This is a genomic window from Acinetobacter sp. UC24323 (assembly GCF_024151445.1).
In the GTDB taxonomy this organism is placed as follows: Bacteria; Pseudomonadota; Gammaproteobacteria; order Pseudomonadales; family Moraxellaceae; genus Acinetobacter; species Acinetobacter baumannii.
Genome location: NZ_JAHIBY010000004.1, coordinates 230,686 through 276,952 on the forward strand (window position 1 = coordinate 230,686; position 46,267 = coordinate 276,952).

At 37.8% G+C, this 46,267-nt stretch carries 44 protein-coding genes, 1 tRNA gene and 1 rRNA gene (1 of these 46 cut by a window edge); 25 read left to right on the forward strand and 21 right to left on the reverse strand.

The genetic code is table 11. The features are described 5' to 3' along the window. Window positions 1-1,927, reverse strand: partial view of a zinc piracy TonB-dependent receptor ZnuD gene (gene znuD, locus KNQ97_RS07895; RefSeq protein WP_253612041.1) — the 5' portion only. The gene continues 131 nt to the left of window position 1, outside the view; only the first 1,927 of its 2,058 coding nucleotides appear in the window; its start codon is at window positions 1,925-1,927; its stop codon lies off the left edge, out of view. A gap of 135 nt (window positions 1,928-2,062) precedes the next feature. On the opposite strand from znuD, the gene KNQ97_RS07900 reads away from it, so the two are divergent. The 3 genes from KNQ97_RS07900 (at window position 2,063) to KNQ97_RS07910 (ending at window position 5,134) form a co-directional block, all read left to right on the forward strand. Continuing rightward, window positions 2,063-2,827: a DUF4184 family protein gene (locus KNQ97_RS07900; protein WP_253612043.1), complete on the forward strand. Its 765-nt coding sequence runs from the start codon at window positions 2,063-2,065 to the stop codon at window positions 2,825-2,827. Window positions 2,828-2,997: 170 nt separating this feature from the next. Then, the gene (gene aspS / locus KNQ97_RS07905) at window positions 2,998-4,776 is read left to right on the forward strand and encodes an aspartate--tRNA ligase (protein ID WP_000986451.1); all 1,779 of its coding nucleotides are present in this window, start codon (window positions 2,998-3,000) and stop codon (window positions 4,774-4,776) included. Between the two features lie 139 nt (window positions 4,777-4,915). Next, window positions 4,916-5,134 carry a hypothetical protein gene (locus tag KNQ97_RS07910; protein WP_001251488.1) on the forward strand — a complete coding sequence of 73 codons (219 nt, stop codon included), beginning with the start codon at window positions 4,916-4,918 and terminating at the stop codon, window positions 5,132-5,134. Between the two features lie 11 nt (window positions 5,135-5,145). Here the strand turns inward: KNQ97_RS07910 and KNQ97_RS07915 are convergent, their stop codons facing one another. The 4 genes from KNQ97_RS07915 to KNQ97_RS07930 all read right to left on the reverse strand — a co-directional run bounded on the left by KNQ97_RS07915 (window position 5,146) and on the right by KNQ97_RS07930 (window position 9,295). Continuing rightward, window positions 5,146-6,240, reverse strand: coding sequence for a glycosyltransferase (locus KNQ97_RS07915; RefSeq protein ID WP_000721802.1), 1,095 nt, complete (start codon window positions 6,238-6,240; stop codon window positions 5,146-5,148). After that, entirely contained in the window at window positions 6,237-7,082 is an 846-nt protein-coding gene (locus tag KNQ97_RS07920) for a glycosyltransferase (RefSeq protein ID WP_001182910.1), read from the reverse strand. Before KNQ97_RS07920 ends, KNQ97_RS07915 begins: the two co-directional genes overlap by 4 nt. Window positions 7,083-7,396: 314 nt before the next feature. Continuing rightward, complete coding sequence (locus tag KNQ97_RS07925) at window positions 7,397-8,452, reverse strand: glycosyltransferase family 4 protein (RefSeq protein ID WP_000691781.1); 1,056 nt, start codon at window positions 8,450-8,452, stop codon at window positions 7,397-7,399. 153 nt (window positions 8,453-8,605) lie between these two features. After that, window positions 8,606-9,295: an SGNH/GDSL hydrolase family protein gene (locus tag KNQ97_RS07930; protein ID WP_000192776.1), complete on the reverse strand. Its 690-nt coding sequence runs from the start codon at window positions 9,293-9,295 to the stop codon at window positions 8,606-8,608. Between the two features lie 115 nt (window positions 9,296-9,410). Between KNQ97_RS07930 and KNQ97_RS07935 the strand changes: the two genes are divergently transcribed. Then, window positions 9,411-10,082 (forward strand): hypothetical protein, encoded by a 672-nt coding sequence (locus KNQ97_RS07935; RefSeq protein WP_000288747.1) that lies wholly within the window; start codon window positions 9,411-9,413, stop codon window positions 10,080-10,082. A gap of 87 nt (window positions 10,083-10,169) precedes the next feature. Here the strand turns inward: KNQ97_RS07935 and KNQ97_RS07940 are convergent, their stop codons facing one another. From KNQ97_RS07940 to KNQ97_RS07975, 8 genes are all read right to left on the reverse strand, one after another. Beyond that, a complete protein-coding gene (locus KNQ97_RS07940) occupies window positions 10,170-11,240 on the reverse strand; it encodes an ELM1/GtrOC1 family putative glycosyltransferase (RefSeq protein WP_000857007.1) in 1,071 nt (356 codons plus the stop codon). A gap of 282 nt (window positions 11,241-11,522) precedes the next feature. Further along, window positions 11,523-12,500: a glycosyltransferase gene (locus KNQ97_RS07945; protein ID WP_046879447.1), complete on the reverse strand. Its 978-nt coding sequence runs from the start codon at window positions 12,498-12,500 to the stop codon at window positions 11,523-11,525. A 2-nt stretch (window positions 12,501-12,502) separates the two neighbouring features. Next, window positions 12,503-13,312: a polysaccharide deacetylase family protein gene (locus tag KNQ97_RS07950; RefSeq protein WP_253612044.1), complete on the reverse strand. Its 810-nt coding sequence runs from the start codon at window positions 13,310-13,312 to the stop codon at window positions 12,503-12,505. Window positions 13,313-13,325: 13 nt separating this feature from the next. Then, the gene (locus KNQ97_RS07955) at window positions 13,326-14,213 is read right to left on the reverse strand and encodes a mitochondrial fission ELM1 family protein (protein ID WP_253612045.1); all 888 of its coding nucleotides are present in this window, start codon (window positions 14,211-14,213) and stop codon (window positions 13,326-13,328) included. Between the two features lie 67 nt (window positions 14,214-14,280). Next, the gene (locus KNQ97_RS07960; protein ID WP_001046506.1) at window positions 14,281-15,207 is read right to left on the reverse strand and encodes a branched-chain amino acid transaminase; all 927 of its coding nucleotides are present in this window, start codon (window positions 15,205-15,207) and stop codon (window positions 14,281-14,283) included. A 24-nt stretch (window positions 15,208-15,231) separates the two neighbouring features. Continuing rightward, entirely contained in the window at window positions 15,232-17,982 is a 2,751-nt protein-coding gene (glnE, locus tag KNQ97_RS07965) for a bifunctional [glutamate--ammonia ligase]-adenylyl-L-tyrosine phosphorylase/[glutamate--ammonia-ligase] adenylyltransferase (RefSeq protein ID WP_000990834.1), read from the reverse strand. Window positions 17,983-18,050: 68 nt separating this feature from the next. Further along, complete coding sequence (locus tag KNQ97_RS07970; protein WP_000194112.1) at window positions 18,051-19,319, reverse strand: sensor histidine kinase KdpD; 1,269 nt, start codon at window positions 19,317-19,319, stop codon at window positions 18,051-18,053. Window positions 19,320-19,815: 496 nt separating this feature from the next. Beyond that, on the reverse strand, window positions 19,816-20,715 hold the full coding sequence (locus KNQ97_RS07975; RefSeq protein ID WP_223857321.1) for a hypothetical protein: 900 nt from the start codon (window positions 20,713-20,715) through the stop codon (window positions 19,816-19,818). A gap of 120 nt (window positions 20,716-20,835) precedes the next feature. On the opposite strand from KNQ97_RS07975, the gene KNQ97_RS07980 reads away from it, so the two are divergent. Then, window positions 20,836-22,038, forward strand: coding sequence for a helix-hairpin-helix domain-containing protein (locus KNQ97_RS07980; protein WP_253612046.1), 1,203 nt, complete (start codon window positions 20,836-20,838; stop codon window positions 22,036-22,038). 3 nt (window positions 22,039-22,041) lie between these two features. Beyond that, window positions 22,042-22,728 (forward strand): hypothetical protein, encoded by a 687-nt coding sequence (locus tag KNQ97_RS07985; protein WP_191010465.1) that lies wholly within the window; start codon window positions 22,042-22,044, stop codon window positions 22,726-22,728. Between the two features lie 241 nt (window positions 22,729-22,969). Here the strand turns inward: KNQ97_RS07985 and KNQ97_RS07990 are convergent. Next, window positions 22,970-23,056 (reverse strand) — tRNA-Leu (locus KNQ97_RS07990). 181 nt (window positions 23,057-23,237) lie between these two features. Here KNQ97_RS07990 and queA point away from each other — a divergent pair. The 8 genes from queA to secF all read left to right on the forward strand — a co-directional run bounded on the left by queA (window position 23,238) and on the right by secF (window position 31,802). After that, a complete protein-coding gene (gene queA, locus KNQ97_RS07995) occupies window positions 23,238-24,275 on the forward strand; it encodes a tRNA preQ1(34) S-adenosylmethionine ribosyltransferase-isomerase QueA (RefSeq protein ID WP_001177138.1) in 1,038 nt (345 codons plus the stop codon). A gap of 85 nt (window positions 24,276-24,360) precedes the next feature. Next, a complete protein-coding gene (locus KNQ97_RS08000; protein WP_253612047.1) occupies window positions 24,361-25,362 on the forward strand; it encodes a hypothetical protein in 1,002 nt (333 codons plus the stop codon). A 92-nt stretch (window positions 25,363-25,454) separates the two neighbouring features. Next, complete coding sequence (locus tag KNQ97_RS08005; protein ID WP_001121115.1) at window positions 25,455-26,483, forward strand: hypothetical protein; 1,029 nt, start codon at window positions 25,455-25,457, stop codon at window positions 26,481-26,483. Window positions 26,484-26,568: 85 nt separating this feature from the next. Then, window positions 26,569-27,138 (forward strand): LemA family protein, encoded by a 570-nt coding sequence (locus KNQ97_RS08010; protein WP_000147151.1) that lies wholly within the window; start codon window positions 26,569-26,571, stop codon window positions 27,136-27,138. 175 nt (window positions 27,139-27,313) lie between these two features. Then, window positions 27,314-28,447, forward strand: coding sequence for a tRNA guanosine(34) transglycosylase Tgt (gene tgt / locus KNQ97_RS08015; protein ID WP_000667229.1), 1,134 nt, complete (start codon window positions 27,314-27,316; stop codon window positions 28,445-28,447). Window positions 28,448-28,545: 98 nt separating this feature from the next. Further along, a complete protein-coding gene (gene yajC / locus KNQ97_RS08020) occupies window positions 28,546-28,875 on the forward strand; it encodes a preprotein translocase subunit YajC (protein ID WP_000051669.1) in 330 nt (109 codons plus the stop codon). 51 nt (window positions 28,876-28,926) lie between these two features. Continuing rightward, window positions 28,927-30,828, forward strand: coding sequence for a protein translocase subunit SecD (gene secD / locus KNQ97_RS08025; RefSeq protein ID WP_001270222.1), 1,902 nt, complete (start codon window positions 28,927-28,929; stop codon window positions 30,826-30,828). Between the two features lie 8 nt (window positions 30,829-30,836). Continuing rightward, the gene (gene secF, locus KNQ97_RS08030; RefSeq protein ID WP_001984787.1) at window positions 30,837-31,802 is read left to right on the forward strand and encodes a protein translocase subunit SecF; all 966 of its coding nucleotides are present in this window, start codon (window positions 30,837-30,839) and stop codon (window positions 31,800-31,802) included. 63 nt (window positions 31,803-31,865) lie between these two features. On the opposite strand, the gene coaBC is transcribed toward secF, so the two are convergent. Then, window positions 31,866-33,119: a bifunctional phosphopantothenoylcysteine decarboxylase/phosphopantothenate--cysteine ligase CoaBC gene (gene coaBC / locus KNQ97_RS08035; RefSeq protein ID WP_000006958.1), complete on the reverse strand. Its 1,254-nt coding sequence runs from the start codon at window positions 33,117-33,119 to the stop codon at window positions 31,866-31,868. 100 nt (window positions 33,120-33,219) lie between these two features. On the opposite strand from coaBC, the gene radC reads away from it, so the two are divergent. Next, a complete protein-coding gene (gene radC / locus KNQ97_RS08040) occupies window positions 33,220-33,939 on the forward strand; it encodes a DNA repair protein RadC (protein WP_085920667.1) in 720 nt (239 codons plus the stop codon). Window positions 33,940-34,000: 61 nt separating this feature from the next. Then, window positions 34,001-34,912, forward strand: coding sequence for a bestrophin family protein (locus tag KNQ97_RS08045; protein ID WP_000637023.1), 912 nt, complete (start codon window positions 34,001-34,003; stop codon window positions 34,910-34,912). Window positions 34,913-34,919: 7 nt separating this feature from the next. Here the strand turns inward: KNQ97_RS08045 and KNQ97_RS08050 are convergent, their stop codons facing one another. Continuing rightward, complete coding sequence (locus KNQ97_RS08050; RefSeq protein WP_253612048.1) at window positions 34,920-35,771, reverse strand: PHP domain-containing protein; 852 nt, start codon at window positions 35,769-35,771, stop codon at window positions 34,920-34,922. Between the two features lie 44 nt (window positions 35,772-35,815). Here KNQ97_RS08050 and KNQ97_RS08055 point away from each other — a divergent pair, with 44 nt between their 5' ends. Genes KNQ97_RS08055 through mnmC form a run of 4 tightly spaced genes read left to right on the forward strand, consistent with a single transcriptional unit; the run spans window position 35,816 to window position 39,146 of the window. Then, window positions 35,816-36,430, forward strand: coding sequence for a septation protein IspZ (locus KNQ97_RS08055; RefSeq protein ID WP_000645707.1), 615 nt, complete (start codon window positions 35,816-35,818; stop codon window positions 36,428-36,430). 34 nt (window positions 36,431-36,464) lie between these two features. Beyond that, complete coding sequence (locus tag KNQ97_RS08060; protein WP_103235977.1) at window positions 36,465-36,767, forward strand: YciI family protein; 303 nt, start codon at window positions 36,465-36,467, stop codon at window positions 36,765-36,767. 4 nt (window positions 36,768-36,771) lie between these two features. Beyond that, on the forward strand, window positions 36,772-37,251 hold the full coding sequence (locus tag KNQ97_RS08065; protein ID WP_001175201.1) for a hypothetical protein: 480 nt from the start codon (window positions 36,772-36,774) through the stop codon (window positions 37,249-37,251). 23 nt (window positions 37,252-37,274) lie between these two features. Beyond that, window positions 37,275-39,146 carry an FAD-dependent 5-carboxymethylaminomethyl-2-thiouridine(34) oxidoreductase MnmC gene (gene mnmC / locus KNQ97_RS08070; protein WP_253612049.1) on the forward strand — a complete coding sequence of 624 codons (1,872 nt, stop codon included), beginning with the start codon at window positions 37,275-37,277 and terminating at the stop codon, window positions 39,144-39,146. Window positions 39,147-39,197: 51 nt separating this feature from the next. Here mnmC and KNQ97_RS08075 read toward each other — a convergent pair whose 3' ends face one another. Beyond that, complete coding sequence (locus tag KNQ97_RS08075) at window positions 39,198-39,512, reverse strand: rhodanese-like domain-containing protein (protein WP_000619820.1); 315 nt, start codon at window positions 39,510-39,512, stop codon at window positions 39,198-39,200. A gap of 91 nt (window positions 39,513-39,603) precedes the next feature. Between KNQ97_RS08075 and KNQ97_RS08080 the strand changes: the two genes are divergently transcribed. Beyond that, window positions 39,604-40,092 (forward strand): YajQ family cyclic di-GMP-binding protein, encoded by a 489-nt coding sequence (locus tag KNQ97_RS08080; protein WP_001138893.1) that lies wholly within the window; start codon window positions 39,604-39,606, stop codon window positions 40,090-40,092. 35 nt (window positions 40,093-40,127) lie between these two features. Further along, entirely contained in the window at window positions 40,128-40,622 is a 495-nt protein-coding gene (locus KNQ97_RS08085) for a DUF4442 domain-containing protein (RefSeq protein ID WP_000083564.1), read from the forward strand. Between the two features lie 39 nt (window positions 40,623-40,661). Here the strand turns inward: KNQ97_RS08085 and KNQ97_RS08090 are convergent, their stop codons facing one another. From KNQ97_RS08090 to KNQ97_RS08100, 3 genes are read right to left on the reverse strand one after another with little or no spacing between them, the layout of a single operon-like run. Further along, complete coding sequence (locus tag KNQ97_RS08090; protein ID WP_001287657.1) at window positions 40,662-41,084, reverse strand: acyl-CoA thioesterase; 423 nt, start codon at window positions 41,082-41,084, stop codon at window positions 40,662-40,664. Window position 41,085: 1 nt separating this feature from the next. Continuing rightward, complete coding sequence (gene trxC / locus KNQ97_RS08095; protein ID WP_253612050.1) at window positions 41,086-41,523, reverse strand: thioredoxin TrxC; 438 nt, start codon at window positions 41,521-41,523, stop codon at window positions 41,086-41,088. After that, window positions 41,524-42,420, reverse strand: coding sequence for an alpha/beta hydrolase (locus tag KNQ97_RS08100; protein ID WP_000543478.1), 897 nt, complete (start codon window positions 42,418-42,420; stop codon window positions 41,524-41,526). Between the two features lie 192 nt (window positions 42,421-42,612). Between KNQ97_RS08100 and KNQ97_RS08105 the strand changes: the two genes are divergently transcribed. From KNQ97_RS08105 to KNQ97_RS08115, 3 genes are all read left to right on the forward strand, one after another. Then, a complete protein-coding gene (locus tag KNQ97_RS08105) occupies window positions 42,613-42,948 on the forward strand; it encodes a TIGR01244 family sulfur transferase (protein ID WP_001293924.1) in 336 nt (111 codons plus the stop codon). A 351-nt stretch (window positions 42,949-43,299) separates the two neighbouring features. Further along, complete coding sequence (locus tag KNQ97_RS08110) at window positions 43,300-44,496, forward strand: hypothetical protein (RefSeq protein WP_253612051.1); 1,197 nt, start codon at window positions 43,300-43,302, stop codon at window positions 44,494-44,496. 86 nt (window positions 44,497-44,582) lie between these two features. After that, a complete protein-coding gene (locus KNQ97_RS08115) occupies window positions 44,583-45,956 on the forward strand; it encodes a dihydrolipoyl dehydrogenase (RefSeq protein WP_253612052.1) in 1,374 nt (457 codons plus the stop codon). A gap of 208 nt (window positions 45,957-46,164) precedes the next feature. Here KNQ97_RS08115 and rrf read toward each other — a convergent pair. Then, window positions 46,165-46,267, reverse strand: a 5S ribosomal RNA gene (gene rrf, locus KNQ97_RS08120); the annotation flags it as partial.

A 46,267-nucleotide genomic window follows, 5' to 3' on the forward strand; every position in this document is an offset into this window, starting at 1 on the left:
TTGCACCATATTGTCCAGAGTATGCTACCCCTAAATTGAGCATGTTGTAGCCTTCTGTTTCGGTTTCATAAGCCGCAATCTTATCTTGATTAAAGACATGATAGTACTCAGCAGAACCACTAAAACCATCACCAAAATCTGCATCAACTTTAGTACCTAAACGCCCAGCCGGAATACGTGGAGCATTGCCCTCGGCATCAATCTTACCGCGCACGTAATCGCCAAAAGCACTGATCTTGTACATTGGCGTAATTTGATAACCAATTTCACCCTCAGCACCATAGAAACGAGCTTTATCTTGAGTGTATTGAACTAAACGGAAGTCTTTATAACGGTCAAGGGTTTGCGCATAGATGTAGTCATCAAACCAGTTATGGTAAACATGAAGATGATAATCGAGTTTGTCATTATCAAAATGCAAACCTAACTCAACATTATTTGATTTTTCCTTACCGAGTTGATCATTTCCTAACTCATAAGTATTGGTCGCAAAATGGGCACCATTTGCATATAGCTCTTGAGCAAGAGGTAGCCGCTCTTGGTGTGATGCTACAAATGAAAGCTTATAATTTGGCGCAAACTCCCAGTTGGCAGCACCAGCATAGGAAAAAGCAGAACCGTCAAAATCTTGTTTAGAGTTATCATCTACATCGATTTCTTGCTGATCTGCACGAGCAGAAAGTTCAAAATGAACATCCTTCCATTGTTTGTGTTCTAAAGCAAAAACACTCCACTTTTTTGTAGTGGTCGGTGCCATAAATGCTTCTTCACCAGTTAAATTTAGTTTTTGTTGGCCTAACTGGGTACCAATTACCCCTTCCCAATCAGCAATAGGGTTATGGACTAACTCAATACGCCCATCATAACCTTTGTTTTGGAATCGAGTCGCGATTGTCCCTTCTTCAATTTCATCATGCTGATAATCTGTATAGCTCGCTTGGGCACGTAACTTTTGGAAGCCTGCAAATGGATCATTTAACTCGGTTTTAAAATCATAACGCTCAGACTTTAAGTCAATCCATGGACCGCCATGTTCATGCTCGTGGTCATGAGCTTCTTCATCACTATGCCCTTCATGGTCATGGTCTCCACAATGTAAACTTAGATCATGAATATGACAGGTCTCATATTCATGGCTATGCCCCGGTAAACCATACTGGTCTCGACGGTTACTATACGAAATACCCGTATAACCGCGATCATAAATCCAAGACAACCCCACGTTCACTGAATCACCTTGTGCAAAGGTATTGTCTACACGGCGCTCTTTTTCACCTTCATGAATATAGTTTGGTGCAATATAGTTATTCGCATCACGTGTTAACCCCTCAACACGTAATGCAACTTGGCTTCCCAACCCTACAGTTACCCCAGCACTCGCCAGCTTTTCATCACTTCCAGTGTTGTAACGTAAGCCAACTTGTCCTTCATAACCATTTTCAGGCATTTGTGTAGGGATCTTGTTATCAATAACGTTGACTAAACCACCAACAGTTCCCGCACCAAACAATAAAGTAGAGGGCCCACGAATCACTTCAACTTGTTTTGCAAGAACTGGATCTACTGTTACAGCATGATCAGGAGACAAAGTTGAGACATCCACATTTTCAGATGAATTTTGAAGAACTTTAACACGTGGTCCATCTTGGCCACGAATCACCGGACGACTTGAACCAGCCCCAAACTGATTCGCATAAATCCCCACCTCACTATTGAGCGCATCCCCAATAGTGGCGGCCCCTTCAGTCAAATGCTTTTGGTCAACTACAGTATCAGCGACTGCAAAATCTTTTGAAGTTTGCTCAAGGGGGTGCGCCTTGATGCGGATAGTTTCTAACTTCTCAACATTTTCATTTTCTGCTGCAAATACAGGTATAGATATGGCAGCCAAAATGGATAAGGTCAAAATATTTTTATAGAACAACATGAGGTGAGTCTCTAATCGTACGCCTTTTGTTTTGTTATATTATAACATTTCAGTTGTTTTGCAATAAAAAACATTCGCTAATGACATGTTTCGATAGACTCAACTTTTTGATGATGTGAGAAGCTTTCTTTTCTAATGCCTTTTACAATCTCCCATGCAGTTATCGCCCCTCCACTTGCTAAATTGAGCCGAAACACGTTACCCATTGCCGCCTTAGCAATTGGCAGTATGACGCCCGATCTTTACCGCTTATTTACAATGCAATCAGGTATGCTGACTCATCAATGGAAGGGGCTTTTCTACCCTAATCTTGCATTAGGGTTATTATTCTGTGTCATTTGGTACTTACTTTACCGACCTGTGGTTTACCGTTTTTTTGGTATCCAACACGATTTAAAACTAGATTCTTTTAGACATTTTTTTAGCTTTTTTATTGGAGTCATAATTGCTCTACTCATTGGTATAGCAACACATCTCATTTGGGATGGGCTTACCCACTCAGACTTTAGAACTTTTATATTTCAAGACTTTTTATCGCAAACTGTTCACTTGTTTGGCCGTCCTTATCCATTGCATCGCTTTCTTCAACTCGGTTCTTCTGCTCTGGCATTACCTTTTTTAGGCTGGATGAGTATTCATTACTATCAGCGCCATAAACAGCATTGGAAAGTAAATTATAAAATTAAAATTTTTGCTTGGTGTTTATTTGCTTTATCTACACTTTTAGGCTTATTTTCTTTTTGGGACTATGCCCGTTATATTCCCCATGAGGTTTGGCATTCTGATACCTATTATTTTACTGGCCGCTCTATTAATGAGTTTATGCAAGGTTGGTTAAGTACGTTTAGTTTGGGATGTCTATTATTCTTATTTTTAGACCGACAACAAAGAATGGGCTAAATAGCTAAACTTGCTGCCAAATTGCTCATTTTTAGCTAAATTATAGCTGTTTTTTGATCTAGTTCTTGTGGCATGCCATTCAACAGGGCATAATCGAAAACTTATTTTTTTGACGGTGCGCGGTTTACGCATCCGTCTTTTCAGCCAATATAGTTTGGATAATCTTCATCATGATGCGAACTCATTACTGTGGCTCTTTAACTGAAGCCCAAATCGACCAGACCGTTACATTATGCGGTTGGGTACATCGTCGCCGTGACCATGGCGGTGTTATTTTCCTTGATATGCGTGACCGTGATGGTCTCGTTCAAGTGGTTATTGACCCAGATACTCCAGAAGCATTTGCAACTGCAGATAAAGCACGTTCTGAATATGTATTAAAAATTACAGGTCGTGTTCGTCGCCGTTATGAAGGTACTGAAAACCCAAATATGGTGAGTGGTCAAATCGAAGTTTTAGGCAAAGAAATCGAAGTTCTTGCTGCATCTGAAACTCCACCATTCCCATTAAATGACGACACAATTAATGTGTCTGAAGAACACCGTTTAAAATATCGTTTCTTGGACATCCGTCGCCCAGAAATGTTAGAGCGTTTACGCTTCCGTTCTAAAGTAACCAACTTGATTCGTAACTATTTAGACGATCATGGTTTCTTAGACGTTGAAACTCCGATTTTAACTCGTGCAACCCCTGAAGGTGCGCGTGACTATTTAGTACCAAGCCGAGTACAAAATGGTAGCTTCTATGCACTTCCACAATCACCACAATTATTCAAACAATTGTTGATGGTTGGTGGTATTGATCGCTACTACCAAATCGCGAAATGTTTCCGTGATGAAGACTTACGTGCTGACCGTCAGCCTGAATTTACTCAAATCGACATTGAAACATCGTTCTTAAACGATGATGACATTATGGATTTGATGGAAGGCATGACTGTTAAATTATTTAACGACTTGCTTGGCGTAAAATTTGAAAAATTCCGCCGTATGCCATACAGCGAAGCAATGCGTGACTATGCATCTGACAAGCCAGACTTGCGTATTCCGTTAAAACTCGTTGATGTTGCAGACTTAATGCAAGAAGTTGAGTTCAAAGTATTTGCAGGTCCAGCTAAAGACCCTAAAGGCCGTATTGCAGCACTTCGTGTACCGGGCGCAGGTTCATTAACACGTAGTCAGATTGACGAATACACTAAATTTGTCGGTATCTACGGTGCAAAAGGCTTAGCGTACATTAAAGTCAATGAAATCGAAAAAGGAATTGAAGGCCTTCAATCTCCTATCGTTAAATTCATCGAACCAATCGTAATGCAATTGCTTGAACGTGTTGGTGCTGAAAATGGCGATATCGTATTCTTTGGTGCGGACAAAGCTAAAATTGTAAATGATGCAATGGGTGCCCTTCGTGTCAAGATCGGTCATGACTTGAACCTTGCGACTTGTGAGTGGGCTCCACTTTGGGTTGTTGACTTCCCAATGTTTGAAGAAACTGACGATGGCAAATGGACTTCTGTTCACCATCCATTCACATTACCTAAATCTAGCGTAGAAGACGTGAAGAGCAATCCAGGCGAAGCACTTTCTGTTGCTTACGACATGGTATTGAACGGTACTGAAGTTGGTGGTGGTTCACTTCGTATTTACACATTAGAAATGCAAAAAGCGATTTTTGAAGCGCTTGGTATTTCCGATGAAGAAGCAGAAGAAAAATTCAGCTTCTTACTCAATGCGCTTCGTTACGGTGCACCTCCTCACGGTGGTTTGGCATTTGGTCTTGACCGTTTAGTAATGCTTATGACTGGCGCGACTTCAATTCGTGATGTTATTGCGTTCCCTAAAACGAAAACTGCTGAATGTCCACTTACTCAAGCACCAGCTCCTGTTGAAGCAAACCAGCTTCGTGACTTGGGCATCCGCTTACGCGAACAACAAAAGAAAGAAGCTTAATTGCTCTTTAATAAAAAACCCTGCAATTGCAGGGTTTTTTATTAAGAAATAAGATATATATTCGACTTACCTAAGCTATGCTTTGCGAATATGCTGGTCAGTGGCATAATAAGGTGCTTTTAATTTAGAGGTCAGCTTTATGGCTATGCGCCCAGATGTACGTCGACATGCTTTAGTCGTGATTGTATTCTCCCTCGCACAATGGTTTTTCATGCGCTACATCCTTGCGAATGAATTATTTAACCTCACGACGAACCAACGTATTCTTTATTTCTGTGTAAGTAGTTTAATCGGAGCATTACTTATCTTTGTTGCACTGATTTATATGGTGCTCAAAGGTAATGCGGACCAAAAATAAAATTCATAAACTTAATCTTGAATCAAGTTTATGAAAGACTTAGCCATTGTTTCCATATCTATAATACTTTTGACTTCTTTTGGTATGTCATAAGGATGATTAATACATTCTTTTAAAGCAATGGCTAACTTCTCTATGTCATTTTTTGGAATTAGATAGCGGTTCATAATCGGATTATCAAAGAGTAATGCGATGCTACTACTTGAGTTATAACTTACTATTGGTACATCCAAACTCAAAGCTTGTAATAAAGATATCGGGCTTCCCTCACTTGATGAGCTCATAACCACACACCGAGATTGACATATAAAATCTTGCGGACTACTGGACCAACCAAGGAAATCTACACGATTTTGTAGATTTAATTTATTCACTAAATTTTTTAAAGGTAAAATTTCAGGACCATCACCTAATATTCCAAGTTTTCCGCTCACGTTTGCTTTATTGAACGCCTTAATAGTATGATCAACCTGCTTAAGATTCACTAAACGCCCTAAAAATAAAGCATCCCACTTTTTTGAATTAAAACGGTTTGTGTTTTCTGGTAATTCAATACCATTTGGAATTGTTACAAACTCTGATGATTCTAAGATCTTTTTATATGCTTCTTCGAGATGCTTACTGACAATAACAATTCTTTTCCCCTTAAGTAATTGTTTAAAATAAATTTTATGACGTTCGTAACGTAAATAACTACGCAACTGCCCCCAAATATCCTTAAAAGCTCTTCTCTCTAATATCTCCCCATGTACCCAAAACCAGATTTTATCTTTTTGTCTAAGATAGTCATAAAGATAATATCCATTGTGAAATCCTAAAATAATTAAATTATAATTCCTCTTATTAATTTTTTCTTCAACCATAACCTGTTCAGCTTTTGTTAAATTTTTCCTTTTCCACAATTTACCATAAGAAAAATCATGGCGAATATTTAAACTAATAAGTTCAACTGATGGTTCAAGATGACATTCCTGATTCGTATTATCAAGTGCACAAACTGTGACTTTAATTAATGAAGAGCGGCTTAAAAAGTTTGCGAGAGCACTTGTAATGCTTTGAGCACCACCCTTACCTAAGTTATCAACAATAAAAAGTATTTTCTTCATTTCCAGATTTTCAACTTCAATAAATAATATCTAAACCAGTTACTTACTCTTAGCCATAAATATCCAGAAAAAGATTTATTTATTTTAAAAAGCGCTTTTGTTATTTGTCTATTAATTTTATATTCAGCCAGAGGATATAAAAAATGAAATTTATAGTCTTGTATAATTTTTTTCATATCATTATACATTGCTAAATGATTATGAGAAAAGTTAGAGTCATGTACTCTGTAACCACAAAAGACTTCTGGTATATAGTCGAGTCTTTCACCATTCTTTGTTAGCTTTAACCACAAGTACCAATCTTCAACTTTTATACTTTTATCATACCCATTTACATCTTTTAAAGTACTCAAACGAAGCATTTGTGTACATGCGGGCAAATCATGCTTATTTAGAATAATATCTTCAAATGAAAATGATGTCTTATTAGAGATCCTCGTAGTAACTGCATTTCCACTCGCATCAATAATTGCTACTGCACTAAATACCCCAATAACAGGAGTATTTTCAAGGTATTCGACTTGTCTGAATGTTTTCTCAGGGAACATTATGTCATCTGACGCAATCAGAGATACATATTTTCCCTGACACCATTGTATTGCTTCATTTAGTGTCGCACTCAGACCTTTATTTTCACGTGTGTAACATTCGAACCGTTTAAATCTTCCTCGACATTCTGACTCTATTTTTTTTATTTCCTCAAATGAACCATCTTTTGAACCATCATCAATAACGATGAGTTCAATAGCTTTATAAGTTTGATTTATAACAGACTTGATACTATCAAGAATATACTGGCGATGATTATAACAAGGTATAATTACCGAAACTAAAGGCTGCATTTAATATACTCATATCTAGTAAAAATCTTAATTATTTTTACTTGATTCTTTAAAATCAACATAGTTACCATTTCAATTAACAGATAAAAAATTATTAGCTCATAATTAGCTTAACTCATTCCATTTTTTATATACTTACTTTTATACAATGGGGTATACCGATAACAGCCACCTACAGAAAACCTGCAGAGTAAGTTTGCTAATATTAATGGATATTACGCGGTCTCCCCTTCTGAATTGATTAAATATCTTCATTTAAGATTTTTTGCACTCACTATAATATCTTTCTAAAAATAGTTAATACATCTAATCAACTAGTTATAGTAATGATAAACGTCATGGATAAAGTCATTATGCTCTTTTGCTATTTGTTCAAAGCAATACTTTTCTAATGCTTCTTTCTTGGCTTGCTGCGCGAGCTGTAATGCAAGATCTGGGTTTTTGATTAAATATTCAATGCCATTTGCCAAATCCTGAGCATCGCCCACTTTGGCAACCCAAGCATTTTCTCGATGCTTACATACTTGTAAAGGGCCAACATGATCACTACTCAAGACAACCTTTCCCCAACCAAAAGCATCAAGTATTCCAAGTGGCTGAATATCATTTAGAGAAGGAATAGCCATAATATCTGCTGTATGGTAAATCTCAATTTTTTGCTGCGCATTTACCCATCCAGGAAATTGAACTAAATGTTCAATACCAAAATCCTGAACCATTTTTTCATACTCGGCTTTATTTTCTCCATCACCAGCAAGTATTGCTTTAACCTGAATATTCTTTTGATTCAATAAATGAATAGCTTCAATTAGGACATGGACACCCTTATTTGGTATCATACGGGTTAGCATTGCTATAGTAACCGGGTTCCTAAAAGGTTGAGGAAGTGCGGGCTCCTCCGGCAGATGCATCAGATTAGAAATTACACGATGCATTTTTATTGATTTTTGCTTTTCTGTTAATAGAGATTTCACCAGCTCTTGAATATGAGGTGTGATATGAATGAATGCATCAGCTCTGATCGTCCTTTTTACATTATGGCTATGATTCACAGCAATAACAGGTATCTTTTTTGACATGCCGATCTGAGCATTTTTAAATAGCCAAACAGCCTTTCCACTATGGGCAATAATTACATCTGGTTGTTGTTCTTTCAAAAATTTTCTAACTTTTAGAGCAGCATTAATACTATAAAAACCGGTATTAGGAATGACATGAATTGGACGTGACCCACTACTGAGGTGTTCATTTTCAACACCACGCAGCAGAACAACCTGATGACCATTAAGCTCTAATGTATCAGCTATATTCAACATGGCTTGCCAACGACCGCCTGTTGCATCACCATAAACAGTATTAATAATTTTCATAAATTTTTGCCTAAATTTAAAAGACAAACATGTTAAAGAGAGAATAAGCTCGCCTTTCAATTTGTGATGGTACTAAAAATTAAAAGTATTCACTATGTTTAGTTTAAACAATAGACTTAGTGAGTGAATAGTGATAATACTTTATTACAACTCTTACTTACCTGTTTCCAGCCTACCATTAGCACTGAGTTTATCTATAACTTCAATAATGGCATCTGCAACAACCTGTTGGCCCACTGCCGATAAATGGGTTTGATCGTCATAATTTCTAGTTTCATCTAAACTCAAACGCTCATAATTTGGAACATATAAAACACGCTTACCATCAGATAAGGCTTTTAAAGCCTGATTATATTCACGAATTCTAGGTTCACGACTTTTATCTAAATTCGGATAAGTATCAATTAACAAAATATATTTAGCTTGACTATGTTCAATGATATATCGAATATTTGCCATATATTCTTCTAAAGGGACAACATTCTCTGTACCAACCAATCGATGCCAATGAAATTTACGTGCATATTTTTTTAACTTTTTAACAAGTTTACGCAAGAATTTACGCCATGGACTATCTGGGTAGTATAAAACAAAAGGAGAACCTTTAAACGTTAACCAACTATCAACCCCTCCATATTGGATACTAATAATATCCGCAGTTCGTACATCCGCTTTATGATTAAAAAATTGCACCCCTTCACGAGTACTACACATGGTGTAACCATAATTTTTCAATTGCCACCCTTTTGCTTGAGCAACTCGCTCAGGATAGGCAGCCCCAATATTGTTAACTTCTCCGATTGTATTACACCCTCCTAAAGCAATATAACGTAGTTGAGTCATCGGAATTTCCCAAAGAGATTGAATGAGGTTATTATAAGCCACAAAAGAGGCATATGTTACATTATTGTGAAAAACATAAATGCTATATTATTCCATATTATATTTGTGAGGATCTATGTACACATCGTTAGGACAATCTTCTGAGATATATCATGTACATAGAGAAAGTCTCGCACCTCTTCCTCAACAAGAGTTCAATTTACCATTTGCCTCTATCGACTGTGATGTAGTTGTTTTACTGGCATGCACACAAACACAAAATAAAGACACAATTATTTATTTAAAAGGTCCAGATATACTCGATAAAAAATTTATCGCTACCCGCTTTTTTTTCCAGTCTGAAGGATTTATTTTCAACTTTTTTGGTTCATTTATCAAAAGAATTCGTTCACGCCGCCAAAACTTTAGTAGTGAATCTTACCGGATTCTACTTACAGATATCACGGAAAATCATTTAGAAAGAAATATCAAAACACCAGAAACAGCTTATAACTGGACTAATCCGCGTTGGCGCTTAAGCGAAGAAAAACGTAATGAGCGATATAAAAAACTTCTTCAATCATTTCAAACTGATGGATATAATTTTGCACATCCAATGCATATCATGCTGTGTCGATCTATGGGGGTAAAAGATAAATTAAATCAAGGCCATCATCGCATTATGTTCTGCAAAATGTTTAATATTCATGAGGTTAGCACTAAATTTATTAGCTCTGCATACATGCCAATGGCTATCCAACCATTTTTTAAGAAATTTATTATGCTTATTAATTACAAACAAGTTTAAAGAAAAAATTGTTTGGTTATTTAACTATAGTAAACAATAAATAACCAATCATTTTGAATTTTATCATCAGAAAAATTAGTAAGTATTTTATAATTTTTCACTAGCTAAGTGATTATTTAAGGCTTTATATAAATTATGGCTATGAACCACTTGATGGTAATGGTCAAGATATTGATTGATTTCTGATAAATGTTCGATATCCAGTTTAAATAACCATCCTTTTTCTTCAAGCATTGATAACTGTGAATCAATTAATGGATCCTTCATTTCAGTCTGATTATATACAACTATAAGAGGCTTTTCAGCCATCATGATTTCAGCCATCATTGAGGTAGAATCCTGACTACATACCACCCAGTTTGCAGCCTTAATATAGTTTTTAATATCACACGCTTGCCCTTTAGCTACCCATGTCATTTTATCTTGTGCTTTAAAAATCTCCATTTTTTCACAATAGTTCCTCAACTCAGTTTCAAATTTCATTGATGTCCTTCTTGAAGTGGTTAGAAGTAGTCGGGACTCTGGGAATTGTAAACGAATATTTTGTAGTAACTTTGCCCACTGTAATGGCGAACAAATTCCTACTTTTTCACTATCAGCACCAATGAGTACTGTAATTACTTGTTCATGAGAACTGATTTCCAGATTCTTCCTTGCTTGATCTTGAGTTAGCTGAAGGCTAGTCATTTTATTCGGTGCAATAGGGTAATATAAATAATGCTCTAATGATGCTTGTTGCTCACGTACTGTAAAAATCACATCAAATTTTTTTGGTGAGATTCCTCTCAATGAACTTGCCACAATATTTTTTACATTATATTTTCTAATCAAAAAGTACTTTTTTAATAGAACATTTGGTATTAAAGTATTACCTCCTGAGGAAATAATATACGCGACAGGCAAATCATCTAAACGTTGAAGCATCTCATCAGACACAAAATAACGTAACCAATTAATATCAATGTGAAAATTTAATAGCCAGCGAAGCAGACGATACAACCAGTGATTGGGTTGTTCCAAATGAATCCACTCAACTTTATATTCTTGATTTTGATTTAGAAGTTGAATAATTCCTTGGGTCTGTGTTTCATGACCAGCCTTATCATCTGTCAGGGCTAAAATTACTTGTTTTGAGGAAGAAAGCTGCTGCGTTTTCAAGCTAGATCCTTAAAATTCAAAATTAAAACTTATCTCAAGGTTCTAAAAAAGATGAAACCTTTTAAGAAATTTTCAGTTACATTTAGATTATTTTATTTATGTTAATACTAAACTCTTAAGAGAATATTAATTTTCACAACTTCTTAGAAAATTTAACAATAACATTTACAAATCCTCTTATATAATTACAACAACAATTTATAATTAAAAAAAACATATTATTACATTCAAGATATTTTTTAGTTGATATATCTTGAAAAACCTAAATAAATGGTATGAATTTTATAGTAATGATTGATAGACTTGGACCGTATGATCAATCATTTTTGTAAAAGTCAGTTGTTCCTGTGCCAGAGCATAAGCCTTTTTAAAACTTGCTTCAGGGACTACCACATCCAAATAGTTTTGAATCACTTGTTGCAATGCTTCAATATTATTTGGTTCACATAGAAACTCAACAGGAATAAACTCAGCCATCATTCCGACATCAGTTCCTAACACAGGACGTTGAAGCAATAAACTTTCAGCAAGTGTATACGGCCCCCCTTCACGCAAGGAAGACACAATCAAAGCCTCATGGTCTGTAATCAATGGGTGAATATTGTCGCTATACCCATACAAGTGAACCCGATCAGCTAATTGGTACTCTTGAATCAATTGCTCTAACTTTTCTCGTTCTTCACCATCACCAACAATAGTTAATTGGTGTGAAATGTTCCGCCAAGCAGCCAGTAAAAGATCGAAACCTTTCACTTCATTTAAACGCCCAATGGCAATAAATTTTCTATTTTTTACAAATGATTGAGCAGGCATATTCAAAGAAATACCATTATAGACCACACTGAGTTTTTCCGGCTGCCCCACAATCTGCGCGAGTCGCTTACTCACACAAATGATATGATCAAATGCCAAGTAAGAATCAATCTTTTTCTTTGCACCATGGATAGTCACCACACAAGGGAAATCAAAACCTACAATCATGCCTTGCAACAGTTTGGCCGTTTTAGAAGCATGAGCATGTAGCACTTGTGGTTCTGTCCCCAATATTGTTTTTTTAAGCAGATATTTCGTCCACGGGTTATAACGACTGCCACTCATATCAAAAGCAACAAAGTTTACCGAACTTTCCACCTGACTTTGATATTTCTGATGTGCAATTAAAGAAACTTCATGTGCTTGTGATAAACCAGCAGCCAGCTCAAGTACATGCTTTTCTAGGCCACCTTCCTCATCACTTGCCATCACAAGCGTAATTTTCATGATTAGCCCTCACGCGTACCAAGTTTTAAACGAAGTTTGACGGCGAATAATGAATCTTTTCCGCTGATCTTAATACGTTGTAGTTGCATAAAGTCCGGCTGTTCATCATCAATGCCTTCCATTGTGGTCACTGCATTGCTATACCCTGACTGTTTTGCCAGTTTAACATCTCGGTCTGAGTAAATACCAAATGGATAAGCAAAACTGTTTACTGGTTTTTCTATCAGTTGTTCAAGCCACTGCTTTGAATCTGATAGTTCTTTTAAACAATCCGTATCATCCAGTTTGTTTAAATTAGCATGCGTTAACGTATGTGAACCAATTTCAATCAGTTCGCTATCTGCCAGTTGCTTGACTTGAGCATCATTCAACTTAGCCTCACGCATGAGTTCACCACTATTATGATGTTCTTTTTTATAGGTTGACCAATCACGATCATGACGATCAACCACCACATATATGGTTGCCTTGGCCTGATATTTTTCTAAAATGGGATAAGCATTTTGTAAGTTGTCTAAATAACCATCATCAAAGGTAATGGCAACTGTTTTGGCTGGGTGCTTTCCCCAGTTCTCTTGCAATTCCTGCATCGTTACAAAATGGAAGCCTTGCGCTTTCATCCAGGCAACTTGCTTTTCAAACTCAGCGGGCTTGACCCGAAGCTTATTAAATTTGGCACCATTAATATGGTCTCGTACCATGTGATACATCAATACACGTGGTCGATTCCAATCCACTGCTGGCTTCCACCACGCATACTTATAGCTAAATAACACAATAAGCAAGACCAGTAAAATCAGGATATAAAACACAATGCCAAACTCATTATTTCGCTAAAAGATATGTTGCCACACGGTCTGCTTCTTTAAAAGCATAAGGTTGTGGCAACTGTACGACACAAGTATTCTGTGAAATTAGTTGTGATTCTATCATTTTATCAATCGAGTGCGTAATTCTATCGTCTTTCAACCGATCGATTGCTATGACCCCTACGCGACAACCCGCAGTAAGTGCTTCAAAAACCATAGAAACGCTATCTTCTGTTACCCATACAGCTTCTGCTTTTTGCATCTCTTCAAAAATCCAGCCCTGAGGTGTTTGCTCAACCGGAAATATTTGTAAATGCGGGGCAAAACTTTGTTGTCTTAAAATATCAATAAACTCTGCTGGTGTTCGACGTGAAGTCGTTAAAATGATTTCGGCATCCGGATTATTCTCAACAATCTTTTGCACGCTTAATAATACTTTTTCTTGGTTCCATTGATGCCGTTTTGACGAACCACCTAATGCAATTAAAATTCTAGAAGCTTGATGGCGTTTTTCATTACGAATGGGATTTAATGCCCCACGCGTAACAATCACTCGATTATTCGCAGGAATACCGTCGTGCTCTGGAATCACAGCATAATTAAACCAAACCGTCGGTAAATTTGGCTTCATTAAAATAATCGTTTTGGCCTTTTTGAAAATTTTACCGAGCAACCAGACACGAAAATGCGTATGACTTCCAACACCAAATATAAAATCGGGCGCCTGTTGAAATAGAGATTTTTTTGAAGAAAAAAGCGCTTTGATTAGAGAAAAAATAGGCAAGTCATTAATAGAAACTTCTTCAAAAGTTGCATTTGCCTGCTGTCTTTGCATCGCCTGAAACAAGCCTAAAGCTTGTGAGCGATGCCCTGCTTTACCATCAGAGACATAGACAATATGCATAAAAGCTCCCTAACACAAAAATAAAAAGGCGAAACCAACGTTCGCCTTTTCATGTTAACGGATTAACTTATTTTACGTAAGTTAACCAGTGTTCATATTTTGGATTTTTACCTTGAACTGCATCAAAGAAAGTCTTTTGGATTTCAGTGGTAATTGGGCCACGGCAACCCGCACCGATTTGACGGTCATCGTATTCACGAATTGGTGTTACTTCAGCAGCAGTACCTGTGAAGAATGCTTCATCAGCAATATAGAATTCGTCACGCGTAATACGACGCTCAACAACTTCATAACCAAGATCTTTAGCAATCGTCATCACGGTTTGGCGTGTAATACCGTCAAGTGCACCACCCGCAATATCTGGAGTGTGTAAAACACCATCTTTAATCAAGAATACGTTTTCACCAGAACCTTGGCATACATAACCTTGTGGGTCCATGAGCATTGCTTCATCGTAACCAGAATGTGCAACTTCTTGGTGAGCAAGAATTGACAACGTGTAGTTACCAGATGCTTTTGCTTTACACATGGTCACGTTTGGATGGTGGTGAGTAAATGATGAGGTTTTAACGCGAATACCTTTCGCCATTGCTTCATCACCAAGATATGCACCCCATGCCCATGCTGCAACAGCGGCATGAATAGTGTTATTTGTTGCTGCAATACCAAGTTTCTCTGAACCGATCCAGATCAGTGGACGTAAATAGCAAGAAGCTAATTTATTTTCACGAACAACATCGATTTGTGCTTGTTCAAGCGCTGCTTGATCATACGGCACTTTCATTTGATAAATTTTTGCTGAATTTAACAAACGTTTTGTGTGGTCTTGAAGACGGAAAATTGCAGTACCTTTAGGAGTTTCATAAGCACGAACACCCTCAAATACGCCCATACTGTAGTGTAAAGTATGGGTTAAAACGTGAATCTTTGCATCACGCCAATCAATTAATTGTCCATCTTGCCAAATAAAACCATCACGATCAGCCAAATTCATGGAACACTCCAAATTGTTATAAAATCATTCACTATCCAACTCAACCGAGGCGGTTGGGTCTATTAATCTTTGCCATAAATTGCAAACGACCGCACGGGTACTACGCCAGTCCGCTGCGCTTACTTGCATGGATTGATTCGCAAGGGCTAAGCGGTGGCTTTCGGCACGTTCACTAAGATAGGCTCGAATTAATGCTGTGGCATCTTCACTGGATAAGCAGTCTGCTTTAGCAGCATCTTCTAATATTCTTACATTATCAGAATAATGGGCGAGATCGGGTTTCGTCCCGCTCCATGCAAGTACAGCATACTGTGCCATAAATTCGATATCTACGATACCACCTGCGTCCTGTTTTAAATGAAAAATACCATGTTTTTTTTGTTCAGAAGATGAACCTAAGTGGTCTTTCATTTTCTGACGCATTTTCAGCACTTCCTCACGAACATAAGCCTCATCTCTAGATTGAGTCAATATCTCGCGGCGAAATATTTCAAATTTTTGGCAAAGCGCTTCATCACCTGCAATAGAACGCGCACGAACTAATGCCTGATGCTCCCAAAGCCATGCACTTTTCAACTGATAATGCTCATAGGCTTTCAGGCTTGTCACCAATAAACCTGCCTCACCTGAAGGTCTTAAACGTGTATCAATTTCATAAACGCGGCCATCAAGCGTTTGAGTGGTCATTAAAGACATAAACTTTTGAGCGACACGCATGGCAAACTCAAAACCAGTTATTGACTTAGTACCATCCGTGTCGGCTTGTTCATCTAGATAGTGAATAAAGACCAGATCTAAGTCCGAACCATAGCCCAGCTCAATACCACCCACCTTGCCATAACCAATGACAGCAAAGGCTTTATAATCGAGTGAACAACGTTTTCCCTCGACATCTTTTGGGTAACCATGACGCTTTGCTACGGTCTGATAAGCTAAATTAAGAGTTGCATTAACACTGACTTCTGCAATATCTGTCAAAGCATCAGATACCTTCATAAGAGGACTTTCAGCTAACACATCACTTGCAGCGACCGTTAACACATTACTCTTTTTAAACAGGCGAAGTACCCGCATTTGATCTTCGACCTGATCAATTTCGATACGAAGTAATTGCTGACGTAATGAGTCTTCCAAGTCCTTACGTTTTGGTAATTCAAAGTCCATCGACAAGAACTCATCCAGCAATACCGGATATTGCGTTAACTCTTCACAAATCCAAGGGCTCACTGTTGCCATTTTTACTAAGCGTTGTAATGCCCCTTTACTTTCAATCAGCATTACCAAATAGACGGTTCGACGCATGACTGATTCAATCAGTGGCATTAAACGTAATAATGCAGTTTGTGGTTGTTCTGACTGTAAAATGGCTTCAATTAAATGGGGCCAAAACGTTTTTAAACGCTGCACGGCATTGGAAGGAAGTTTTTTAAGTGCATGACCATGCCAGAACTCATGAATCAGATTTTTTGCATTATCATCTAACACTTCATCTAGCTGCTGCTCTAACTGTCCAAAGTTCTCGGTAGCTGCATTGGAACTTGTGTCTTCAATGAGCTGCTTAAACTGAACTTTTACTTTTTGGCGTTTCTCGTTAAGAACATCAATAAATTCATTCCAACTCGTAAAACCCAAGGTATCTATAATGCGTTGTCGTAAATCTGCTTCTTCTGGTAATAGTTGCGTTTGCTGATCATTCAAGGCTTGAATTGCATGTTCAACACGTCGCAAAAACAGGTAAGCATCTTCAAGCTCTAGTACGGCCTGTTTTTCTAACAAGCCTGCCTCACCAATATGTTCAAGACTGACTAAACATTGACGGTCTTGCAGCTCACGTTTAGAACCGCCGTAAATAAGCTGGAACACCTGAACAATAAACTCAATTTCGCGTATACCGCCTGCCCCGAGTTTAATGTCATCTTCAATATGCCGGCGTAATACTTCGCGCTCAATCATCGCTTTCATATCGCGCATGGCAGCAAAAGCGGTGTAATCGACATAACGGCGGAATACAAAAGGACGTGTCATTTCTAATAAGTCTTGCCCTTCTTTACCCCCAGTGACAACGCGTGCCTTAATCCATGCGTAACGTTCCCATTCACGGCCATGCTGACTTAAATATTTTTCTAAAGCTGCATGACTAATCGCTAATGCAGAGCCATCTCCCCAAGGCCGTAAGCGCATGTCTACTCGAAACACAAAACCATCTGCGGTGATATGTTCAAGTAAATAAATAAGTTTTTGTCCCCACAAAATACAAAACTGCTGTACATCAATACATTTACGACCGTTGGTTTCGCCTTGCTCATCAAAGGCAAAAATCAGGTCGATATCACTTGATAGATTTAATTCCTGTGCCCCAAGCTTACCCATGGCAACCACAATCAAATCTTGAACTTTGCCTGAATAACTTAATGGTTCGCCGTGTTTAGCAACCAATGCAACACGAGCAAAAGCCTTTGCGGCACAAATACTTGCATCGGCAAAGTCTGAAAGTTCACGAGTAAGTGTAACGACATCCGTCAGTTGATTGGCATCTTGCCAGATCCAGCGAAACATTAAACGACTGCGCAGTATACGAAGCGCACGCATCCACGTTATTTCATCGCCAATTCCGTCAAGGGTGGTGTCTACAAGTTGGTAAATTTGTTCTGTTGAGAGCGGTGCAGCAAATTGATCTATTTGATAATCTTGTTCTAAAACAGCCTGATGTAATCCTAAAACTTGTTCAGCATATTGGCTGGCACGCAATGTTTTTTGTAACTGCTCCGCATTCATATAAAAAAGCTCTTTTCCTCAGACTCTCTTTTTAGTTATAGCAGTTCAAGTAGTAGTAGGAAAAGGGATTAAACCAATTTTGCTTCAGATGTATTTTGTTGTTCTACATGATGTTCAGGAACTTCTTGAGCAGAAGGTAATAAAACTTTAAAGGTCGTTCCCACTCCTTTTTGGGAAGTTACACTAATTTTCCCCTGATTAATCTCGACAAAACGCTTACATAAGCTCAAACCTAAACCCGCACCTTTTTCCCCAGCGGTGCCTTTAAAGCTTGCTGTAATACGCGGATGGAATAAATTTGCCATTTGCTGTTCAGTCATGCCAAGCCCTGTATCACGTACAGTGATTTCAACATTTGTACCCACCTGCTTCGCTTCAATGAATACTTTTCCAGAACCGTCAACATCGGTAAATTTCAATGCATTTGACACCAAGTTTTGGATCACGGAAGTCATCATATTGATATCGGCATAGATTTTTAAATCTTCGGAAACCGCATTTACCAATTCAATATTTTTCTTTAAAGCCAAAGTATGCAGCACATCACAAACAATATTGCTCACTTGTCTAAGCTTAAAATTAATTGGGTGATAAACAAAGCGACCACCTTCGGCCATTGCCCATGTCAGCAAACTTTCAAGTAAGTTATAGGTCGATTGAGAAGTGTCGTATAAATAATCGGCAATGTTTTGAATACTCGACTCATCCAGTGTTTCACGTTCTTTAGCTAACACTTCGGAGAAACCTAACAAGCCATGAAATGGTGCCCGCAAGTCATGCGAAATAATGGAAAAGAACTTTGTTTTACTCGAGTTCAGCGCGACTTGCTGCTCATAGAGTTCATTTAATTCTTCATAATTAAACTTCAACTCGACTTGTTGCATAAAACTAGAACAGTAATCGAGAAGCAACTGAATTTGATCATCTTCAAAACAATTTTCATCGTCATCGAAGAAAACTGCAAATCCCATAGATGTCTGGTCAGGCTGCACCAAATGGACAGCTAAGGCACGCCCACATTCAATATTTAGCTCTTTTAAATAGTTGATTAAATTTTGATAAGAAGGATGATTGTGATGAATCACCTGTTGTTTAGCAAAACATTGTTTTAGGTGTCTTGAAGGTTTAAAGGAAATTGCAGTCATGCCATCTGGGCAATGATGCCAAAAATAAGGTTCCTGATTAAAAGTAAGCAAAGCTTTTTGACACTTCAACAGGCGAAGACTAAACCGGAAAAATTGCTCAATATAATTCTGCTCGGCATTTAATCCAAGTAATAGTGATATCTTACAAGCTGTTAACTGCTCTACCTGATGTAGTTCTAATCGCTGTGTCATGCCCGCCTCACAGATTTTGTCATTGTTGGTCGGAACCGCTCTTTTGAAGAATGTACTTATAATCATTATGATCTACTACAAACTTTAACACAGTACATTAAAAGAGCAACTTTCTTTTCGAAATAGAAATGTGAAGTTTCAATTAAAGGTTTTCAGATACATAAAGTGGGTATGCTTTAGAAAAATACAACAATTTTTTTGGAAGAAAGAGTTGTAAGATGTTAGAAATGCGAGTTTACAAATAGTAGAAAGATGGTCAAAAAAATTATTTGAATAAGAATTAGAGAATAAGCCTAAATACCGTTGAACACAAAGGAAAGATGGTGGACACGAATATCCCATCGTCCGATCTGCCATAACAAGGCATAACGAACCTTCAGGCAAAAAAATACCGCTTTAGTAGCGGTTTGTCTGCTTTGTTTTCAAAACGAGCGACCAAACTCGACCACCAATGTGGGTGGTAACTTTAGATTAGCTTAGATACTTTTTATTCAAGTTAAAAAGGTAATAGAAGAATGTCTTGAATCTTTACTTCAAATAAAGGAGCAATAGTACGAAAATCATTTTCTTTGAAATTTGACCTAGCATCACACTCATAGCTCATTACTCTATTCGTCACTTTATTTATAAACTGATTACGAATATCACCTATTAACCCTAAACTTTTTAAATAATCAAAATATTCTGATATTTTTGATTCTTCCGTACCTAATGAAAAATCAATTGCGTAAGTATCAGGAAATGGATTTATTTTATTACTAGCAGCCTTATCTTTAGACAAACTTATTTGATTTTTAATACTAGAAATTTCATTAAGTAATATATCGAAATAGTCTTTTTCTCCAAAACTAGCAGTATCTTTTAAGTTTGCAGGATTAGTTATTGAAAGTAGTTTAATAATTGAATTGACACTTTTTCCATCTGCAATTGCTTGTTTAGTTTCTTCTATAACCTTTTGAATAGCTTTTTGATCTGCTATTACATCTCGATAATCTAACCCATTTCGATATTGAGTATAGCGGAATAAATTAATATCAAAAATCTGAGGAGTACCTACTTCTTGTATTAGGATAGTCGGTTTATCAAAAGCTTGTCTTAATCCTAGCTCAAACAATACATTAGGATTACGTGTACTCAGATCACAAATTGCCATTGGTGATTCAAGTAATTTTTGAAGAATATCTAGATGAATTAAGTTTGTCTGAGCTACATCATCTGCTCTTACTGCACGGTATCCAGCTGCTTGACAAGCAGGTTTAATAATATCTTCATAAACACGTTTGAAATGACCTTGCTTATAGTCTGGGTGATCCGCAATAGGCATAATGATGAAACAATCATTGTTTTCTACTGCTTCTTTTACTTCAGTGGTGTCTTGTGTTTTTTTTGCAGTCATGAATCTTTAAGTAAAAAATTAATTATTATTTAGTAGTATCTTAGATGCTTATATTATGTCAACAATGTTATATAGTTATCTTAAGTTTAATTTAAAGATTTAGTTTTTTGGACGTGAGAAATGGCAGATAAAAAAGCAGAGGCATTAAAAATTGTTGAAGAGGGTTTGAAAGAATTAGAGTCACCAAAAGGTAGTGTTACTGTTGGCGTTCAAAAATTATCACGAGCTGCAAACCTACTAAATGAAGATGAGATAATTGCCTGGACACAATTACACTTGGGCAATCAAGTATATACAACAGCATTAGATAATTTTTTTAAAAAGGTTGAAATTGAAGCAAAAAAGTTAAAAAATAATAATCAGCCAGTTAAAGTTAATGCTACTGATGAACTATTTAAGAAAGAACTAAAAAAAATAATTGACCTCCATCTGCCATTAACGGAACTTGATGAATCTTATAATTTTAAAACAGACCCGAAAGCTGGAGGATTTAACTCAGTAGACTTCATTGAAAGTAAATTAAACACATTAATTAGAGAAAAAATTGGTAATGATGGCTACCATTATAAAAATCCATTACAAGCCCATATAACGTATATCAAAAAGTATGCTTTTAAATACTTAACAGATTTACATGAAAAACTTAAATTTTCTGGAACTATTACATCCAGTTTTGATATTTTAAAAAATGCAGTAGATGACCGTTTACTCGACCTAAATCCTGAAATTGCTGAACAACTCATGTTAGCTTTTAAATCAGTTTCCTCTAGTAATAAAGAAGAATGGTCACATGCCCTCACTACATGCAGACGCCTTTTGGAAAGTCTTGCAGATAAATTATACCCAGCAAGTGATTTAGTGATAGGCAAACGTACTTTTAAACAAAGTCAATTTATAAATCGTTTATGGCAATTTATGAACGATTCAATCGAATCTGAAAGCAATCGTGAATTAGCACAAGCACATGTGAATTTTTTAGGCTCGTGGCTCGAAAAAACTAATAAATTGACAAATAAAGGGGTACATGATGATGTATCTCAACTTGAAGCAACTAAGGCACTTTTCCATCTTTATTTAATGCTTGCTGATCTTTTGGACTACTTAGATCCTTCTGTCCTATCAAAAACGTCAAAACACAATTTTAATAATGCAACTTTAGATGAAATCGAAGCCTTCTTAGATATTAAAAGAGAAGTTGCCAAAGAAATTATCAAAGCTCGCTCTAATAACAAGGGAATTTTAACTCTTGAACAACTTGCAGAAGTTAAAGGTGTGGGGCCGAAGACATTAACCACAGCAAAAGAAGTTTTTGAATTTAACTAAAATATGAAAAATATAGAAAGTCTCATTCCATTTATTAAAACTTATTTGGGTGAAACCGTAGGTGGTTTCTTAATTATTGTTTTAATTTTATCAGCTGTTTATAAATCAATTTTTGATTCGGGTTTATTTCAACATTTAATTCTTTTAGTGAAATTTAAACGTTGGAAAATCGATAAAGAGATTAAGGAGCTAATAGAATTAATTGATCATGCACATCTTAAGGAAAATGTTAAAAACAAATATAAAGCTAAACTGAGATCTTTATATCTTCAAAGACAACTGCTTACTAAAGAAAAAAAAGTCGAAATCCTTGATATTCTTAGTAGCTATGTAGATGAAGTAAAAGCTGTAAGACTCTATAACACCTGTAAAAAAGTTCTAAGATATAAATCTCACTCCAATAAACTTGATTTTAAACTCGGTCATCAAATTACCGAATTACAAGCCAAAAAACATAAAAACATGGCTCTAATTGCCTATTGGGTACTGGCCACACCTGCTGCCGTTTGGGTAATGTATGAACATTATCATTTAATTTATAAGCCACCGATCAGTGCTGGTTCTAATATCTCATTTTTAATTATATTTGGCATTTACGTTATTTGGATTTTTTCATTAGCATATATATTACGTCGTTTTTTAAGGCGTTCAAATGCTTGGGAACTATTGAATATGCCTAGAATACAATAGTTTAAAACACTACAAAGATGGATTCACTTCTTCATAAGTTGTGAATCCTACTATTTTATCCCCTACCCATTCATTAACGGTATGGACGATTCGAGTTTGCTCAGTAAAAATTCGTTATACCAATAAGCTTCTCTAGCATTTTTAATTGAACCAAAGCTCTTAGCAAATAAAAAAATACCCAACAAAAAACCCCTAAGCCGTTAGCTTAGGGGTTTTCGTAGAATCATAAGATTCTGAATCTTGGTCCCGAGGGTCGGACTCGAACCGACACGTCATCTCTGACAGCGGATTTTGAGTCCGCCGCGTCTACCAATTTCACCACCTCGGGAGAGGAAGTATGTTTGTGTTGCGTATATTAGCGCTTTTGCAAAACTTGTCAAACCCTAAGTGAATATTATCGTTCACTTTTAGATCATTTAAACATTTTTCATGATTTAGGCCAGAAGCACAGCCATTAAAAAGCGAAAAAGTTTATACTAGGCGCAATTTTTGCGGTGTTTTTCCTGAATATGCAACTGTCTGACTTTTCCTTTGAACTACCCGATGAACTTATTGCCCGTTACCCACTCGAAACACGTAGTGCTTCGCGTTTATTGCATTTAGATGCTAAGGGCCAATATCACGATCATATGTTCACAGATATTATTGATCTGTTCGAAGAAGGTGATTTATTGGTACTCAACGATACCAAAGTCATGAAGGCTCGACTGAAAGGAAAACGTGCCACAGGTGGGGCGATTGAAATTTTGGTTGAGCGTATGCTGAACCACACCACAGCGTATTGCCATATTAAAGCGAGCAATTCACCTAAAGCAGGGGCTGAGCTTTTTGTCGGTGCAGACAATATTCCTGTGATTGTGCGTGGCCGTCACGAAAACTTATTTGTCGTTGAGTTTTCACAACCAATTTTGCCAGTACTTGAGCAATATGGTCAGTTACCTATTCCGCCTTACTTCAATCGTGAAGCAGAAGAAATTGACACTGAACGCTATCAAACGGTTTTCCATAATCCAGAAAAAATTGCCAGTGTGGCTGCCCCAACAGCAAGCTTGCATTTTGACGAAGAGTTGTTAGCAAAGTTAGACCAAAAAGGCGTTAAGAAAACCTTTGTGACTCTTCACGTCGGTGCAGGTACTTTTATGCCTGTACGCACTGATGACATTACAAATCATGTTATGCACAGTGAATGGTGTGATGTTCCTCAAGAAACCATTGATTTAATTTTGGCAACTAAAGCACGCGGTAATAAAGTGATTGCTGTCGGTACAACTGCAACACGTGCTTTAGAAAGTGCAGCTCAAGCGCATGGCGGAAAAATCGCAGCATGGACTGGTGATACGCAAATCTTTATTTATCCGGGTTATGAGTTCTGTATCGTAGACCGATTAATTACTAACTTCCATTTACCTGAGTCTACCCTGCTCATGTTAGTTTCAGCATTGTCAAATAGAGAAAATATTTTGGCTGCTTATGAACATGCCGTTAAAGATCGCTATCGCTTCTTTAGTTATGGTGATGCAATGCTGATTGATAAATTAGAAGTTTAAAGATTAAAGCTGGGTTAAATCTTATTAGTTAATTTGAGGTTTAACCCAGCTGACCCACCTACAATTTCGACTAATAATAAAATTTATGAAACTGCTTTTTCAAAAAATTCAAAGTGCTTTTGACAATCAAAATACACATAACAAAATTACTTTAAGAAATATTAAGGCATTAAGAAATTTACTTAATCAGCAATTACCACCTGATATTCTTGTTTATTCATTAAAGAATTGGACAGGCCCCCAACAACTTGATATTCGAAATTATATTTTTTGGAATGCTACAATTTTCGCCTTAGTTTGTATGGCCTTAGGCTTTTTAATCTCGATTTACTTCTTCCCTTTTGCCATTCTTGCGATTTTTTATGGTTTTTATCATAGAGCATCGACGGCCGAACTGATTTGCCTACTTCAAGATATCCAAACTTATTATTATGAACATAAATATAATTTCAAATTTGCAACTGAAGATAACCTACCTAAAGAAGGAACGTCCGCTTCAGACTTTCCTTTGTTTAAATTAGGCAATCAACAAAATTCAGTTTTAACTGCAATACTCGGCAAGTGGCAAGTAAGAGAAACAACTCACCCCTATAAAATATTTAGATACCATTATGTCAATCGAGAGATGGCCTATAATTCAAAAGGTAAATGGGAACTAAAAGATGTTAGCTACAATTTATACGGCATCATTTTAGAGAATTTTCCAGTTCGCGGAGTCAGCATTTCAAGTCAACAGAAAAAGGCTTGTCGCTTAGGAGTAGCTTGGGAATCAAGTGATATCCGTTTTAATCAAAAATACCAACAAAGCGGAATTAATGAATTGGACTTAGTAAAATTTCTAAGCCCTGATCGGTTGTTATTATTAGAGAAAATGTTGGAAGGGTTCCCAGGGGATTTCTATGTACACCCTGAAACATCTGCATTATGTTGGCTCTGTAATGTAAATCTTTTACGCCAGCAAAGTTTATATGGCACTAGTGTACGTGAGCTTGCTGAATGCCTTGAAACTCTTTCAATGCCAGAATTTGAGCAGTTTGCAAATATATTGCAGCATTTCATTGATGAAACTCAAATACCGAAGTCATAAAAGTAATTATTTAAGACTTATTTCTATTTATCTCTTTCAATTTAAAAGATAATCTAGAGTTAGCAATTTATGATAATCAACTCATTACCTTCATGCCAATTGATACCATACAACAAACACTTCATATAAGACGTAAAAAAAATACACAGGTCTTTCGTAATATTGCCCGACTTTGGGATGCTGGACAAAAGTCACAAACAGATCAAGAACTCTTAAACGCGTTACATCCATGGCGTGAAGATCATAACCTTCGTTTTGTGAATACCCTGTCTTATTTATTAAGTATTTGCAGTATTACGACGCTATTATTTGGATATTTTTTTCATCCTTATATTCAATATAGTTGGAGTCTATTATGGGCATTTTTAACTGGTTTCCTCGCCTATTTGCTCTATGAACCGCAAAAACCTTTAACTGAAGTTATTCATTATTTAGAACAGCGTATGACTGCTTTACGTTATGGCCTAAAGTTTCAGCAGTTACCAGCTTATCTTCCAATACAAGCCCAACCCATTTTAGTCTTAAGCAAATTAAAACAACACTTTCCACTTTTTAACCGAGGCAATGAAGCGAATGAAATTACCGAGTTTGCTTCAGTAACATGGAATGACGGCATTACAGATCATCAAGTCCTGCTATTTAAATACCACTATGTAAATAATTTACCTATTCTTCAAGACCAGAACAGCGATAAAAAAATAGTAAAAGAGATTCATAAAGACTTATGGGGCGCTTTTATTTTTCAAATACCAGCTTTAGGTATTGCTGTAAGTAATCAACGTTCTCGCTTTTTTGAACCATACTTAAGCGAATGGCAAAGTAGTGACATTCTCATTAACCAAGAACTGAGTATTTTCGGAACCGACCAGCACCAGTTAGCTAAAGAAATGAGTCCAAGTCTAACTTTAAAACTTCATGATTTTTTTCAACATTTTAGCGGGGATTTAATTTATCATCATGAAGAGCAAATATTATGTTATCTCGGTGAGCAAGATCTTTTTCAAACCATCAGTAAACGTAGTGAAATTCATGATATTCCCGCATTACGTGGTCACTTACGTACCATGACTATGCCGCAATATGAAAAATTTCAGCAATTCATGCTTAATTTAATTAAATAAATCTCTCGTACTGCTGAACTGGCAACTTATTAAAAAATAAGAAGTTAAAAGGCTCAACGAGGGAATAAAAATAAGAGGAGTAAAAATGACAGGCTTATTTATTTTCTTGGGGATTTTCGTTGTACTGATTGCTTGGGGCATCCACATTCGCAATAACATTGTGCGTTATTTCAATGCGACCAAACGCGCTTGGGCTGAGGTTGCAAATTTCGAACGCCAAAAAGTAAAAACACTTGAAGCATTAGAAATCACACTCAATCAATATACTCAGTTCGAGAAGTCAACTTTAGAACAAGTAACTGCTTTACGTCAGCAAATTCTAAGTTTGAATGTCGATCATACTGATATTGCTCAATTACAACAGATTGAAAAAATGAGTAAGGAGCTAATCCGTAGCCTAAATGTGGTGGTTGAAAACTATCCTGAACTAAAAGCAGATACGCTCTATGGCAAAATGATGGATGATATTCAGGAACAAAACGAAAATGTCGGCGCGGCAATCAGCATTTTTAACCGAAACGTCGAAGTATTTAATAATCAGATTGAAGTGTTCCCAAATAATATTATCAATACGATGACTTTATCTAAAAAAACAATTCGTCCTTTTCGAGATAATTTGGCTACTGACAATTTTGACTATAAACCGAACTTTTAGTCGAGGTAAAAAAGCAATCGGTCAACCGGAAATTTGACCGATTTTATAGTCAGCTACATTTAGTAGTAGAACTACGTCGCAGAATCAAGGAAAATAGCCCTCTTTTTAGCAGCGAACTGTTTTTTCGCCCTTGCACTGCCCTAAGGCATTGCTTGCTATTGTTCAGGATTTTTAAATGAAGTTTGAAAAATTAGGTCAGTCGGGTCGTGCCCGTCGTGGTCGTTTAACTTTAGAACATGGTGTTGTTGAAACCCCTGTTTTTATGCCGGTGGGGACTTACGGTACAGTCAAAGGCATGCTGCCACGTGATATTGAAGATATTCAGGCACAAATTATTTTAGGTAATACCTTCCATTTATATTTGCGTCCGGGCCTTGAAGTGATCAAGCAACACGGCGGCTTGCACGACTTTATTAAATGGAATAAGCCAATTTTGACTGACTCTGGCGGCTTCCAAGTATTTAGTCTTGGCGCTATGCGTAAAATTAAGGAAGAAGGTGTTACTTTCCGTTCTCCGATTGATGGTTCAAAAGTCTTTTTATCACCTGAAATTTCAATGGAAATTCAGCATGTATTGAACTCTGACATTGTCATGATTTTTGATGAATGTACGCCTTATCCTGCGACACATGAAGAAGCACAAAAATCATTACAGCTTTCTTTGCGCTGGGCAAAACGCTGTAAGGCTCATCACCACGATGAACTTAAAAATAAAAATGCGTTATTTGGCATTATTCAAGGCGGCATGTATGAAGACTTACGTGATGAGTCTTTAAATGGCTTACTTGAAATCGGCTTTGACGGTTACGCAATTGGCGGTTTGTCAGTTGGTGAACCAAAAGAAGAGATGATCAAGGTTTTAGATTATCTTCCAAACAAGATGCCGCATGACAAACCACGTTACCTGATGGGTGTAGGTAAACCTGAAGATATCGTTGAAGCGGTGCGCCGTGGTGTCGATATGTTTGACTGTGTAATGCCAACACGTAACGCACGTAATGGTCATTATTTTGTCACTGATGGTCTGGTACGTATTCGTAATAGTAAATATCGTCATGACCAAGGACCACTTGACCCACACTGCGATTGCTATACCTGTAAGAACTTTACTCGTGCTTACCTGTTCCACCTTGAGAAGTGTGGAGAGATGTTGGCATCTATGCTTGGTACCATTCATAACTTACGTTATTACCAACGTTTAACTGAAGGTATGCGTGATGCATTAGACAATGGCACTTTTGATGAATTTGTTCAGGACTTTTATGCCCGCCGCGGATTAGAAGTTCCACCATGCCCTGTCGATGAATAAGCGAGATTTGCGCTCAACCTCAAGACAAGGTAAATTGCAAAACGAATTAGGATTATGTCAGGTATCTGACTCATATTTTTTAACTTTAGGAAATTAAAATGAGCTTGTTCATTTCTACTGCACATGCAGCTCCAGCAGCAGCCCAAAGCCCTGGCCTTTTACCAAACATTTTGATGATTGTTGTATTCGTTGCAATCTTCTATTTCTTAATTTGGCGTCCTCAAGCAAAACGTGCAAAAGAACACCGTTCTTTAATCGAAAGCTTGGGTGTTGGTAGCGAAGTTGTCTTTGCTGGCGGTTTAATGGGCAAAGTAACTAAACTTGAAGGTGACTATGCGGTTGTTGAACTTAACCGTGGTGTAGAAGTAAAAATTCAGCGTGCCAGCGTAATTTCTGTATTACCAGAAGGCACTCTAAATAACCTTTAATCATAAAACAGTCGTGCTTTAGCACGGCTTTTTCATTTAAGAAGAAAGCGAATGCGTTACCCTGCATGGAAATATTTACTGATTCTGGTTGTTCTGGTAGTCAGTACATTATACGCACTGCCTAGTCTATATCCGGATGAGCCCGCCGTTCAAATTTCCGGTGCCAAAGCTGGTACCCAAATTGATCAAAGTGTGGTGCAAAAAGCAGAGCAAATTTTAAAAACAGCAAATATTGCAAGCCACGATAATACTTTTACAAATAATGCTGCTCTCTTGCGTGTCAGCTCTTCTGAAGCGCAATTGAAAGCAAAAGAAGTATTACGCCGTGACTTAGGTGATCAATATGTTGTAGCCCTAAACCTTGCACCAACAACTCCAGAATGGTTGCAAAAAATTGGGGCGAAACCAATGAAACTTGGTTTGGACTTACGTGGTGGTGTCCACTTCTTGCTTGAAGTAGATATGGACAAAGCCATTTCCCAACGTATGGAAACCTCTGCCACTGATTTGCGTCGTCAGTTCCGTGAAAACAAAATTAAATTTAACAATCTTGCGTTAAATAATAATGTGATCACTGTTCAGTTTGCTGACAATGCGGATCGTGATGCAGCAATGGATTTTTTACGCCGTAATGGTAATGAGTATACCCAACAGGCATTAGCGAGCACGACAGGTTCAATCCTAAAGCTCACTTATACTGATGTACGTCGTCAAGAAATTCAGGCTTATGCAGTTAATCAGAACTTAACAACACTACGTAACCGTATTAACGAACTTGGTGTTGCAGAAGCTTTAGTACAAAGTCAGGGTAGCAACCGTATTGTCGTTGAATTACCGGGTGTTCAAGATACAGCAGAAGCTAAACGTGTTTTAGGCCGTACTGCTAACCTCGAATTCCGTTTGGTATCTGACTTAAATGATCAATATATTGATCCATATACGGGTAAATATAATGGTCAACCGTTACCTCCGGGTACGGAAGTTTTTGCTTATCAGTCTTTAGATAGTGGTCGCCAACTGTTATTGCAACGTAACCGTATCTTGACTGGTGAACGCGTTCAAAATGCAAGTTCTGGCTTTAGCCAAGACTCTGGTGGTGCCGAAGTAAATATTACGCTCGACAGTGCTGGCGGTAAGCTGATGTCAGATGCAACCCGTAATGCAGTTGGAAAACGCATGGCGGTATTGTTCATCGAAAATAAACAAAAGATTAGCTACGTTACAGATCCAAAAACTGGTGCTCAAACAGAAGTTCGTACACCATATACCGAGTCTGTCGTGATTAATGCCGCAACCGTTCAAGCCGTTTTAGGTTCAACTTTCCGTATTACTGGTTTAAGTTCACCTCAAGAAGCATCTGAACTTGCGTTAATGCTTCGTGCCGGTGCTTTAGCTGCGCCAATGTACTTCGTTGAAGAGCGTGTTGTTGGTCCAAGCCTTGGTCAAGAAAACATTGATAAAGGTGTACTATCAACGCAAATCGGTTTCTTACTTGTTGCAATCTGGATGGTCGTGTTCTTCCGTCTATTTGGTTTAATCGCGAACTTTGCACTTGTATTTAACTTGGCAATGATTTTAACCATTATGTCTTGGATAGGTGCTTCCCTCACCTTACCGGGTATTGCGGGTATCGTCATTACCATTGGTATGGCCGTCGACGCCAACGTACTGATATGTGAACGTATTCGAGAAGAAATGCTCTGGGGGGCCTCACCTAAACAGGCCATTGTGGCGGGTTATGATCGAGCCTATAACACCATTTTCGACTCGAACTTAACAACGTTCCTTGTTGCATTCATTCTGTTTGCAATCGGTACTGGCCCGATTAAAGGTTTCGCTGTGACATTAATGATCGGTATTATTTGCTCAATGTTTACTGCAATTACAGTAACGCGTGCGATTGTACAAATCATTTATGGTAAACGCCGTAACTTGAAAAAGTTGAGCATTTAAGGAGATCTATGATGACTAAAGTGACTCAACAGCCTTCAAAACAATATGGTCGTCCGGATGATGCAAAAATCATCCCGTTCATGAAGATTGCTAAACCTGCAGCAATCTTCTCGATCCTTATTACTTTAGCGAGCATTTTCTTTATTGCGACCAAAGGTCTTAACTTAGGTTTGGATTTTACAGGTGGTGTTTCAGCTGAGCTTAACTATGCTCAGCCAGCAAATCAGGCAGAAGTTATTCAGGCTCTCGACAAAGCTGGTTTTAAAGATGCTGTAGTACAAACTTTGGGTAGTAATAAAGACTTACTTGTTCGCATGCCAGTACAAGATATTAAGGTTGAAGATCTTAATAATGCGATTACCAAAGCTGTGCAATTGCCAAACAACGCAGCAGAAGTTCATAAAGTGGACTCTGTAGGTGGTCAGGTAGGTAACGAGCTTTATGTTCGTTCGGCTGGTGCTGTTGCACTTGCGCTGATTTTAATGTTGATCTATGTCACCATTCGCTTTGAGTTCAAACTCGCAATGGGTGCCGTGATGTCTTTATTTCATGACATCATCATCATTATTGGTGCATTTGCTTTATTCCAATGGCCATTTGACCTAACAGTTTTAGCTGCGGTACTGGCGGTGATTGGTTTCTCGCTTAACGATAACATCGTTGTTTCAGACCGTATCCGTGAAAATTTCCGTAAAATTCGCGGTGCAACTCCACGTGAAATCGTTGATATTGCGTTAACTGAGACTTTACGCCGTACCATCCATACCTCAATGACCTTATTGCTCGTAGTACTTGCAATGATGTTCTTAGGTGGTGATGGCTTACACTGGTTCTCTGTTGCAATGTTTGTCGGTGTCTTTGTCGGTACTTACTCTTCGATTTATATCGGTACAGCATTTGCCTTATGGCGAGGTCTTAACCGTCAAGACTTCATTGTTCAGGTCAAACCTGAATTTGAAGATGAAATCCCTTGATTGTCTAAATAAGACTATAAAAAAACCGCGATTTATTCGCGGTTTTTTTATTTGGTTCAAAAATTATTTACGGCGTAATGCATCCGAAATAGCTTCAACCAATTGTTGAGAAATTTCTTGCTTAGATGCTTTCTCTAACTCACGTTTTTTCATATGGTAACTTTCAGCAAAAAATACTGTCATCGCATTTTCATCAGAAGCAAAGCCAATATCGGCGCGAGAAACATCGTTACATGCAATCATATCTAGCTTTTTAGCAACGAGTTTCCCTGCTGCATATTCTTCAACATTCTGCGTTTCGGCAGCAAAGCCCACCATAAATGGACGTTTTTCCTGAGCTGCAATGGTTGCCACAATATCCGGATTTTTTACAAGGGAAACATTCAGCTCATCCCCTGCTTTCTTAATTTTATGCTCTGCCACTTCAGCGACGCGATAATCAGCTACAGCCGCCGTCGCAATAAAGATGTCACAGCCAGTCTCAAGCGACTCCATACTGACATCTAACATTTGTCGAGCCGAAGCAACATTTACACGTTGAACACCGTTTGGAGTATCTAAACTTACGGGACCAGCAATTAACGTAACTTTTGCGCCTGCTGCATAACATGCCGCAGCTAAAGCAAAGCCCATTTTTCCAGTACTATGGTTTGAGATATAACGGACAGGGTCAATCGCCTCACGGGTTGGTCCGGCAGTAATTACAACTCGCTTACCTGCCAACAACCCAAATTTTTCAGCAATTGCACGTTGGGCTTGATGGAAATAACCCGCCACTTGCCTTGCAATTTCTTCCGGTTCCGGCATACGGCCTAAGCCTACATCACCACACGCCTGCTCCCCTGCATCTGGCATAATCACATGCACGCCATCTTCAACCAGAGTTTGTAAATTACGCTGAGTTGCTTTTGCAGCCCACATTTGCTGGTTCATCGCAGGAGCGACCCACACAGGCGCTTTAGTTGCTAAAAATAAAGTACTGAGTAAGTCATCTGCCAAACCATTAGCAAACTTAGCTAATGTGTCACAGCTTGCTGGAGCAACCAGTAATAAATCAGCCCAACGAGCCAATTCAATATGGCCCATTCCAGCTTCAGCCTCAGGGTCTAAAAGCTCGGTATGTACAGGATTTCCTGAAAGAGCCTGAAAGGTTAGAGGTGTAATAAATGCTTGAGCCCCGTGTGTCATCACAACCCGAACGTCAAAACCATAATCTTTAAGACGACGGACCAAAATGGCACTCTTATAGGCAGCAATCCCACCTGTAACAGCTAAAACAATGTTTTTATGAGGAATAACACTTAAATCAAAGCTCACGAACAGGATACCTTTCTGTTGCAGTGGCGCTCACAATAGCATTAAATACGCGCAGACCCAAGATTGATTGGGCAAACAAAATAAATTTTTAAGCAGAATATTGCTGGGGAATATGAATACTTCTATTAAAAATTGGCCAGAACAAGAACGGCCAAGAGAACGGTTATTACAACAAGGCCCTCAAAGCCTTTCTGACTCTGAACTACTCGCGATCTTTCTTCGCTCAGGTTCACGTCAACATTCAGCAGTAGAGCTCGCACGTTTACTGATTCAACAGTTTGGTAGTCTAAACGCTGTTTTCGATGCATCTTACAATGAATTAGCTCAATTTAATGGTATTGGAGCTACCAAGTATTCCCAATTACTGGCCGTAAAAGAGCTTGGACGGCGTTACCTCGACTATCATTTTAGTCAGACTGAGCTAAGCCTTCATTCTTCTCATTTAGTTCTAGATTATTTGCGTTATGAATTAAAAGGTGAAAAACAAGAAGTCTTTGCGGTACTTTGCTTAGATGCCGAGTTGAGAAAACTACATTTTAAAAAGTTATTTTTTGGTTCAGTTCAACACTGCGCTGTTTCAGTGAATCAAACCTTACGTTATGCCTTACAACAGCACGCTTGCCAATTAGTAATAGCACATAACCACCCATTTGGTTCCCCACAGCCCTCTCCTGAAGATATTAAACTCACACAGCAACTTGAACAGGCCTGTCAGCTTGTTGAAATTCGCTTACTGGACCATTTTATTATCTCGCCAGAAGGTAGCTTTTCATTTGCTGAACAACAACTGCTCAACCCTACTTCAATAGCCGTTCAATGATATTGACAAAGCTTCACTAAGCTTAGAATATCAAAACAAAAATAGCGACGTTTAAAATAAAATGATTGTTCGTGAACAGCCCAGTATTTTTAAAGTTTTATTCTCTTGGCGAGGGACGATATTACCTAAAATTTTGCCCTCTTTAGGGGTAGTAATGCTGATTTCGGCAATCATTGGTGGGGTTGAATATATTAACCTCTATCGTTTTCCAGAAATTCCTTTAGTTGGCTTTACTTTAATTGGTGTCGTACTTTCTATTTTTTTAGGTTTTAAGAATACTGCATGTTATGACCGCTGGTGGGAAGCCCGAAAATTATGGGGGGTCCTGATTGCGACTTCGCGACATTTCGACCGTGACTGCCGGATTTTAACTCAAGCCCGCCGTGAACGTGTCATTCAGCACGTTATTGTATTTGCCAATGTATTACGTGACCGTTTACGCCGTCAAACAGCCAACCCCACCGAGCTAATACAAACCAGCGGCATGAGCCAACAAGCACTTACCCAACTTTACCAACAAAATAATGCGCCGCAATATACACTTAGCCTTATTCAATGGGAATTATTACAAGCGCTTAAAGAAGGGGAAATTTCAGATATTATTTATGCTCAAATGAATAAGAATGTTGCAGATCTAAGTGTCGTACAAACTGGTTGTGACCGTATTGCAAATACTCCTATTCCTTTTGCTTATTCAGTTTTACTTAACCGTACCGTTTATTTTTTCTGTTTTATGTTGCCATTTAGCTTAGGATCTTTACTTGGTTTAGCAACGCCTTTACTGGTTGGAATTCTGGCTTATACATTTTTAGGGCTTGATGCTTTAAGTACCGAAATTGAGGAACCATTTGGTACGCAAAGTAATGATTTACCTTTAGATGCAATGGTACGTAGTATCGAAATTGAGCTTTTGGGGACACTTGGTAAGCCCACACCTCCTCCAATTCAAGCTCAAGATAACAACTTGCTCTAAAATGCAATTAGATAAAACGCTCCCAAATGCCTTGCTGGTTACTCGCTGGTTTAGGGGTGTTTCCTAATTTAATCCACGGCATATTTTCACCATGAAAATCGCTACCAATTGAAATAGCCAAATGATGCCGGTCAATCATACGATCAATCATTTGGCGAGTAGATAAAGGATCTACTGGAGGCGGCAACTCCACCGCATCTCCACCACAACTTGCAAATAACTCAATCAAATACCGGGTATTTGTAGCCGATAAATCATAACGGGTTGGATGAGCTAAAACTGCAAATCCTTTACTGTTATGAATAACCTCAATGGTTTCTTTTAAACCCAATCCTTCAAACTTTACAAAAGCACGCTTCCCTTCTTTTAAAAAACGATCAAAAGCTTGTTGAGGACGACTTACTACATTCTTTTCAACTAAGGTTTTAGCAATATGGGTTCTGGTAATCCGGTCTGGTTGATTTTCAACTTTATCGAGCACATCTTGATAAATATCAAAGCCAATACACTTTTTTAATAGTTCACAAATAACTTCAGCCCTTTGTGCTCTAATTCTTTTTTGTTGTTCTAATGCTTCTAAAATTGGAGCTTCATCTTGCATATTTAAAGCCACAATATGTACGCCATAGCTTTTTTTCGTGCTTGGTCGTGACCACTGGCTTGAAATCTCTACACCAGAAATAATTTGCAAATCATGGGGTTGTGCAGCCTTTCTTGCACGCTGTAATCCATCCATCGTATCGTGATCGGTTAGCGCTAAAGTATGCAACTTCACATCGACAGCAGCTTGCACTAGCAATTCCGGAGACAAAGTTCCATCAGAAATATTGCTATGTGTATGTAAATCTATGCCTTGCATCTTTTATACTATGCCATTCACCAAACCTGATCAGATACTCTAACATGAAAGCACTACTGGACTTTGTTCCATTAATTATTTTCTTTTATTTATATAAGACAGTTGATCCAGCCGATACACAGCATCCTTTACTCAAACTGATCGGGTCTGCTGGCGGTGTTGATAATAATAATATTCTTGTCGCTACTACCGGTTTAATTATTTCAATGCTGGTAGTGTATGGTGCGTTGTTCATCATGCAAAAGTTCCGTCTAGATAAACAGCAATGGATTGTGCTGTTCATGACAGTCATTTTTGGTGGTATTACCCTTATGTTGAGCGATGATTTTTACATCCGCTTAAAAGCCGCTATTTTGAATCTAGTTTTTGCAGGTGCTTTCTTAGTTTCACCTTGGTTTGGTAAAGACCGTAAGCCTCTTATTCAACGTTTATTTGATCCGATTTTAGCCTTAAGCGAAAAAGGTTGGAAAAATTTAAACTTTGCTTGGGCAGCTATGTTTGTCGTGATGTCTGGTTTACATGTTTTCTTTGCGTTTTTATTCCACGGCGGAAAATATTGGGGCGAATTTACTGCATTTGGTGACATGATTGTCATGTTTTCATTTATCATTATTCAGTTCATTATTTTACGTAAACATTTTAAGTCACCAGATGCTTAATGTGGTTTCGGATTGATTATAGAGATACGATGACATGCCTTTTTTTGTTCTAAGCTGTACCGATAACGAAGGAACTCTAGAGAAACGTTTAGCAGTACGTCCTCAACATATCGAACGTTTGCAAAAACTTGATGATGAAGGTCGTCTAGTTGCTGCTGGAGCGATGCCAAAAGACCCTAATGACCCGCAAGCTGGTTTCTATGGCAGCACCATAATTGTAGAGTTTGATACACGTGAAGCCTTAGATGAATGGTTAAAAGAAGAACCATTTTTGAAAGAAGGCATCTATAGTCATGTTGATGTCAAACCATTTAATAAAGCATTTCCAAAAGGGTAAACGCATGCAGCTTGCAACCAAAAGCTTTCTTGGCTTGTGTTTGATATGTTCAACTGCTGGAGCAGTTGAACCTGCTGCGACACCAGCAACGCCTCCAACTGCAGCGTCGACACAAAATGCTAAACCAGCACCTACTTCTGCAACTGTAGCTAAACCCGCGACTACAACAGCACCAACCACAACACAACCGCTTACAGCAGAACAAATCGCAAAGAACAAGCAACAGCAAGATGCAAAAATTAAGGCTTTAGTTCAAGATCAAGCATCTCGTCTAAAACAGCTAGAACATGCAAACCTTGAAGCGCTAGCACAAAACCAAGAATTGCAGCTAAAGAACGATAACTTGTCTGTTCAGGTACAAGTTTTACAAAGTGAACGTAGTGCTCAAATGTTCTTATATGGCGCAGTAACTCTTGCAGGTGGCGTACTGCTTGGCTTCTTTATTGCAAGTTATGTTTACACCAAACGTCGACGTCAGTGGTAATCCTGAGCGACTTATTAAACCGAATGAACAAATCAAACCGTATACAAACTGCTGAGCTGGATTGGGAATCTATTGATGGTATTGAAGTTCCCATTTCCAAACAATTTGGTGATGTCTATTTTTCTAAAGATAATGGTCTGCTTGAAACACGGCATGTATTTTTAAATGGCAATGACCTATCAGAACGATTAGCCAATTTACAAGATTTTGAATATTTCAGTGTAGGAGAAACCGGGTTCGGCACTGGTTTAAATATTCTTGCGCTCTGGCAACTATGGCAACAAGTTCGTCCAAATAACCACAGTCATTTACATGCAATTAGCGTCGAAAAGTTTCCTTTAAGCAAAGCTGATCTCATTCGTGCTTTAAATGTATGGGATGAACTTAAACCGCTTTCCAAACAACTTATTGAGCAATATCCCTTACCTCTTGCAGGCTGCCATCGTTTAAGTTTTCCAGAAGAGCGCTTCAGCATCGACCTATGGTTAGGAGATGCACAAGATATTTTTCCAAGTATGGTAAAAACGAAGGCAGTGAATGCTTGGTTTCTGGATGGTTTTGCGCCTTCTTGTAATCCGGACATGTGGGAACAAAATGTTTTAAATAATATTGTTCGGCTTTCCAACTATGGCACTACCTTTGCCTCATTTAGTGTAGCTGGTGTCCTCAAACGTGGACTAAAGGCTCACGGAATCGATATTTCTCGTCCTCGCGGTTTTGGACATAAAAGGGAAATGCTTAAAGCCGTTTGGAAAGCACCTTTAAGTGAAGAAATTTTATTAGAACCAGTTAGCGATACTTTCCAATTTACTCAGCAGCGTATCGCCGTAATTGGCGCTGGGATTGCAGGTTTAAGCACAGCTTGGGCATTTGCTCAACGTGGGCATCAGGTCACTCTATTTGAGCGTACAGCGCCGTTATCAGGTGCTTCTGGCAATCCATTGGCATTGCTTAATCCGAAACTATGCCCAATTGAACAAAGCCATGAGCATCTCATGACTTTAAGCTGGCAACATGCATTAAATTTCTATAAAAATTTTCAAGCCTTTCGCCCGATTCAAATACAGCAAATGGCTTTAAAAAATGCACAAGATCTTCTCGATCTTACTAATCAATATTCTGCTGATATTGTCACGCAGCAAACAAGCTCACTTGAATCAGACTATCCACATATTTTGTTGACCGAAGCTGGAGCAGTTTCTCCGCACCAATTACGTGATGAAATTTTGCAACATTCAGGTATTGAACTGAAAATTGCCAATATCACGACATTTGTTTCTTTTGAAAATAAAGTTCAATTAAAAAGTGGTAATGAAACTACTTTAGAGGCTGATCATGTCGTGGTGTGCTGCGCCAGAGAAAGTGCTGCTTTATTTGAAAATTATCCGCTATTAAAACCTATACGTGGACAGGTAAGCTGGGTTGATAATTCTTTTACAACCTTACCTTTAAACGAAGCCTATAGCTATGGCGGTTATTGTATGCAACTGAATACGTCTGAACTTATTCTAGGGGCTTCTTTCTACCCAAACCGAGACGATCAAGAAGTACTGCTTGATGACCATGTGCATAACTTTGAATTAATCCACAGCGTTTTCCCTCATTATGCAAAACAATTACCACCAGTCGAACAATGGCAAGGACGAGCATCAGTTCGCGCTCAAAGTCCAGATTATTTTCCACTTGTGGGAAAAATGCAGAATGAAAGCCGTATTTCTACTTTTGCAGGTTTAGGCTCAAAGGGCTTTTTATTTGCGCCGCTTTGTAGTGAAGTTTTAGTGGCCCAAATTTTAGGTGAAGCTTGTCCTGTTCCCAAAAGCCTATTACAGAAATTAGATGCCCAACGTTTTCAAAAGAAAGTTAAACCTAAGAAACCTTATTTTAAATCTCAATAGTGCACTTGAGAAAATTTGGTCCCAATAAAAAAGCACCCGAAGGTGCTTTTTTTATGCGCCCTGCTCTAGAGGTAAACCTGCGTCACGAGCTGCACGCGTCCCTCCCATCAGCACGACATATTCACGCGAGGCATCTAAGCCTTCTAGTTTCTCAGCTGCACGAGGAGCTTTGCTACCACCACCACATAAAATATAAATCGGCTGATCCGCAGCGACCTGGTTCAAAATATCAGCATTTAAATCATTAATTGGGCGGCTTACCGCACCTTTAACATGCCCTTCTGCATAAGCACTTGAATCACGGACATCCCAGATAACAGCATTTTCTGGGAACTCAAATGTTGTAATTTCTTGTTTACGGATCATTGTGCACTCCTTTGATGTAAACAACACTTGGCAAATGAAGAAAACCCTCTTAGCATCTCAAATATTCTTTCACTTTGTAAAGGTCTAAACTATGCCTTCTTTCGATATTGTTTCTGAATTAGAGTTATTTGAAGTTAATCACGCTGTACAAAACACCCAAAAAGAGATTGCAACACGTTTTGACTTCCGTGGTCATGATGTTTCTATCGAATTAAATGAAAAAAATAAAGAGATAAAAATCAGTACAGAAAGTGATTTCCAGTGTGAACAAGTTTATAACATGTTAGAAAATCACTTTTATAAACGTAAAATTGATGTGCAAGCGCTTGACCCACAGAAAGCAACAGCATCAGGCAAAAATTTTGTACAAGTGATTAAACTAAAAGATGGCCTTGACTCTGATACAGCAAAAAAAATTAATAAAGCCATTAAAGAAAGTGGCATCAAAGTGCAATCATCTATTCAAGGCGACAAAATCCGTGTAACTGATAAAAAGCGTGACACTTTACAACAAGTGATGGCTTTTTTACGTGAACAACAATTTGGTCTGCCATTACAATTTAATAACTTTAAAGATTAATGTCTTAGCATGACATTCCCAATTAAGGTAATCCCATGTCTCAATCCAATCGTCTATTAAAACTGGTAAAAGCAACTTCAAAATTCCCTAAAGGTATTCGGAGTACGCTTTGGAGTAAGGCATTTGGCCGCATTGTGCCAATGGTGGGTACAGCAAATATTCGCTATCTGGAAGTAGATGTAAACCATGTGATGGTTCGCTTAGAGAATCAAAAAAATATGCAGAACCATATTAAAGGAGTCCATGCTGCGGCTATGGCACTTTTAGCAGAAACTGCAACAGGTTTTCTAACGGGTTTACATATTCCAGATAACCGTATTTTATTAATCAAATCATTACATGTTGATTATTTAAAAGTGGTTGAAGGTGGTTTAACAGCAACAGCGACTCTCTCTACCGAACAGCAAAAATATATTGCTGATCATGAGAAAGGTGAACTTGTTATTCCAGTTACGGTCATTGATGATGCAGGTAATGAACCGATTCAATGCCAAATGTTATGGGCATGGTTACCTAAACGTAAGAAATAAAGATATAAAAAAGCCCAAATTCAAATTTGGGCTTTTTTATTACGATTCTTGAGAGGCAAGAAATTTCTGTTTCGCTTCCTCAGGAATCTGACGTTTGTTGCCTTTTACATCTACTGCAACAAAGGTAAAGACCCCTTCAGTAATACGAATTGGGGCACGAGAGTCATCATGGCTATCCCAAACCTCAATTTGCATCTGAATAGAGGTATTACCCACTTTTAGGATTTTGGTATAGCAGCTAATGACAAAGCCTACTTTTACCGGAACCAAAAAGGTCATCTGATTAATGGAAATCGTAGCACAGCGACCACGACTAAAACGCTCCGCGTGAATTGCTCCAGCCAAGTCCATTTGTGACACGATCCACCCACCAAACACATCACCACTCCAGTTTGTATCTGCTGGCATGGCAATCGTTTGTAAGGATAAAATTCCTTCTGGTTTGGTATAAGCTTCTGACACCTTAGCTCCCGAAATTCGTTTGAAGTTGTTGATCTAGCCACTGTTGCAATTCAGGCGCGCGTAATGCGCCGCTCATTCGAGCAACTTCTGTGGTTTTATTCATTAATACAAGGGTAGGAATACTTCTCACATTAAATGCTTGGCTTAAGCGAGGAGACTCTTCGGTATTAATCTTGGCAAAAATGACACGTGGATTTTGTTTTGCAACTTGTGCAAAATGTGGCGCCATCATTTTACAAGGTCCGCACCATTCTGCCCATAAATCTATTAAAATAGGCAGATCACTATTTGTGATGTAGTTGCTAAAGTTTTGTTCATTTAACTCAATTGGCTCAAACGGGAGTAATGGCTGATGACATTGTCCACAACTCGGTTGAGCGGTAAGTTTTTCCTCTGGTACTCTATTTTTTGCACCGCACGATGCACATACAATAATCATTTACATCACTCCTATATGCTGATGTAAAAATTCTAATTGGGTCGTCACTGCTTTTTCAAACCATGAACCGTGATAGATATCGAAATGTTTCATATCCCATTCATGATAACTCACAAAAGGAGCAATATTAGTCGCAGCTTCACGACTAGACTCAATTGGAATCAAAGAATCATGCTGAGCCGCAATAAATAAAACTGGAATATTAATTTGACGTACAAGTTGAATTGGGCGATAACGCATCAAATTAAAAAACACCCGTGCCGGAACTTCCCCACTCCAGTAATAATCCGGATTCACAATCGATAAATAACCATAATAGCTATCTGCTGTTGGCATAAAGCACAATTTATATTGATCTACAACAGGCAACCTTTTAGGGTTAAGGCCCATTTTTGAACCCATATAATCTTGGCTCGACAACTTTAAAGCTTGGGGATAACGCTGTAGTGGATATAATTTTGCTGTTTCCGCACCATCAACATATGGAATTTGTACCATAATGGCCTGAATATTCTTTAATTCAGAAGCTAGGCTTAAAGCATATCCCCCACTTAAGGATGTTCCCCACAATACAATTCTTCGGTTATCTATAAATTTACACGTAGAAGCATATTGGATCATGGTCTTCCAATCTTCTAGTTGAGAGTTGATAGAAATCATCTCTCGGGGCTTACCTGTACTTCCACCCCAATATCGGTAATCAAATAAAATAACCGCATAGCCAGCTTGAGCAAAACGCTGGGCATATTGGATGAGTTTGAATTGACGCAATCCGGCAAAACCATGTGCCATGATAATTACCGCAGATTTATTATTTGTTTTTGGAATATAAAAGTCAGCTGCGATCATTTCCTGATCACATGGAACATATAAAGGCTCAACCGTATAAGCGTGCATATGTGCTCCGTGGCATTATGGTCGAAGTAATGAATTTACAAAAAACATCCTGATCGCCTTTTAAAAATCTAGAGCTGTTCTTTTACATAAATTTTATCTATGTAGGAACAACGTTTTAGTGTCTTGTATCTCAGGTTAAGCTTAATGCTATGATACAGCATAAGAGGTTTTATTAAATTTTGGAGTGACGAAATGTCAGAGAATGTTGGTTTCGCAGGTCAAATTGGCCCAGAACATGTGGGTCAAGTTGTAGAAAAAGGCTTTAAATCTATTATTAATAACCGTCCTGACATGGAAGGTGGTCCAGAACAACCAACCAGTGCTCAAATTGAAGAAGCAGCACGCCAAGCTGGTCTAGATTATGTTTATCAGCCTGTTGTAGCTGGCCAAATTACTGAACTTGATGTTCGTACTTTTGCAAATCACTATAATGAACTTCCAAAACCGGTTCTCATGTTCTGCCGTACTGGAAACCGTTCAAACAATCTTTATCAATTAGCCAAACAAATGGATTTGTTAGACGATTAAATAAATTCATAAGCTCTATTTTTATTTAAAGATAGAGCTTTTATTTAATAAAAAAATATATACAACTGCATCAATTCAACAGATATACAAACAGTCTTCAGCTAAAGTTGTTAAATCACTTTTTATTTACTTAGTTATTTTATGAATAAATTGATTTTGTTATTAGTAAGCTGCCTTATTCTCAGCGCGTGTTCATCTATGCAAGTACGCCCTACTGTCGGGGTAAGTATGGGAACAAGCATTTAATTAAATTTTCTTGATGTAAATATCCTGAGCAAGCTCATGAAATATATGTTATTTTGTAAAACTAAAAATTATTTTAAATAACTTATCATTTTTATGGGGATAATGATGAAACTTACTCAAGGGGTATGTGGACTTACTTTAGCTGTTTTTTTATCAGCTTGTGGTGGGGGTGGTGGTGATGGCTACTATAATCAAAACTCAGACTCGGGTTCAACGACAACACCAACTACACCTTCAACCGATCAAGAACTTGCTAATTCTGTTTTAAATAGTGTAAAGCAAGAAGGAAAATATTTATTTGGTGCATATGATCTTAATAATGAAAGCTTATCAAAAGGTTATATCGATCATGCATTAGATACTTTTGCACAAGGCCCGCTCAAGTTAACTTTAGATATTAGAAAAGTGGACCTTACTAAATATACTGATCATTATCGTGAAAAATGTTTTATTAATAGTACTACAGATTATCGCGCTTGCTACATATTTAAAGGTGAAGAAATTAAATCCTTACTTACAGGTTATAATGATTGGGATTTTGATATTACAGCAGATGATTTAAAGAATATTAAGCTTGCTTCTGATAATATTTCTCCAAATTTACAGGAATATCAATCTAATACCAGAATTTATATTTTTGAAAATGAAAATAAGGATAAAAACTTCCAGGATGTGACTATTACTGGAGCCTTTGCATATCCATTCCAACAGTCATGGGGACTTCAACAAACTAAACAAAAAAGATTTGTCTTAATTAACTCAACCACAAGCGATTATAAAATTACTACAACTACCATGGTCCAAGATCCACAGACAGGCCAGCCAACTGAAAAAGAAGTTACCACAGGCGCAATGAGCGTATATAAAGATAATACCTCAACTGATGGTGATCTCTATGTAATCCAAGGTGGTTCTGGTTTCAATGTACTTATCAATGATAATCCTAATGTTCCTTTCGCAGAACCAATATCATTTGTTGTAAACTCAACTCCTGGCAATACGAATAACGCAACATATAGAGTGAGATTAGGTAAGAATCAAGTATTAAGCTTACCAAATATTACTGGTATTGAAGGAAGTAGAGTTGAGAATGAGGCTCCAACGACAAATATACAGAAGTTTAATGGTAGTATTTATTTAGAAGGAAAAAATATTTTTACTTTTAAACAAGATTTGAATGGAAGTACTTTAGACTTTAAACATGTAATTAATGGCGTAAGTATTGAAGGTCAATCTACTAATCAAAATGGAGTTGTTTCAACTATCTTAAAATCACCATTCGCGCAAAAATTTACATTTTAAGTCAAAATAAGCAAAACAAACCCTCTGCTTAGGAGGGTTTTTCTATATATTCTATATGACTATCTCTAAAAAACAGCCCATTAAGAATGTTCGATCTTATTATCATTGGCGCGGGTACGGCTGGTATTAGCGCTTATAAAGAAGCAGTAAAATACACTAATAATCTTTTAATTATAAATGATGGCCCTTGGGATACCACTTGCGCACGTGTAGGGTGTATGCCAAGTAAAGTCTTAATCTCTACTGCAAACCGTATGCATGATATACAAAATGCTCAAGAGGTTGGGCTGAGTGCTTCAGCAGATATTAATACTGATCAGGTTATGGCGCATGTGAGAACCTTACGTGATCGTTTTACTAAGACCACAGTAAAAGATGTCGAACAATGGCCCACTGAACATAAAATTTCGGGTAAAGCTCATTTTATTGATGCAAAAACTATTGAAGTAAATGGTAAACGGTATCAGTCAAAAAGTTTTATTTTAGCAGTAGGCTCTACACCTAATTATGACCAAAGTTGGAAACAAGAATTAGGTGATTGTCTTATTACTACAGATCAAATATTTGAATTAAACACCCTACCCAAGTCTATCGCTATTATTGGAAGTGGAGTAATTGCCTTAGAGATTGCCCAAGCCATGCATCGTTTGGGTATAGAAACCACTATATTTGCTCGTAGTAAAAGAATCGGGATATTTACTAGTCCTAAGCTACAACAGCTCGCTCAAGAAGAACTGAGTAAAGAGTTAAATTTTTTATTTGAGACATTGCCTCATGAGGTTAAGTCTACTTCTGATGGCGTTATATTGAATTATAAAATTGATGAAAAAGAGGAATCTATCCAAACTGAGTATGTGTTATCTGCAACAGGTCGTTCTAGCTTACTTGACACGCTAAAGCTAGAAAATATTGATAAATCTTTTAAAGATATTAAATTACTACCTGTAAATGCAAAAACTAAACAATTAGATAACTATCCAATTTTTATTGCTGGTGATGCGTACACCTCTACGCCTTTACAACATGAAGCTGCCCATGAAGGCAAAAAAGTTGTTCATAACTGTTTAAATTATCCACAGCTTAATTCAGTTAAGACCCTCCCTCCCTTAGGAATTGTATTTAGTCATCCAGAAATGGCAATTGTGGGACAAAGTTATAAACAACTTAAAGATAATGGAGTAGATTTTGTTACAGGTGAAGCATCTTATGAAAGACAAGGTAGAGCTATCGTACTCGGGAAAAATAAGGGTGCTATTGAAGTTTATATAGAGCGAGAAAGTCAGAAATTGCTTGGTGCAGAGTTATTTACCGAAGCTACAGAACATATGGCTCATCTATTAAGCTGGATTATTGGAGAAGAGCTAACTTTAAATGATATTTTAGAGAAACCTTTCTATCACCCAACACTAGAAGAAGGCCTGCGTACTGCTCTTAAACATGCTCGCAGACAGTTGAAATAATTATTATTAAAAGAGAGCTCTCTTGCAAAGTTAGCTCTTTATACTTCAAGAAGCCTTCTTCTGTTGAGTGCTACATTTTTGCTTGATTGAGACTAAGTTTGTTCAGCTAGATAATACACAGTTTATTTTTATTACCTAGCCACTTTTACCCCTTTTCCATACATAAAAAAACACCCCCAACCAATGGTTGGGGGTGTTTAGAATAATGAGCTGGCGATGACTTACTCTCACATGGGTAATCCCACACTACCATCAGCGCTAAGAGGTTTCACTTCTGAGTTCGGGAAGGGATCAGGTGGTTCACTCTTGCT

What these genes read in the sequence shown, in the direction of transcription:
- aspS (WP_000986451.1), top strand. Translation starts at nt 2,998, where the DNA reads ATGATGCGAACTCATTACTGTGGCTCTTTAACTGAAGCCCAAATCGAC.
- KNQ97_RS08080 (WP_001138893.1), top strand. Translation starts at nt 39,604, where the DNA reads ATGCCTTCTTTCGATATTGTTTCTGAATTAGAGTTATTTGAAGTTAAT.
- KNQ97_RS08115 (WP_253612052.1), top strand. Translation starts at nt 44,583, where the DNA reads ATGTTCGATCTTATTATCATTGGCGCGGGTACGGCTGGTATTAGCGCT.
- KNQ97_RS07900 (WP_253612043.1), top strand. Translation starts at nt 2,063, where the DNA reads ATGCCTTTTACAATCTCCCATGCAGTTATCGCCCCTCCACTTGCTAAA.
- KNQ97_RS08050 (WP_253612048.1), bottom strand. Translation starts at nt 35,771, where the DNA reads ATGCAAGGCATAGATTTACATACACATAGCAATATTTCTGATGGAACT.
- glnE (WP_000990834.1), bottom strand. Translation starts at nt 17,982, where the DNA reads ATGAATGCGGAGCAGTTACAAAAAACATTGCGTGCCAGCCAATATGCT.
- KNQ97_RS07920 (WP_001182910.1), bottom strand. Translation starts at nt 7,082, where the DNA reads ATGCAGCCTTTAGTTTCGGTAATTATACCTTGTTATAATCATCGCCAG.
- yajC (WP_000051669.1), top strand. Translation starts at nt 28,546, where the DNA reads ATGAGCTTGTTCATTTCTACTGCACATGCAGCTCCAGCAGCAGCCCAA.
- KNQ97_RS08045 (WP_000637023.1), top strand. Translation starts at nt 34,001, where the DNA reads ATGATTGTTCGTGAACAGCCCAGTATTTTTAAAGTTTTATTCTCTTGG.
- KNQ97_RS07970 (WP_000194112.1), bottom strand. Translation starts at nt 19,319, where the DNA reads ATGACACAGCGATTAGAACTACATCAGGTAGAGCAGTTAACAGCTTGT.
- tgt (WP_000667229.1), top strand. Translation starts at nt 27,314, where the DNA reads ATGAAGTTTGAAAAATTAGGTCAGTCGGGTCGTGCCCGTCGTGGTCGT.
- KNQ97_RS07945 (WP_046879447.1), bottom strand. Translation starts at nt 12,500, where the DNA reads ATGAAAATTACGCTTGTGATGGCAAGTGATGAGGAAGGTGGCCTAGAA.
- secF (WP_001984787.1), top strand. Translation starts at nt 30,837, where the DNA reads ATGATGACTAAAGTGACTCAACAGCCTTCAAAACAATATGGTCGTCCG.
- KNQ97_RS08110 (WP_253612051.1), top strand. Translation starts at nt 43,300, where the DNA reads ATGAAACTTACTCAAGGGGTATGTGGACTTACTTTAGCTGTTTTTTTA.
- KNQ97_RS08005 (WP_001121115.1), top strand. Translation starts at nt 25,455, where the DNA reads ATGCCAATTGATACCATACAACAAACACTTCATATAAGACGTAAAAAA.
- queA (WP_001177138.1), top strand. Translation starts at nt 23,238, where the DNA reads ATGCAACTGTCTGACTTTTCCTTTGAACTACCCGATGAACTTATTGCC.
- KNQ97_RS08000 (WP_253612047.1), top strand. Translation starts at nt 24,361, where the DNA reads ATGAAACTGCTTTTTCAAAAAATTCAAAGTGCTTTTGACAATCAAAAT.
- KNQ97_RS08010 (WP_000147151.1), top strand. Translation starts at nt 26,569, where the DNA reads ATGACAGGCTTATTTATTTTCTTGGGGATTTTCGTTGTACTGATTGCT.
- KNQ97_RS08100 (WP_000543478.1), bottom strand. Translation starts at nt 42,420, where the DNA reads ATGCACGCTTATACGGTTGAGCCTTTATATGTTCCATGTGATCAGGAA.
- KNQ97_RS07960 (WP_001046506.1), bottom strand. Translation starts at nt 15,207, where the DNA reads ATGAATTTGGCTGATCGTGATGGTTTTATTTGGCAAGATGGACAATTA.
- KNQ97_RS07935 (WP_000288747.1), top strand. Translation starts at nt 9,411, where the DNA reads ATGTACACATCGTTAGGACAATCTTCTGAGATATATCATGTACATAGA.
- KNQ97_RS08075 (WP_000619820.1), bottom strand. Translation starts at nt 39,512, where the DNA reads ATGATCCGTAAACAAGAAATTACAACATTTGAGTTCCCAGAAAATGCT.
- trxC (WP_253612050.1), bottom strand. Translation starts at nt 41,523, where the DNA reads ATGATTATTGTATGTGCATCGTGCGGTGCAAAAAATAGAGTACCAGAG.
- KNQ97_RS08085 (WP_000083564.1), top strand. Translation starts at nt 40,128, where the DNA reads ATGTCTCAATCCAATCGTCTATTAAAACTGGTAAAAGCAACTTCAAAA.
- KNQ97_RS07980 (WP_253612046.1), top strand. Translation starts at nt 20,836, where the DNA reads ATGGCAGATAAAAAAGCAGAGGCATTAAAAATTGTTGAAGAGGGTTTG.
- KNQ97_RS07930 (WP_000192776.1), bottom strand. Translation starts at nt 9,295, where the DNA reads ATGACTCAACTACGTTATATTGCTTTAGGAGGGTGTAATACAATCGGA.
- KNQ97_RS08055 (WP_000645707.1), top strand. Translation starts at nt 35,816, where the DNA reads ATGAAAGCACTACTGGACTTTGTTCCATTAATTATTTTCTTTTATTTA.
- KNQ97_RS07910 (WP_001251488.1), top strand. Translation starts at nt 4,916, where the DNA reads ATGGCTATGCGCCCAGATGTACGTCGACATGCTTTAGTCGTGATTGTA.
- KNQ97_RS07975 (WP_223857321.1), bottom strand. Translation starts at nt 20,715, where the DNA reads ATGACTGCAAAAAAAACACAAGACACCACTGAAGTAAAAGAAGCAGTA.
- KNQ97_RS07915 (WP_000721802.1), bottom strand. Translation starts at nt 6,240, where the DNA reads ATGAAGAAAATACTTTTTATTGTTGATAACTTAGGTAAGGGTGGTGCT.
- secD (WP_001270222.1), top strand. Translation starts at nt 28,927, where the DNA reads ATGCGTTACCCTGCATGGAAATATTTACTGATTCTGGTTGTTCTGGTA.
- KNQ97_RS08060 (WP_103235977.1), top strand. Translation starts at nt 36,465, where the DNA reads ATGCCTTTTTTTGTTCTAAGCTGTACCGATAACGAAGGAACTCTAGAG.
- KNQ97_RS07925 (WP_000691781.1), bottom strand. Translation starts at nt 8,452, where the DNA reads ATGAAAATTATTAATACTGTTTATGGTGATGCAACAGGCGGTCGTTGG.
- KNQ97_RS07955 (WP_253612045.1), bottom strand. Translation starts at nt 14,213, where the DNA reads ATGCATATTGTCTATGTCTCTGATGGTAAAGCAGGGCATCGCTCACAA.
- KNQ97_RS08105 (WP_001293924.1), top strand. Translation starts at nt 42,613, where the DNA reads ATGTCAGAGAATGTTGGTTTCGCAGGTCAAATTGGCCCAGAACATGTG.
- KNQ97_RS07985 (WP_191010465.1), top strand. Translation starts at nt 22,042, where the DNA reads ATGAAAAATATAGAAAGTCTCATTCCATTTATTAAAACTTATTTGGGT.
- mnmC (WP_253612049.1), top strand. Translation starts at nt 37,275, where the DNA reads ATGAACAAATCAAACCGTATACAAACTGCTGAGCTGGATTGGGAATCT.
- KNQ97_RS08065 (WP_001175201.1), top strand. Translation starts at nt 36,772, where the DNA reads ATGCAGCTTGCAACCAAAAGCTTTCTTGGCTTGTGTTTGATATGTTCA.